We start from the raw sequence: 54,854 nt of genomic DNA, 5'->3' as shown, positions 1-54,854 counted from the left end.
CGACGCCGTGCGCGCCACACCCTTGCTGGCGCAGCTCTATTTCCTCTATTTCGGCCTGCCCCGGCTCGGCTTCGTCCTGCCCGAGCTGGTCGTCGGCATCCTGGCTTTGTCGCTGAACAGCGGCGCCTACATCGCCGAGATCATCCGCGCCGGCATCCTGTCGATCCCGCGCGGCCAGGTCGAGGCCAGCGTCGCCTCCGGCATGACCTATGTCCAGCGCATGCGCCTGGTCGTGCTGCCGCAAGCCTTCAAGGTGACGATCCCGCCGCTGCTCGGCCAGGCGATCGTGCTGGTCAAGGATTCCGCTCTGCTGTCGCTGATCTCGGTCGCCGAGCTGACACGCGCCGGCCAGTTGCTCGCCTCCGACCGCTTCATGCCGGCGGAAGGCTTTCTCACCATCGCCGCCTTCTATCTGCTGCTCTACTACTGCTTGAAGGGACTGGCGGGGCTTTCCGGGCGCTGGCTTGGCACAGCGGGGGCGCGGACATGATCTGGCAACAGTTCCTCAGCCTCGCCGGCTCCTATCCCCTCGCCCTGCGCGGCCTCGGCATGACGGTGGTGCTGTCGCTGATCAGCCTGGTGCTGGGCACCTTGCTCGGCTTCGGCCTCGGCATCTTGCGCACCGGCGGCAACCGGCTGATCTCGAGCGTCATCGGCGCCTGGGTCGACCTGATCCGCGGCACGCCGTTCCTGGTGCAGATCTTCCTGATCTTCTTCATCCTGCCGGAATTCGGCATCGAGCTCGACGCCTTCACCGCCGGCATCATCGCGCTCACCAACCTCGCCGCTTGCTTCATCTGCGAGATCGTCGCCGCCGGCATCCGCTCGGTACCCACAGGCCAGGTCGAGGCAGCGCTGGCGTCAGGCCTGTCGCGCTGGCAGCGCATGCGCCAGGTGGTGCTGCCGCAGGCGATGCGCATCGTGCTGTCGCCGCTGGTCGGGCAATATGTGCTGCTGATCAAGGATTCCTCGGTCGTCTCGGCGATCGGCCTGACTGACCTCACCCGCGTCGGCTGGCTGGTGGTGCAACGTGTGCCCAACGGCCTGCTGGTCTTCTTCCTGGTCGGCGTCGGCTATTTCATCGTCTGCTATCCCTTGATCATGCTCGCCCGCCGGCTCGAACGCCGCATGGGTGCGGCCCATGGCGAGGTGCAGCTGTGACATCGAACCCTAGAGGTGCGGCCAACATGACAAAGCCAACCCAGACCAAAACCGCCCCAGCCAAAACTGGCCCAGCCAAAACAGGCATGATCGACTTTCGCGGCGTCAACAAATGGTTCGGCGCGCTCAACGTGTTGAAAGACATTACGCTCAGCGTCGAACCGCGCGAAGTGGTCGTCGTCTGCGGCCCGAGCGGCTCCGGCAAGAGCACGCTGATCCGCTGCATCAACGGCCTAGAGACGATCAAGGACGGCGATCTCATCGTCGACGGCCAGCGCCTCGGTGACCCCGCCACCAACATGACGCAGCTGCGCACCGAGATCGGCTTCGTCTTCCAGTCCTTCAACCTCTACCCGCACAAGACCGCGCTCGAAAACGTCACGCTGGCCCCCATCCATGTCCGCAAGATCCCGCGCGGCGAGGCCGAAAAGGCCGGCCGCGAACTGCTGGCCAAGGTCGGGCTCGCCGACAAGGTCAATGCCTATCCCGCGCAGCTCTCCGGCGGCCAGCAGCAGCGCGTGGCGATCGCGCGCTGCCTCGGCATGCGGCCGAAAATCATGCTGTTCGATGAGCCGACCTCCGCCCTCGACCCCGAGATGATTTCCGAAGTGCTAGACGTCATGGTGGCCGTCGCCGAGGAAGGCATGACCATGATGGTGGTGACGCATGAGATGGGCTTTGCCCGCAAGGTCGCCCAGCGCGTGGTGTTCATGGACGCCGGCGCCATCGTCGAAAGCGGCACGCCCGACGAGTTCTTCTCGCACCCCAGGACCGACCGCAGCCGGGCGTTTCTGAGCAAGATTCTCAGGCATTGAGGGCGTGCGGCTTCAAGGCTAATGCCACCTTGGGCAAGCGGGTCGGCTGGCGCACCGAAGAAGCGAGGTGGTTCCTCGACGCAGAAACTTTGACCGTTCGTTTGCAAATCGTGCGACTCCGAGATTGGCCGAATCCTTTCTCACGTCGTCATCCTGGGCGTAGCAAGGAGCGAAGCGACGCAGCGCAGACCCCAGGATCCATGCCGGGACTCGGATGCACTGCAACGATCCAGAATTCTGCTCCGCTGCACCCTATGACCAAGGTCACGGAATGGATCCCAGGGTCTCCGCGACGCCGCTACGCGGCTGCTCCGCCCAGGGATGACGACGTTGGGGAGGCTTCCGCTTGTTCAAGCGACCAGTATTTGAACGCATAGAGCCAGATATCTTCCAGATCAGCTTCCGCAAGGGGTGAGAGCCGATATTGGCGGCTCTTACCTGGCATGCTTGGCCTTCATCCTGCTTAGGAATGAAGCGCTGTCGAAGGCGACAGGCGTGCCGGATTCTTCGCCGGCAATGAGGGCGTTCTGCAAGGCGGCGACTTTGGCTTCGTGTTCTTCGAGCAACCGCAGACCGGCACGCACGACATCACTTGCCGAACCATAACGGCCCGTCTGAACCTGCGTATCGATGAAACCGGCAAAATGGTCGCCAAGGGAAACAGAGGTATTTCGGGGCACGGGATCATCCATTGATCAATGACGCCAGCATATACCAAAAATTGGTATACGTCATCTCCAATGCCTTGATTATAGCGATACGCCCAGTTCGCGCAGTGCGGCCTTGGCCGCTTGGTATTCGTCGAAGTCTTTGGGGCAACCGCTGATGGCGGCCCGGTAAAGCTGCAACGCTTCATCGTTTTGGCCCTGCAACCGGCTGAGTTCGGCGGTATAGAAATTGGCCTCGCAGACCTGCCCGGTTTTCGTGGTCGCATCCGGATCGTCGGCGGCCTTGAGTGTATCGGCCGGTGTCTGCTCGCCAAGCAACATCCGAACCACCGGTGCCGGCCATTTCGTCATATCGACCTTGCCGATCCAGCCCTGCAAGTGGCTCCCCATGCCACTGCGCCGGTTGGCCAAATCCAGCCAGATCGCGGAATAGGCAAAGTCGGGCTTGAGCGTGGCCGCCTGTTCGAAATCGGCCCGCGCCTTGGCCAGCGCGCCGGAATAGAACGAGACAATCCCCCGGTCAAAATAGGCGTCGGCGTTTTTCGGATCGAGGGAAATCCCTTTGTCGAAGTCGGCTAGTGCTCGCGCATTGTCGCCCTTGTTAGCCCATGCCATCCCTCGACCGGCGTATGCTGCGGCAAATTTGGCGTTTTCTGGATCGAGGCTGATTGCTTCGTTGTAGTCTGCGATCGCTCGATCATTGTCGCCTTTCCGGTCCCATGCGAGGCCTCGGTTGTAATAAGAGAGGGCATGTTTCGGGTCCAGGCTAAGCGCCTGATTGTAGTCTGATATGCCGCGGTCGTAGTCGCCCTTGGCAACAAACAGCAGGCCTCGATTGTTGTAGGCATCGGTTATTTTCGGATCGAGGCTGATCGCCTGGCTGTAGTCTGCCATCGCGCGATCGTTGTCGCCCTTTTTTCCCAACGCGATGCCTCGGTAGTAATAGGAGACGGCATGTTTCGGGTCGAGGCTGAGCGCCTGGCTGTAGTCGGCGATGCCGCGCTCATAGTTACCCTTGGCAACCCACAGCAGGCCTCGAATATTGTAGGCATCGGCTTTTTTCGGATCGAGGCCGATCGCCTTGTCCAAGTCGGCAATGGCATGGTCGTTGTCGCCCTTCTTTCCCCATGCGACGCCACGGTTGAAATAAAAGATGGCATGTTTCGGGTCCAGGCTGAGCGCCTGGCTGTAGTCTGATATGCCGCGGTCATAGTCACCCTTGGCAACCCACAGCAGGCCTCGGTTGTTGTTGGCATTGGCGCTTTTCGGATCGAGGCTGAGTGCCTGGCTGTAGTCCGCGATCGCGCGGTCATTGTCGCCTTTGTGGGCCCATGCCATGCCTCGGTTGAAATAAGAGAGCGTATTTTTCGGATCGAGGCTGATCGCCTGGTCGAAGTCGGCAATGGCACGGTCATTGTCGCCCTTCCTCACCCATGCGATGCCTCGATTGGAATAAGAGATGGCATGTTTCGGGTCGAGGCTGAGCGCCTGGCTGTAGTCTGATATGGCGCGGTCGTAATCGCCCTTGGCAGCCCACAGCAGACCGCGATTGTTATAAGCATCGATGATCTTGGGATCGAGGTTGATCGCCTGGTCGTAGTCGGTCATCGCGCGGTCATTGTCGCCCTTGCGGGCCCATGCCAAGCCTCGGTTGAAGTAAGAGAATGAAGATTTGGGATCGACACCCACAGCCTTGTCGTAGTCGGCAATGGCGGCGTCATCGTCGCCCTTGCGGGCCCATGTCATGCCTCGGTTGGAATAAAAGGCGGCCTGCTTGGGATCGAGGCTGATCGCCTGGGTATAGTCGGGGATGGCGCGATCGTCATTGCCCCTGGTGGCCCAGATCAGACCTCGATTGTTATAGGCCTCGGCGAATTTCGGGTCGAGGCTGATCGCCTGATCGTAGTCGGCAATGGCATGGTCATAGTCGTTCTTGTTCGCCCATGCGATACCCCGGTTGAAATAGGAAATCGCATGTTTGGGATCGAGGCCGAGCGCCTGGTCGTACTCGGCGATGGCGCGATCATTGTCACCCCTGGCAACCCACACCAGGCCTCGATTGTTGTAGGCATCGACATTCTTGGGATCGAGGCTGACCGCCTGGTCGTAGTCGGCCATGGCGCGATCATTGTCGCCCTTGTGCTGCCATGCCATGCCTCGGTTGTAGAACGCCTTGCCGTTTTTTGGATCGAGCTTGATCGCCTGGTCATAGTCGGCAATGGCATGGCCGTAGTTTCTCTTTGATTCCCAGACATTGCCGCGCATGACGTAGGCGACGCTGCGCCTGCCGGCGGCGGCGTATTCGATGACTTGCGTACAGGCAGCGACTTGCCGGGCTGTGTCGACCTTTTGGCCGATGCAATCGGTATAGTTCGGGTCAGTCTGCAAAAACCGCGCGAATACCATCCCGACAACAACGATCACCAGTGTGATAAGCCAGCTCCATTTGCGGACCAGCGCGATCAACTCGCCCTTGATCATCGAGACCCCTCATTCGATTTCGGCCAGGTGCTTCGACCTGTCGCTGCCGCCTTGAGCTTTTTAGCCAAGGCCGAGCATTGCTTCCAACCACTTCCAGGTGATCTCAGGATTTTCGCGATCCGCAGCTCTTACTGGCGGCAAAACCACCCAAGGCTCGCATAATTCTTGCGCAGGCCCTTGACCCGCCACGCCTCAGCCCATTCGTCCGGCCCGCGAAAGAAGAAGCGCCCGACATAGACATCGGCGCCGCAGAGATGGCGGACAGTCTGCACCGCCTTCGGCTCCAACTCGATGAAGTCGCGGCCATCGGCATGCAGGATGCGCATCGAACCCTCGGCCGGCTCGAGTCGGTAGCGCCGGCTTGCCGGCATTTCGCGGGAGCCGATCCGCATGATGCCATGCTCGCTAAAGGCATCAGCCGTGACCACGGCATCGCCGGCGAAGCGGTAGGTCGCGCCGGTCAGGAAATCGATCATGGTGCGGCGGACTTTCCACTCGCCGACAAGACTGTCTGTCATTGCCTTCAATCTTCGCTGTCCTCGACGGGCGCAGGAGCGCAACCAGCACACCTTGGGCCGGTCAGCCCCCACAAGCGGATCAAGGCAGCATGCCCAGCGACCGCAGGCCGGCAACAGCGCCACGATATTCGACATACCCCTTGGGGCAGGTCTTGGCGGCGAGGCGGTAAAGCCGCACTGCTTCATCGTTGCGGACCTGCAGCCGGTCGAGCTCGGCGGTGTAGAAGTTGGCTTCACACACTTGCCCACTTGTTTGCGCCGGGTCTCCGGTGCCGGCATCGGCAAGTGCCTCGGCGAATGTCTTTTGTCCTAGCAACATCTTGACCACCGGCGCCGGCCATTTCGACATGTCGAGCTTGGCAACTGCTTCCCGCAAAGGACTGGGGCGGCCATCGCGCCGGTCGATGATGTCGAGCCAGATCGCAAAATAGGCATTGTCGGGCGCAAGCGCGGCGGCCTTGGCAAAATCGGGCTGCGCCTTGGCCAACATACCGGAATAGAAGCTCACGAAACCCCTGCCCGCATAAGCGTTGGGAAAGTTCGGGTCGAGAGCGATCGCCTGGTTGTAATCAGCCACGGCTGGAGCGAAATCGCCTCTTGCCGCCCAGGCAATCGCCCGGTTGCTGTAGATTCTTGCCTGTTTCGGATCGAGACCGATCGCGCGGTTCAGGTCGGCAAGCGCACGCTCATATTCGCCCAACTCGTTTAGGACGAAACCCCGATCGTTCAGCGCCATCGCGTTTGTCGGTTCGAGCGTGATGACCTCGCTGTAGTCGGCGGTGGCGCGGTCCCTGTCGCCCTTTTTAAGCCATTCGGTGCCCCGGTCGTAGTAGGCCGCCGCCATCTTGGGATCGAGACTGATCGCCTGGTCGAAATCGGCGATCGCGCGATCGCCTTCGCCCTTGCGCGACCACGCCAGACCTCTGTTGTAGCGAATGCTGGGATCTGTCGGAGCGAGCTCGATTACCTGGCTGTAGTCGGCGATGGCCCTGATATCATCACCCTTGCGCCACCAGATCAGGCCCCGACGATAGTAAGCATGCGCGTTTTTCGGATCGAGGCTGACCACCTTATCGTAGTCGGCCATCGCACGATCATTGTCACCCTTGCGGTCCCAGACATCGCCCCGCTTGTTATATGGACTGGCGTCTTTCGGATTGAGGTCTATCGCCTGGCTGTAGTCGGCGATCGCCTTGTCGTCATTGCCCTTGTGCGACCAGATCAGGCCACGGTTGTGAAAGGCCCTGGCATCCCTGGGATTGAGCTTGATCGTCATGTCGTAGTCGGCGAGCGCCCGGTCGTCATTGCCCCTGTAGGACCAGACGACACCACGGTTGTAGTAGAGTTCGGCGTTGTCCGGATCAAGGAAGATCGCCTGGTCGAAGCTTGTTGTCGCACTGTCGTAGTCACCCTTGTGCACATAGGTGAGGCCACGATTTTGATAGGCGGTGACAAGATCCGGATGCAGGACAATCACCTGATCGTAGTCGGCGATCGCCCTGTCGTAATCGCCCTGCGCGGCAAGCGCATTGCCACGGTAGATATAGGCCGAGGCGCGGTTGTCCTCGGCTTCCGCTTTGTCCTTGATGATAGCGGTGCAAGCAGCAATCTTTCGGGCGGCCTCCACCCCTTCATTGACACAGTCGGCATGGTCCTTTTCGGCGGCCGTCGCCGCCGTGCCGAGCGCGAACACCACTGCCGCGGCGGCCAGACCTGAGCGCCAATGGAGCTTCACGGCGCCTTGCCCATGACGCGCAGCGCGTTGGTTACGGCAGTATACTCAATGAAATCCCGAGGACAGCCGCTCAGGGCCAACCGGTAGAGCCGCAAGGCCTCGTCGTCGTGGTGCTGCAGCCGCTGGAACTCGGCGATGTAGAAATTCGCCTCGCAGACCTGCTCGCTTTTCTTCGTTGCGTCCGGATTGTCGGCGGCCAGCAGCGTGGCCTCCGGCGTCTGCTGGCCGAGCAGCAGACGAACCACCGCCGCCGGCCATTTGGTCATGTCGAGCTTGGCGTCCGCAAGGATGCTGGGCTGCCCGTTGCGGCGCCGCGCAAGCTCGAGCCAGATCGCATGGTAGGAATCCCCGGGCTTGATCGCGGCCGCCTGCTCGAAGTCGGCCTGCGCCTTGGCGGGCAGGCCGAAATAAAAGCTGACAATGCCCCGGTCCCGGTAGGCGTTCGCATTTTTTGGGCTCAGGCGGATCGCTTCATCATAATCGGCCAGGGCGCCGGCATAGTCGGCGTTGTAGACCATCGCCAGGCCGCGCGTGTCGTAGGCACGGGCGCTTTCGGGTCCGATGCGGATCGCCTGATCCAGATCGGCGATGGCCTTGGTATAGTCCGCCTTGTAGATCCAGCTGCGGCCCCGGCCGACATAGGCGCCGGCATCCTCCGGGTCGCGACTGATCGCCTGGTCGAAGTCGGCTATTGCATAGTCGAACTGGGCCCTCCGGTTCCAGGCATTGCCCCGGTTCCGGTAGGCGCTGACAAATCCGGCGTCGGTCAGGATCGCCATATTGTAATCGGCGATGGCAAGGTCGTACTGGTTCCTGTCCATCCGTACGAGCCCCCTGTCATTGTAGGCCTGCGCGTATTTCGGATCGATGGTCACAGCCTGGTCGAAGGTTGATATAGCGCGATCAAGGTCGCCCTTATCCCACCACGCCACACCGAGATTGTCATAAGCCAGCACATAGTTGGGATCGAGGGCGGTCGCCTTGACATAGTCAACGATGGCGCGGTCGGCATCATGTTTCAGCGCCCACATCAAGCCGCGGCTGTTGTAAGCCACCGCGTCGTTCGGAGCGACGGCGATCGCCTGATCGTAATCGGCGATGGCACGGTCGTAGTCCCGTTTACGCTCCCAGACCTTGGCGCGGTTGCGGAAGGTCTCGGTGTCCCTGGGGTCGAGCCTGATCGCCTCGGAATAGTCCGACAGGGCCTGATCAGTGTCGCCCCGCTTGACCCAAGCGTCGGCGCGCCAGCGATACGCATCGACATGCTTCGCGTCGAGTCTGATCGCCTGGCTGTAGTCCGCTATGGCGCGTTCCGGATTGCCCTTGGAGGTCCAGGCCAGCCCGAGGTTGAAATACTGATCGGGATTCTCGGGATCGAGAAACACCGCCTGGCTGTAGCTGGTAATGGCGCTGTCATAGTCGCCCTTGCGCAGATACGCATTGCCAAGGAGATTATGGACATCGCTGGTTTGCGGTTCGAGACTGATCGCCTTTTTGAAATCGGCGATCGCGCGGTCTTCGTCGCGCTTTTGGCCGTGCCAGATCAGGCCCCGGTTGGCATAGGCAAGGGAAAATTGCGGATTGAGCTCTATCGCCCTGCTGTAGTCGGCGAGCGCCCGGTCATAGTCCTTCTTGTGGCTCCAGGTCAGGCCACGATTGTTGAGGGCATCAGCGTCCTTGGGATCGAGTTCGATCGCCTTGTCGTAGTCCGACAGGGCGCGATCATATTCGCCGGCCGCGTCCAACGCGTTGCCGCGATCGAAATAGGCAATTTCCCGATCGCTTGCCGAGATCGCCTTGTCCTCAATCACATTGGTGCAGGCGACGATCCGGTTGGGCGGGGTAAGCTTGTCGTTGGCGCAGACATCCATGCGGCTGTCCGTCGCCATGGCGGGAGCGCCGAGCGCCAGCAGGATGGCGAGACCGGCGACAGGCTGCCGTGCCTTTACAATCGATCGCCGAAATCTGGGAAGCATCATGTCAGCAGCTTTTGAAGCACAATTGCCGGTTGTTGGCCCTCTACCGACTTGATCAGGCAAATTCTTGATCGCCGCAAGTCACCGTTGCAAAGAAATCCGTTCAGCCAGGCCCCACCTTCGCCACGCAAGCGACGTGGCCGCCGGCGCGGATCAGCCGGATCGGCACGCCATAGGCGCGGGACAAGGCTGCTTCGGTGAGGATCTCTTCCGTCGGCCCAAGCACCGGCGGATGCGCCGGCGACATAACCAGCGTGCGGTCGGCCAGCGCATGGGCATGGTCCGGCGCGTGCGTGGTGAAGATGACGGCAAGGCCGCCGGCGGCGAGCCGCCGCATCAGCGCCAGGAAGCGGGCCTGGTTGGCGAAGTCGAGATGCGCGGTCGGCTCATCCAAAATCATCAGCTTCGGCGCCTGCACCAGCACGCGCGCGATCTGCACCAGCTGGCGTTCGCCGCCACTGATCTCGCTGTAGGCGGCATCGATGAGATGGGGAATGCCGAGCGTCGTCAGCGCATTGCGCGTCATCCGCGCCGCCTCGTCGCCTGGCGCGTCGAACAGGCCAAGATGCGGCGCTCGTCCCATCTCGACCACGGTGCGCACCGAGAAGGCGAAGACCGTCTCATAGCTCTGCGGCACCAGCGCCAGCAGCCGCGCGATCGCCGCGCGCGACAGCGACGCGATCGGCTGGCCTTCCAGTTGCACTGAGCCTGTGCTTGGCGCCGACAACCCGGCAAGACAGCGCAGCAGCGTCGACTTGCCGACGCCGTTCGGGCCGAGCACGCAGACCACCTCGCCGGCCGCGATATCGAGGCCGATGCCGGAAAACACCGGCGTAGCGCGGCCGGGATAGGAAAAACCGAGATTGTCGGCAGCCAAAATCATGACGAACCCATCATGCCCAACCCAGCCTGCCGCGCCCGAGCAGCAGCATGAACACCGGCGCGCCGATCAGCGCGGTGAGGATGCCGAGCGGCACTTCGGCCGCCGTCACCGTGCGGGCGATGTCGTCGATGATCAGCAGATAGCAGGCGCCGAGCGACAGTGTCGCCGGCAGCAGGCGGCGGAAATCCGGCCCGACCAGGATGCGGGCGACATGCGGAATGACCAGCCCGACCCAGCCGATAATGCCGCTGATCGACACGGCCGAAGCCGCGATTAGCGTCGACAGCAGGATCATCACCAGTCGCAACCGCGCGACCTCGACGCCCATGATGCGGGCCTGCTCGTCGCCCATCGCCAGCACGTTGAGCCGCCAGCGCAAGGCGAGCAGCCCGGCGACGCAAGGAATGGTGACGACCAGCGCCGGCACGAGGTCTGCCGTCGAGACCGACGACAGCGAGCCGAGCAGCCAGAACTCGATGACCGGCAGTTTGGAATTGGGATCGGCAACATATTTGAGCAGCGACAAAAGTGCCGTGAACAGCGCGCCGACGATGATACCGCCCAGCACCAGCGCAATGGTCGAGTTCAGCCGGAAGAAGCGATTCATGGCAAAGCACATCGCCACCGCCAGCAGCCCAAAGGCGAAGGCGCAGGCCTGCGTCGCATAGCGCTCGCCGAACAAAAGGATCGCCACCGCCGCGCCAAAGCCGGCGCCGGCCGAAACGCCAAGCGTGAACGGCGACACCAGCGGGTTGCGGAACACGCCCTGATAGCAGGCACCGGCAATCGCCAGCCCGCCGCCGACAACCATGGCGGCCAGTACCCGCGGCAGCCGGACATCGAGCACTACCGAGCCGACCACCGGCGGCCAGTCCTGCGCGATCGGCAGGAATTGCGCGGCGATCACCTTGATGACGGTGATGGGTTCGACGGGGTAGCGGCCGAGCAGGAAGGACAGCAGGAACAGGATTATCGGCAGTGCGATGAGCAGGATGGTCGCCAGGCTGCGGATGGGTCTTGGTGATGCGGATTCGCGCGCCGACACGGCTATGGCCTCTCGGGATACACGGCACGAAAACTTTTCGGCACGCCAGCGCTGCCCCTCATTGCCCTGCCGGGCATTTCTCCCCGTATAGTGACGGGAGAAGACGCTCCCGCCGGCGATTTCGCCAATCGCAAATGTTGTTAAAAAGGCGGCGGCGCGGACACAGCTTCTTCTCCCCGTTTACGGGGGTGAGGCGAGGTCCGCGCAGCGGACGAAAAGCCAATTGCTTGGCTTTTCGAACAACGAACGCCCGGCAGGGCAATGAGAGGCAGCGCGACGCTCATGATTGGCCTCAGAGGCAATGCGGCAACTCAATTCGGCCCGCTATACTTCTGCCCATAAAACTGCGTGTAATAAGCATCGGCCTGCTTCTGCATGTCGATATCGGCGAAGCGCTCGGGGTAGAGCTTCTTGGCCATCCACAATTCGCCCAGCGCCAGCGCCTCCGGCAGCGGATAACCCCACGGCTTCACATATTCCGGCGTGATGTAGAGACGCTTGTTCTCGACCGCGTCGACATGCTGCCACGCCGCACCCTTGCTGATCTCGTCGGCGACCGGCGCATAGCGGTCCTGCACGAAGATCACCTGCGGGTTCCAGGCCAGCACATCTTCCATCGACACTTTGGTGGCGCCGCGCACGCCGGAAGCGACATTGACGCCGCCGGAGCGCTTCATGATGACACCGGTGTATTTGCCCGAGCCGTAAGTGTTCATGTCGGGATTGGCCATATAGAGCTTCACCCGCTCGGCATCGGGAATAGAGGCGACGCGCTCCTGCACCTGCTTGCGCTGGGCAAAGGCATAGTCGAGCAGCTTGTCGGCCCGCTCGCGCTTGCCGACGATGTCGCCGATCAATCGCACGCCGATCTTCAGGCCTTCCGCATAGGCAACGTCGTCATCGCCGAAGGTCGGGTTGAGCTTCGGCGCCTCGACGCCCTCGCCTTTCGACAGCGAGATCGCCACCACCGGCAGCCCGGCCTGCGACAGCTGCTCGATCATCGCCGGCGGCGCGTAATTGGTGACGAAGACGACATCCGGCTTCAGCTTCAGCACCTCCTCGACATTGGCGGTCGACAGATCGCCGGGCATCGGCAGGCTGGTGAGCTGCGGCGCGTATTTGTCGAGCCCCGGAATGAGTTTTGGCCAGGTGCGCAACACGCCGACGATTTTGTCGGCGGCGCCGAGCTCGACCAGTATGTCGAGCGTCTGGTGCTGCAGCACGACGATGCGCTCGACCTTGTCTGGAACGGTTACCGTGCGATTGAGCTGGTCGGTGACGGTGCGCGCCATTGCCGGCGCGAGCGCCAGCAGCGAGGAGATCAGGGCAAGGGCCAGCACAGAGCCGCGACGCAGATTCATTGGGGACCTCTCAAGGCGTTCGATGTGTTCGCATGCATATAGCGTGAGGCAGGATGCGGCAAGCTTCGTATCTCCCCCCTCGAGGGGGAGATGGCCGGCAGGCCAGAGGGGGGCGGTTCGACCGGGCTCGACCTTCTTGTTGGCGAAGAAGAAGTCGCGCCCGGTCGAACCGACCCCCTCTGTCGCCTTTGGCGACATCTCCCCCTCGAGGGGGGAGATCAGTAGCCCTGCGGCAGCGCCACCGGCAAAAACCCGAAATCGCGCAAGATCCCCTGCCCGACCGACGACAGAATAAACAGCGCCAGCGCCTGCCCCGCCGGCGAACACCCTTCCAGAGTCGCCAGCCCATATTCCGGCACGACATTCACGGCGTCTGGTATCTCCACGATATCGACGCCCTCGGTCTCCTGCGCCAGACCTTTCAGGCCTGTACGATAACCGAGGAAGACATGGGCGGTGCCGGCGGCAAGTGCTGCCGCGATCGGGTCGTAGCGGCCCGGACTATTTGACGTTTCGGAGCCGCCGACCAGCTTCTGCGCCTTAGCGTCGAGCAGCGCGAAGCTGCCCGGCCGCGCCTGGTCGATGCGCCGGAAGATCGCCCAGGCATAATCGCCGGAGGGATCTTTCAGCGGCGTCGAGGTGGCGATGCCTATCGCTGGATCGAGCAGCCTGTCGACAAGATTCTTGGTGGTGATCGAGGCGTCGCGGCGGACGGCGGCGGCCATGGTGTTGCGGGCAAAGACCACGGCCGGCCGCGCCAGCTTGAGTTCGGCAAGGCGGGCCGGATGGGCAAAGCTCGCCGACAGAAAAATGTCGGGCCGTTCGCCGCCTTCGATGCGCTCGCGCAGCAGGCCAGCCGGGCCGAGACGTGTCTCGGCGGTCACACCTGAAATCGCCTGGAAAGCCGAGACCAGTGACGGCAAGACATGGCGCAGGCTGCCGGCCGCATAGATCATGACCACGGCTTTTTTCGCTGGCGCCATTTTCTTCAACCTCTGCCTTATCTAGGCAGACGTTATATCGATATAAAAATAGCGTTGCCTTGCATCGCGTCTGTACGTTGTCTCGGCCAACTATTCAATCCGGTCGTGGATCGGCGGGATGGCCGACCGGCTCCCCATGGGCAGCCGGCTGCCTTGTGACAAGGCGAACGAGCTGATCGTCCGGGATGGGCGGCTCAGGCCGCCGTCGGATAATCCGTATAGCCCTTGGCGTCGCCGCCATAGAACGTCGCCTTGTCCGGATCGTTCAGTCCGGCATTGCGCTTCAGCCGGCTGACGAGGTCGGGATTGGCGATGAACAGCTTGCCGAACGCGACAAGGTCGGCATAGCCGTCCCCGACAGCCTTTTCGGCCAGTTCCTTGTCGTAGCCATTGTTCACCAGCCAGGCGCCAGTGCCGCCGGCGTGGCGATAGGTGGCTTTGAGTTCTTCGTAGTCGAACGGCTTGTCGCCCTGGCTGAAGTCGCGCGCGCCGCCGGTCGCGCCTTCGACGATATGGATATAGGCGAGGCCGCGGCTGCCAAGACCCGCCACGACATGGTTGAACAGCGGCTGCGGATCGGCATCCGAGGTGTCGTTGGCGGGCGTCACCGGCGACAGCCTGATCCCGGTCCTGCCGGCGCCTACGGCGCCCGTGACCGCGTCGACCACCTCGAACAGGAAGCGCGTCCGGTTCTCGATCGAGCCACCATACTCATCGGTGCGATGGTTGGTGCCCGAGCGCAGGAACTGGTCGATGAGATAGCCATTGGCGCCATGGATCTCGACGCCGTCGAAACCCGCTACCTCGATCGCCGCCTTGGCGGCGCGGCGGAAATCATCGACGATGCCGGGAAGTTCGGAGGCATCGAGCGCACGCGGTTCGGAGGTCTCGGCGAACTCGCCGCTGCCATCCGGCTTGACCAGGAAAGTCTTGGAGTTTGCCCTGATCGCCGACGGCGCCACCGGCTTGCCGCCGCCGGGCTGCAGCGTCGTGTGCGAGATGCGTCCGACATGCCAGAGCTGGACCACGATCTTGCCGCCGCCCTTGTGAACGGCGTCGGTGACACGCTTCCAACCGGCAAGCTGATCCGCGCCATAGAGGCCGGGCACGTTGGCGTAGCCCTGGCCCTGATGGCTGATGGCGGTAGCCTCGGTCACGATCAGACCGGCCGTGGCGCGCTGGCTGTAGTAGGTCACCGAGAGGTCGCCGGGCACCGCATTGGGCGAGCGATTGCGCGTCAGCGGCGCCATGACGATGCGGTTCGCCAGCGCGAGATCACCGGCCCGCAAGGGATCAAAGAGGGTAGCCATGAGAAATGCCTTTCATGCATTGGGGGATTTGGGGAGGATCGTCAGAGATCGGACAAGGCGGCCTGGAAGGCGGCGATGGTTTCTTCGTTGCGCTTGTAGAACACCCATTGGCCGACCCGCCGCGTCGTCACGAGGTCGGCCGACGCCAGTGTCGCCAGATGTGCCGAAACACTGGACTGCGCCAGGCCGCGATGATCGAACTGGCTGGCGCAGACACCCATTTCGAGCGGATGCGCCTGCGCGGCGAAGTGCTGTTCAGGCTCCTTCAGCCACGCCAGGACATCGCGTCGGAACGGATGCGCCAGTGCCTTCAATATGATGTCGTGGTCCATCTTCACCTCGCATCGATCTCAACCGATATATAGATCGGGTGGAGGCGATATGGCAGGAAATCCATGCCATTGTTGAGGGCGATTGGAGAATGCGTTTCCGATCGCACGGATCAATGCGGCAAACAGACTGTCGAAGGGTGCCAATCGCCTTAGGCCATTGATCGATCTCAAAATCCTTGCCATCTTGTACGTAAACGCGTACAAGATGGCCCATGCGAACCACTTCCTACAGTGACTTGCGGCGCAACTTGGCCGCTACGATAGACAGCGTGAACGCTGATCATGAACCGGTGATCATCACGCGTGACCGCGGCAAGCCGGCGGCAGTGCTGATGTCGGTGGAGGATTTCGCCTCCTATGAGGAAACCCGCCATCTCCTGCGCAGCCCGCGTAACGCCGAGCGCTTGCTTGAGGCGACGCAGGGATTAGACCAAGGCCAAGGGACAGAGCACGAGCTTCCCGAGTGAGGCTGATCTTCCATGAGCGCGCATGGGAGGACTATCTGCACTGGCAGGCAACCGACACCAAACTGCTTGCACGCATAAATGGGCTCATCAAGGAATGCACCCGCACGCCGTTCACCGGGACAGGCAAGCCTGAACCATTGCGCGGACCACTTTCGGGATGGTGGTCGCGGCGCATTACGCAGGAGCATCGTCTGGTCTACCGTGTAGGCGAAGACAGCTTTTTCATCGCGCAATGTCGCTATCACTACTGAGAGAAGGCGGACTCGCCTTCCGGAGCGGCGGCTGTGGTCTCCATCCCCGCCGGCGCGTAACAGCGTTTCACGACCGGCGTTTGACCGCGTCTGTGGAAAGCCCACGGGCCATCACGTTACCGCCAGCACCTTGCCCGTATCGTGCTGGCGCACGAAGTCCACGCGCTTGCCGTCCCAGTGGTAGCCGTAGTGCCGGCCCTGCACCGGAACGGGGATGACGTCGGGCCAGAAGATGCCGATGCATTGGCCCTCGGGCATGCGCACGCTGTTCCAGATAAGCCCATCGCTGCCTTGCGCCCGCAGCGCCCGCCCCTCCGCCTGCGAGGCGGTGTAGTCGTCGGGGTCGAGCACGCCGGGCACCGCGTTGACGTCGTCGAGATCGCGGTCGACGCTGCCGATCAGCACGCGAAAGTCAGCCGTCCAGCCCGGATCCTCGCTGGTGGCGCGCATGAAGTTCTGGTGATGGTGGATGGTCTCGGCCAGCGCCACATCCTCGCTGTCGCCGGCATAGTAGAGGCCGTAGCTGCCATCCGAAAAACGGCCGGGCCGCAGCGTCGAACAATGCACGAAAGGCGCCATGACGAAGCTGGCGCCGGGGCCGGAAACCCGCCTTGCCGCCGTGACCTTGCCGAGGTCGCCGATCTCCAGCCGGATGCGCGGGTTGGTCTTCTCCTCGACGGCGGCAAGCGCCTCCCAGTCGCGCGGATCGGCAATGTCCTCGAACAGGTCGATCGGCGGATGGATGGAGCGGATGATGCGAAAAGTCTGGGGCCAGTGGACGCGGCGCCGGACGCCAAGCCCACTCACCATGCACCACGCTCCGCATCGAGCCATTCGCGCATGGCGGCAAGGTCGGAGATTTCGCCGCGCAGCATCAGGTCGAGCGCCGACTGGCCGCCGAAAGTGGCATTCGGCTTGCGGATCCAGGCATAGCCGCGCGCCGGCTCGGTGAAGAGATAGCGCAGGCCTTTGTGGATGCCCATCAGATGCGCCATGCGGGTGCGCAGGTCGCGGTCGATACGGCCGATGCCGCCCTCTTTCCAGCGTGCCCAGGTACGCGCCGACATGCCGCCAAGCAGGATGCAGGCCTCCAGATCGGTGAGGTTCCACGCCTTGAACAGATTGACCGTGGTGCGCGCCAGGGCGCCGGCCTCTTCCTCGGAAATGGCTGACCCGACCGTGGCCGGTGTGGTGATGATGGACTGAAGCTGCATGTTGCTCACCTCTGCTATTGGCAGAGATATAGCATGTATTTGCCAATTGGCAAGGAGCACCCCAAAATCAGGCTTCTGGAATGATGGCGTCGCGAGGCAGGATTCCGCACCGCTCCTTTGCGTAATCCCAAGCGGAAAAAGGCGGATCGACCCGTCGCCCGGGCGGTGTCTTGATGAACGGATCCAGGCCAAACAAACTGTATGTCGCAAACCGCTGTTCGGCGGTTGCTTCCGGTTTGAAAGCATTTTCCAGTTCGCCGTCTACTATGGCGCGGCAATGCTCCACCGCCTCTTCGTAGGTTGCGAATTGTCCGTCCAAATACCGATGACTCTCATCACGATAATGGAAATTATCGTCGACGAAGACCTGGTAGAGACTCTCGTTGAGCTCTAACTTTTCCAGCTTCGGCTCACCCGCGGTTCGTGCGGGAAACACCCAGGAATTTCCGCAACACCATCATAAATGGTTGGTGGCTGGAGGCAACCAAAGCTCGATCCCTTCGCTGATGGCAACCAGGTTACCACCGGCCACTTCCCGCGGGCAAGCAAGCGCGCCATCGAACAGTCAATTCGGAGATGCTACCGGTATTTGACGTCCGTCCGATAGAACCACCGCCTTGTCCACTCAAAGGGTCCGTACCAATCGGTCCCGTCACAGACCATCTTCAATGGCTTGTATTTTTGAGACTCGATCCAAATAGTGCATCCGAATGACTGTAGCCGGGGCTTCAACAACACTTTCTTGTAGGAGACGACGACAGCGTCAACGCCGTCCAATCTCTCCTCTCGGCGACGATGGCAATCCGATTTCTTTTGTATTCTGTCCAGATCATGAACATCAACCGAGTGGAGCTGCCGCGAGGCCCAGCGCGCATAGGGCTGCCTCCTTTCGTAGCGAATGCCCGGCGCGAACACGAACTCGCGGTGCATAAAATAGGGCCGCGTTCCAGAACCCACGAACTGTTCCGTCATTTGAAGGGATGCAGTCCGTAAGGCCTCCTCGTCACTCGCTTTCAGGATGTCGCATTCCGGCTCTGGGCGAACATCCTGAGCCGCCTTTGATGTCAAAGGCGTGCAGATAAAGCAAACGGCCGCCACGATGATGCGCAGATACAGGCTCATTTGGCGATGTAGAGCACAACTAATCGCGTAGCGCGAGACTAAGAATTGGGGTCTTAATGATTTTGCGCAGTATAAAGACAAGGCCGCCACGCCAATTATTCGGTGTGGCGGCCTTGGATGCCAAAAAAGACGAGCCGTTTCGGTCGGCATTGCTACCTGCCCGAAACCGCGTCAAAACCTACTCAGCCGCCTCATACCCAGCGATGCCCTTGATCTCGAGGAAATCCTCTAGCCCGTATTCGGCATATTCACGGCCGTTGCCCGACTGCTTGTAGCCGCCGAAGGGCAGGCCGGCGTCCCAGGTCGGATAGTTGATGTAGACATTGCCGGAGCGCATGCGTGCCGCCACGTCGCGGGCCTTCTGGATGTCCTTGGCCTGGATGTAGGAGGCAAGGCCGTAGACGGTGTCGTTGGCCTGCTCGACCGCCTGTTCGACCGTGTCATAGGGCAGGATCGCCAGCACCGGCCCGAAGATTTCTTCGCGCGCGATGCGCATGTCGTGGGTGACGTCGGCGAACACGGTCGGCCTGATGTAGTAGCCGCGGTTGAGTTCGGCAGGACGGCCGGGGCCGCCGGCGACCAGCGTCGCCCCCTCGTCGATGCCGGCCTGAATCAGGTCCTGGATCTTGTCGAACTGGATCTGGCTGACGACCGGGCCGAGCTTGGTGTTGGCGCCGTCGGCCGGGCCGACCACGAACTTTTCCGCTGCCGCCTTGGCATAGCCCGCCGCTTCGTCGTGACGCTCGCGCGGCACGAACATGCGGGTGGGCGCGTTGCAGGACTGGCCGCTGTTGCTGAAGCAGCCTGCGACGCCCTTGGAGACGGCGGTGGAGAGGTCGACATCCGGGAACAGGATGTTGGCCGACTTGCCGCCCAGTTCCTGATGCACGCGCTTGACCGTGTCGGCGGCGGCCTTGGCCACCAATATGCCGGCGCGGGTCGAACCGGTGAACGACATCATGTCGATGTCGGGATGGCTGGACAGCGCCTGGCCGACGCCCGGGCCGTCGCCATTGACGAGGTTGAACACGCCCTTCGGCACACCGGCCTCGTCGATGATCTCGGCGAAGATGATGGCATCGAGCGGTGCGATCTCGGACGGCTTCAGCACCATGGTGCAGCCGGCGGCGAGCGCCGGGCCGACCTTGCAGGTGATCTGGTTCAGCGGCCAGTTCCACGGCGTGATCAGGCCGACGACGCCGATCGGCTCCTTGACGATCAGCGCGCTGCCCTTGACGTGGCGGAACTGGAAAGTCCGGAGCACTTCCGCCATTTTGGTCAGATGCGCCAGCCCAATGCCGACCTGGCTGTCGAGCGCCATCTGGCGCGGCGCGCCCATTTCGCGCGACACGGCCAGCGCCAGATCCTTGGAGCGCTTCTTGTAGACCTCGATAATACGGTTCAGGACATCGAGGCGCTCTTCCACCGAGGTGCAGCCGAACGAGTTGAAGGCGCGCTTGGCGGCCGCGACCGCCTTGTCGACATCGGCCTTGGAGCCGAGCGAGATCTGCGCGAAGGCATCCTCGTTCGAGGGATCGATCACATCGAGCGTGTTGGGCACAACAGGATCGACCCACGCGCCATCGATATAGAACTGCAGATTGTGTGACATGGTTTTCTCCTTGGGGGTGCCGTATGGCCGTTCCGGCCGTGATATCTGGCTAGAGATAACGATGCACAAACCGCGCTGTCAAACGCAACCCCCGAAGTGGTTGAGCCAGCGCCCCCAGTGATTGAGCCAGACGAGTTGGGCCAGCGAACCCAGCCGTTATCGATGGCATGGGATGAATTACAGCAGCGTGTGTCCTGCCTCGATCAGATGCTGTCTCGCCGCTTCCTGATCCGCCGCTTTCACCAGCAGATGATCCCCGTCGAAGGTGGACACCAAAAAGATACCCAGCCCGTTTTCCGACAGCGGCTGGATGACCGACAACACGATGCCGGTTTCGTCGAAAGCAAAGGGCCCCTGCAATTTGAAGGCGACCCAGTCGCCATCGTGCCTGACCGTGCCTGGAACGCGATCCTGCAAGCATGTGATCGAAAGCTCGTCGTCGGTCCTGGTGATGCTGACAAAGCCCGGCCCGTCCGCCCGCCGGGAATGCTGTCACTCGCACCGAGCCGCGAAATCGCGTACGACCCGGAAAGTTGCTTCAATCGCAGCCATTGTCGAATTCCCTCCTCAGATTGCCGGTGATCCCGTGAGCCTCTTGCTCATATAGACCGTCATGCCACCCATGAACGCCTCCTCCCGGTCGATCGTATAGCCATGCCGCTTGTACAGCGACACATTGGCGGCGAAAGCACCGTTGGTCAGCAGGCGCAGCTCCGGGCGGCCAGCTTCGAGCGCCTTGCGTTCAGCCCGCACCAGCAAAAGCCGGCCGATGCCCCTGCCCTGCGCCTCTGGCGACACGCAGACATTCTCGATCCACAAATGGTCGTCGGCCAGCATGGTTTCGATCATCCCGACAATGCGGCCGTCTGCGACGGCGAGCTCGAACGGATGCTCGGCAACAGCCTTCTCGTAGTCGGCGCGCATCGGCAGTGGCTCGCGGCCGATCACTGGAACCCATTTGGCATAGGCGGCGCGCACGATATCCCTGATCGCGGCAGCGTCAGCGGGTTCGGCCGGCCGAAACCGGATGGGATTGTTTGTCATCACAAGACTCCAGGCATGAAAAACCCCGCCGGCTTATGTCGCGGGCGGGGCTGGAAACGAACGAACCGGATTTATTGTGCCGGCCCTTGTCGTCGCGCAAACAGCTTGCCGCTCCGCACTGTGCGGCGGCGTCGCTGGGTGTTGGTGGGCGCGAGAGCGGACATGACGCCAAGCTGGAGCATGAAGCGCGGCGCGTCAAGGTTTGGGGATTGGCCAATGCCCCCGACTTCGTCATCCACGGGCGGAGCAAGGAGCGTAACGACGCAGCGCAGACCCGAGGATCCATGCCGGGACTCTGAAGCGTCACTACGGTCCAGAATTCTGCACCGCTGCACTCCACGGCTGAGGTCGCGGCATGGATCCTCGGGTCTCCGCGACGCCGCTACGCGGCTGCTCCGCCCGTGGATGACGAAGCGTTGTGCTCTTCCGCCAATCGCCAAAGGCATGCCGCCCGAGACGCAAACGAGAAGTTAAACTTCGACGCCGAGGCGCTCAATACTCCTGCGCCGTCGGCCGAAACAGGATCTCGTTGATGTCGACCTCATCGGGCTGGCTCATGGCGAACACCACCGTCCTGGCGAAAGAGTCCGCCGGGATCGCCACCCGGTCATAGAGCGCGCGCACGCCCTCGGCGACATCGGGCTCGGTGACGCTGGCGGGCAGTTCGGTCGCCACCGCGCCCGGCGAGATGATGGTGGTGCGGATGTTGTAGGGTTTCACTTCCTGCCGCAGCCCTTCCGAGATGATGCGCACCGCGTGTTTGGTGGCGGCATAGACGGCGCCGCCCGGCCCGACCTTGTGGCCGGCCACCGACGACACATTGATGATGTGGCCGCTCTTCTGCGTCTTCATGTGTGGCAGTGCGGCGGCAATGCCGTAGAGCACGCCCTTGATGTTGACGTCGATCATCCGGTCCCAGTCCTCGACCTTGCCGCGCTCCAGCGGCGAGTGCGGCATCAGCCCGGCATTGTTGATGATGACGTCGACCCGGCCATGCGTTTTCACCGCATGGTCGACAAGCCGCCGGACCTGGCCGACATCGGTGACGTCGGTCGAAAGGATGGCGTCCTTGCCGAGCGACAGCTCACCGGCCAGCACTTCCAGCCGGTCGAGGCGGCGCGCGCCCAGCACGAGCTTCGCACCCTCTTTCGCCAGAAGCCGTGCGGCGGCTTCACCGAGCCCGCTGCTGGCGCCGGTGATGACGACGACCTTGCCCTTGATGTTCTCTGTCATGGGATTTTCCTTTCTGATTTTCTCTTCGCTACTCGCGGCAACTTGCGTGTTCGAATGGCGGATCAGCCGGGCACCTTGACACTGCCGAGCCAGCTTATGACCTGCTCAAGCGTCTCGCGCTCCTGGTCGCATTGCTTGGAAAAGCCTTCGACCAGCCGCGCTTCCGGGGCATGATCGGCGAGAACCTTCAGGCTCTGCCCAAGGCCGTAGCCACCATGGGTGATGAACGATACCAAGGTCTTGCCGGAAAGGTCGTGTCGCGACAGGAAGGAGCGGATCACCGAGGGCGCGGTCATGCCCCAGATCGGAAATCCGAGGAACACCGCCTCGTAGGATTGGATGTCCGGCACCGTGGTGGCGAGCGGCGGTTCGAAACCGGACTTCCCGCTGCTGTTCCGCCATGGCGACCTGTTCCCGATAATCTTCCGGGTAGGGATCGGCGGTCCGTATCTCGAAAATATCCGTTCCCAGAGCACGGCTGATCTGGCGCGCAATGACGCGCGTGTTGCCGGTGCGGGTGTAGTACGCCACCAGACGCTTGCCGCCCTGCCGCGCGTTCGATGCGCTGGCAGGACGGCCCAATCCGGTACTCAATGGTACCGCAAGCGCGGTCATCAGCGCACTCCGTCTTGAGAACAGGCCTGGCTGACGCATCTTGCTCTCCTTGCCGCTTGGCCTCAGCGATCGATCCGTGCCGCCTGTTGCGGAGAATAGCGCTCGCCCTGCACGGCGATCGCCGAGACCGCGTTTTCGATGTTGGCAAGATCGTCCGCCGTCAGCGCGACAGCGGATGATCCGATGTTCTCCTCGAGGCGGTTGAGCTTCGTCGTGCCGGGGATCGGAACGATCCACGGCTTTTGTGCCAGCAGCCACGCGAGCGCGACCTGTGCCGAGGTCACCTTCTTCTGTGCTGCGATCGCGACGATCGCATCGACCAGCGCCTGGTTCGCCTTGCGCGCCTCCTCCGCAAAACGCGGCACGGTGTTGCGGAAGTCGCTGCTGTCGAACGTCGTGCTGGCGTTGATGGCGCCGGTCAGAAAACCCTTGCCCAGCGGGCTGAACGGCACGAAGCCGATCCCCAGTTCCTCGAGCACCGGCAGGATCGCCTCCTCGGGTTCACGCCACCACAGCGAGTATTCGCTTTGCAGGGCGGCGACCGGCTGCACCGCATGCGCGCGCCTTATGGTGCGCACGCCCGCCTCGGAGAGGCCGAAATGCTTCACCTTGCCCTGGCTGATCAACTCCTTCACCGCGCCCGCCACCTCTTCGATCGGCACGACCGGGTCAACGCGGTGCTGATAGAGGAGATCGATGCGGTCGGTCCTCAACCGCTTGAGCGAGGCCTCGACGACGTCGCGAATATGCTGCGGCCGGCTGTCCATGCCCTCATGTCCGGCCGAACCGGCGATGTCGATGCCGAATTTGGTGGCGATCACCACCTGGTCGCGGATTGGCTGCAGCGCCTCGCCGACGACCTCCTCGTTCTTGAACGGTCCATAGACCTCCGCGGTGTCGAAGAAGGTGACGCCGCGCTCGAACGCCGAGCGGATCAGGCGGACTGCATCCGCCGTCTCCATCGGAGCCCCGTAGGAGTGGCTCATCCCCATGCAGCCAAGGCCGATGGCCGAGACTTCGAGACCGCTATTTCCAAGTGTGCGCTTTTGCATTGTCTTGCTCCTTTGTTCAGGCCTGGTACTGCGCGTCGCTGACATGCTCCATCCAGTCGACCGCCTTGCCGTCGAGCGCCTCCTGGATGGCGATGTGGGTCATGGCGGTGGTGGGCGCGGCGCCATGCCAATGCTTCTCGCCGGGCTCGAAGCGAACCACGTCGCCCGGCCGGATTTCTTCGATCGGCCCGCCTTCGCGCTGCACCCGGCCGCAGCCGGCGGTGACGATCAGCAATTGCCCGAGCGGGTGGGTGTGCCACGCGGTGCGTGCGCCGGGCTCGAAAGTGACGGCATTGCCGGCCGCCCGGGCCGGCGCGATTGCCGCAAACAGCGGGTCGATGCGCACCGTGCCGGTGAACCAGTCGCCCGGGCCCTTGCCCGAGGCTTGCGAGCCGCTTCGCTTGATATCCATGGTCTTTTTCCTTCTTCACGCCGGGCAGGACGCTGCCACTGGCTTGAGGGGCCGCCGACTTCGGGCAGCCGCCTATGATGGTGTCTATATGATGGCGTCTATTTAGCGCCTGCGATTAGCCGCGATTAGGTGCTATATCCGGCATGTACTTATGAGAGAGGCTCATCAATGCCGCGAGACAATCTGAACGAGCTGACCGCCTTCCTCGCCGTCGCGCGGGAAAAAGCTTCACCCGGGCGGCGGCACAGCTTGGCGTTTCTCAATCGGCGCTCAGCCACACGGTGCGTGCGCTGGAGGAGCGGCTGGGCGTGCGACTGCTCACCCGCACCACACGCAGTGTTTCGCCGACCGAAGCCGGCGAGCGGCTGATGCGCTCCATCGGGCCAAGGCTCGACGAGATCGAGGCCGAACTCGCCGCGCTCAGCGCCCTGCGTGAAAAGCCCGCCGGCACCATCCGCATCACCGCCGGCGAGCATGCCGCCGACGCGATCCTGTGGCCGGCGATTGCCCCGCTGCTGCCGGATTACCCCGACATCAAGGTCGAGATCATCGTCGACTACGGCCTGACCGACATCGTCGCCGAGCGCTATGACGCCGGCGTGCGGCTAGGCGAACAGGTGGCGCATAACATGATCGCGGTGCGCATCGGCCCCGACATGCGCATGGCGGTGGTCGGCGCGCCGGCCTATTTCGCCAAGCGGCCGAAGCCGCGCGTGCCGCAGGATCTGACCACCCACAATTGCATCAACCTGCGCCTGCCGACCTATGGCGGGCTCTATGCCTGGGAGTTCGAAAAGGCCGGGCGCGAACTGAAAGTACGCGTCGAGGGCCAACTCATCTTCAACACGGCGGCGCTGCGCATGAATGCGGTGCTGGCCGGCCTCGGCTTGGCCTATCTGCCCGAGGACCAGGTGCGCGCGCATCTGACCGACGGCCGGCTGGTGCGGGTGCTGGCCGATTGGTGCGCGCCCTTCCCCGGCTACCACCTCTATTACCCCAGCCGCCGCCAGGCGACACCAGCCTTCTCGCTGCTGGTCGATGCGCTGCGCTATCGCGGTTAGGCGGTCTGGACTGTATCCGCAGTCGTTCTATCTTCGCGATCAAGCCTGATCTTTGCGGAGCCATCGCCGTGACCGAAACCGACCTCTACCGAGGCTACATCGACTGCCTCAACAATCAGGATTGGGCGCGGCTGCATCGCTACGTCCATGACGAGGTTCACTACAACAGTGAGCGGGTCGGCCTGTCAGGCTACCGCGCCATGCTGGAGCGGGATTTTCGCGAAATTCCGGATCTCTATTTCGACGTCCAGCTGCTGATCTCCGAGCCACCGTTCATCGCCAGCCGCATCCAGTTCAACTGCACGCCAAGAGGGACCTTCTTCGACCTGCCCATCAATGGCCGCAAAGTCTCGTTCAGCGAGAATGTGTTTTATGAATTTCTGAACGACCGGATCAGGAACGTCTGGTCGGTGATCGACAAGGCGGCGATCCAAGCGCAGCTTTGATGGCATGTGATGGATGCCTCCTTCTTGCGGCTGGTGGTAAACTTGCCTACCTTGTGTCGCAGGAGAACACCCAGATGGCGAATGTAGAGAAGGTGAGCGTTGCCCTTACCCCTGAAATGGCAAGCATGATGCGCGAGGTCGTCGCAGCCGGCGAATACGCCTCGGCAAGCGAAGTCATGCGCGAGGCGTTGCGCGAATGGAAGTTTCGCCGGACACAACGCGATCAGGCCGTTGAAGAGTTGGGCAGGCTTTGGGACGAAGGCATGACAAGCGGCAACGCTGTTGATGGACGAGAGGCCTTCGCCCGGATCAAAAGCAATCTCGATGCAAGGATCGCCGAGCGCACGTCGCGATGACGCTGCGCCTACGACCGGAAGCCGAAGCGGATATCGAAACCATCGCGCTCTACATAGCCGAGGATAGCCCCTCCGCGGCATTGCGTTGGTATGATGAGATCCATGCCCATTGCCAGCGCATTGCAGACATGCCCGGAATGGGCGTTGCGCGTCCGCACGTACGGCCGGGGTTGCGCACGTTCCCGGTCGGAAATTACCTGATCCTCTATCGCCAGATCGACGATGGCGCGGAGATCGTGCGTGTCGTTCATGGCGCACGTCAGTGGCAGGAATTGCTATAATCCGAGTCTCAGCCCGGCGGCCCTGCGTGGCTAACACTCGGCCAAGCCGCCAGCAATTCCCTGGTGTAGTCTTCCCGTGGCGCGCCGAACAGCGCTCCGACCTCACCGCCCTCGACCACCTTGCCGGCGCGCATGACGACGGCATTTTCGGCGATCAGGCGCACGATCGCCAGATTGTGGCTGATGACGACCAGCGTGATGTTGTCCGACCGCCTGATGTCCTGCAGCAGGTTGAGCAGGTCGCCTTGCACCGAGACGTCGAGGCCGGCGGTCGGCTCGTCGGCGATCAGGATCGACGGCTTCATCAAGAGCGCCCGGGCGATCGCCACGCGGCGCGCCTGACCGCCACTGATCTCGTGCGGGTATTTGTCGATGACGCCCGGCGGCAGACCGAGACGGTTGAGGATGACGCGCAGCCGTTCATGCGTCGCCGCTTGCGGCTCCCTCAACACCGTGCCAACCTCGCTCATCAGCGTGCGGATGCGGCTACGCGGCGACAGCGAGGCGGCCGGATCCTGGAAGATCGGCTGGATGAAGCTGGCGCGTTCTTTCAGCGCCGCGCGGCCATGCACCAGCGGATTGCCGAGGATCCGGATCTCGCCCCGGTCGAGTTTTTGCAGGCCAAGCACGGCGCGCATCAGCGTCGTCTTGCCGGAGCCGGATTCGCCGACAATGCCGAAGCATGTCCCTTGCGGGATGGTGAGCGACACGCCGTCGAGTGCCGCGGTCTCGCCGAAACGCAGTTGCGCATCGCTGATCGAGATCGCGGCGGTCATGGCGTCGCCAGCCGCAGGCAGCGGGCGCTGTGCCCGGCGTCATTACGGACGGGATAATCACCCGGATTGACGACAGCGCAATCCTCGAACGAGACATCGCAGCGGCCGTTGAAGATGCAGCCGGGCGGCCGCCGGCGCGGGTCCGGCAGGTCGCCCGCAATCACCGTGAAGCGGTTTTGCGCGGCATCGGCATGGCGCTCGCGGTCGATCGGCACCTCGCAGTCGAACAGCATGCGCGTATAGGGATGGCCGGGCTGGCGCTGCACTTCGCCGACCGTGCCGCTTTCCAGTTTCTCGCCGGCATAGAGCACCGAAATCGCGTCGCAATATTCGGTGACCAGGCCGAGGCTGTGGGTGATCAACAGCACCGCGCAGCCGATGCGGTCGCGCAAGCCGATGATCTCGCGCATGATCTGCGCCTCGACGGTGACGTCGAGCGCCGTGGTCGGCTCGTCGGCGATCAGCAGCGCCGGTTCGGACAACAGGGCCATGGCGATCACCACGCGCTGGCGCATGCCGCCGGACAGTTCATGCGGATACTGGTTCATGCGCCGCCCGGGATTGCTGAGCCGGACCTTGGCCAATGCATCTTCGGCCATCGCAACCCGCGTCTTGCGGTCGCTGCCGGGGGCGCGCCGACGCAGCACCTCGCAAAGCTGCGTGCCGATGGTGAACACCGGATTGAGCGACAGCATCGGGTCCTGAAAGACCATCGCCATACCACGGCCGCGCAAGGCAGCCGTCGCGTTGGGCTTCGTCAGGTCGAAGCTTTTGCCCTCGATCGTCGCCGTGCCCGAAATGACCTTGGCGTTGTTGGCAAGCAGGCCCATCAAGGCGAACGCGACGGTGGACTTGCCGCTGCCGGATTCGCCCACCAGGCCGAGCATCTGGCCCTTCTCAATGTCCAGTGACACGCCGCGCAGCGCATGCGCGGTGCCCTGCTGCAGGCTGTAGTCGACTGAGAGATTGCGCAGCGAAATCGTCATCAGCGTGCCCCCGTCGACTTGGGATCGATGACGCGGCGCAGCGCTTCGCCAAGCAGCGTGGCGCCGAGCGTGGCGATGGCCAGCACCAAAGCGGCGGCAACCGTCGGCCACCAGGACTGGTTGATCGAGATGAAGCCGTCCTTGATCAGCGTGCCCAGCGAGGATTTCGGCGGCTGCACGCCAAAGCCGAGGAAGGACAGCGAGGCCTCGAAGGCGATCACCACCGGCAGGTTCATGCTGGCCAGCACGATGATCGGCCCGGCGACATTGGGCAGATAGTGTCGGACCACGATGGTGACGGGATGGACGGCGAGCATCCGCTCGGCCTCGATGAAGGAGAGATTGCGCAGCGTCTGCGCCCGGGCCCGCGCCATGCGGCCGAACTGCGGGATGAAGACGACAGTCACCAGCAGCACGAAGGTGGCCGAACCCTTGCCGTAGAGCGCGATCAGCGCGAAGGCGAGGATCAGCGGCGGGAAGGCATTGACGATGTCGAAGAGTGCCGTCACCGCCCGGTCGACCCAGCCGCCGGCAATGCCCGCGACAATGCCGATCAGCGAGCCGATGATCGACGAGATGACGACGATCATCACCGCAAGCGTCAGCGCATAGCGCGTGCCGACCGAGGTGCGTGCGGCAAGGTCGCGGCCGAGATTGTCGGTGCCCAAGAGATGCATCAGCCCCGGTGCCGCGAAGCGGGCCTTGATGTCGATGGCGTTGGGGTCCGGGCTGACCAGCGGCCCGACAAGCGCGAACACCAGGATGAGACAGGTGAAGGCCAGGCCCAGCCGGCCGTCGCGTTCCGAGCCGATGCGTTTGAGCGTCGCGAAAAATCCGCTCATCCGCGGCCCGCCGCGATACGGGGGTCAAGCAGCGCGTTGATCATGTCGACCACGAGATTGGCGACGATGTAGAAGGCGACGATGAACACCACGCAGGCCTGCACCACGGGATAGTTGCGCTGCGCGATCGAGTTGAAGATCAGGCTGCCAATGCCCGGCCGCGCGAAGATGATCTCGACGACGACAGAACTGCCGATCAGGTCGCCAAGCCCGATGCCGAGGATCGACACGACCGGCACCAGCGCGAGCTTCAGCGCGTAGAGGCCGACGATGCGGTATTCCGACACGCCATAGGCGCGCAGCGTGCGCACATGCAGCTCCGCCAGTGTGTCGAGCAGTGCGGCGCGTATCAGCCGCGAGATATAGCCAACCCAGCCGAGCGCCAGCGCCACCGAGGGCAGGATCAGATGTTGCAGCCGGTCCGCGATGTCGCCCGGCGCTCCGGCACCCGCCACCGGCAGCCAGTGCAGGCCGATGGCAAAGACGAGGAAAAGAATGACCGACACCACCAGCGTCGGCGTGGTGATGAAGGAGATCGACAGCAGCGCCAGACCACTGTCCAGCCACGAGCCCGGCTTGAGCGCGGCGATGACACCGATCGGAATACCGACCAGCAATGCCAGCGCCAGGGCGCTGAAGGCCAGCGCCAGCGTGTTGGGAATGACCTCGAGCACGATGTCGAGGATCGGACGGTGCGAGACGACATCCTCGCCGAAATTGCCGGTCACCGCGCGACTGGCGAACAGCCAGAGCTGTTCGAGCAGGCAGCGGTCGAGCCCCATGTCATGGATGATCTGGGTACGCAGTGCCGGTGTTGCCCTCGGCCCCAGCATCACCGAGGCGAAATCGCCCGGCACCAGCCGCACCATCAGGAACAAAAGCAGCGTCGCGCCGGCAATGGTCAGCACCACCGATGCGAGGCGGCTGGCGATGAAAGCGGCGGTCCGTCGCGCTCTGGTCATGGGTAGTCGAACTTGGTCAATGGCTTCAACCTGTTCTGGAGATGGCCGATTGTCGAGGCTGGCGCCAGGCCCCCTCATCCGGCCGCTTCGCGTCCACCTTCTCCCCGAGGGGAGAAGAGGCTGGCGCTCGTACCGGCTCCTCCTCTCCCCTCGGGGAGAGGTCGGATTGCCCCGAATTGCTGCTGCAATTCGGTCTTGGCAATCCGGGTGAGGGGGTCTTTGCCCTTATGCGACTTCTCTACCATAAACGGGGAGGGTTGGTGGCAGCCCCCTCGCCCGCTCACGCCTTGTCAAAAAACTCGAACTGCCAGTCCTTGCCATTGGGCAGGAACACCGGCTTCAGCCAGGCCGCGTCGACGAAGAAGTTGCGGCCATGCGTGATCCAGATGCAGGAGGCCGATTCATCGAGCAGCTTCTGCATCTTGATATAGATCTCCTCGCGCTTGGCCTTGTCCAGCGTCTCCAGCCCTTCCTGGTGCAGCCTGTCGAATTCGGGGCTGTTCCAGCGCTGCCAGTTCCACAGGCCGATCTGGCTGGCGAGGAACCATTGCGTCTGGAAACTCGGGTCGAACTTGGACGTATAGGGGATGAGCGTCAGCTCGAGATCCTTGCTGGCGTCGTCGGCGCCGAGCGCCCAATAGGCGCCGGAATCCATCGCATTGATGGTGAGCGTGATGCCGACCTCGGCAAGGTTTGCCTGGGCGATCTGGGCGACAGCCAGCGAGGTCGCGTCGTTGAGACAGGTGAAGGTGAAAGCAAGGTTGGACTTGCCAGCCTCGCTGAGCAGCTGCTGCGCCTTGGCGACATCCCTGGTGTAGAGCGGCGCGTCGGCCCAATTGCCGAGCAGACCCGGCGCCAGCAGCGTCTTGGCGCGCGAGGTGGCGCCGGAATAGGCGCCCTGGATGATGGCGTCGACATCGATCGCGTAGCGGATCGCCTGGCGAACTTTCAGCTCCGCCAGATCGCCCTTCACGACATTGATGCCGATCCAGGTGTAGTCGATGCCGGGAATGTCGATCACCTTGGTGTCGGGCAGGCCCTTGGCGGTGTCGAGTTGGTCGGCGTCGAAGGCGGTGAAGTCGAGTTCCTTCGCCTGATAGGACAGGAACGAGGTCTTGTGCTCGGGGATGATCTTGCCGGTGATCTCCTCGAAATGCGCCTTGTAGGGGCCCTTGTAGTCCGGGTTGGCGGCGAGCACGAACTGCTCCTTCGGCCGCCATTCCTTGAGCACCATCGGGCCGGAGCCGATCAGCGTCGTGGCGATCTTGTCGCCAAGCTGCTCGCTCGCCTTCTTCGACAGGATCGCGCCCGACGCATCGCAAATGCCGATCAGCCAGAGCGCCGCCGACGGATGCTTGAGGATCAGCTTGCCGGTGTATTTGCCGGTGACCTCGACCGACTTAAGCGCTTCCAGATCGTCGGCATAGGCAAGCTTCTTGCCGTTCTTGTCACCGTTGATGTAGCGGTCATAGGTAAACTTGACGTCGTCGGCCGTCATCTCGCCGAAACCGCCGGTGAACAGCTGGCCGGGGTTGAGCTCGAAGTCGAACTCGGTCTCGGAAATCTGCTTGATCTCCTTGGCCGCGTCGTTGGTCCAGCTGGTCTTGCCCGGTTCGAAGCGCACCAGCGTCTGGCAGACCGCACGGATGATGTTGCCTTCGGTGGTGCCGACCCGGTTGCCCGGATCGAGATTGCCGATATCGGCGTCGAGCGCGATAATCGGGTTGGTCCGGCCAGCGGCGAATGCGAAGCGGGCATAGGGCAGGATCGCCAGTGCCGACGAGCCGGCCAGGAAGGTTCTGCGGTCGAATTTCATGCGCATTTTTGTTCCCCTTTTTGTTGGCTGCACGTTTGTTGGTTATAGGCAGTCGCGTGGAATGACCTCGTCGTAAGTCCGCTCGGCGAAGATCGTTCCCCGCTCGTAAGCCTTGACCCAGCCGCTTGCGTAGAAATTGTCGCGATCGCAGCTGATGGTGATTTCGCAATCGAGCCGCGCGTTCCAATCCGGCCGCGTCAGCTCCTCATGGCAGGTGATTTGCGTCACGCAGCTTGCCGGGTCGTTGTCCGTGATCCCGTAGATCTTGCGGCGCCATGAGGTGATTTCCGTGCCGGTTTCCTCGAAGACGAAACGGCCGTCATCCGACAGCGCCGTCAGTTCCGTGCGCTCGGTCGGCAGGTCCGTGGTCAGCGAGCGCAGCTGGCGTGCCGGCTCCTTGACCGTCACCGGCCGGGGCTCGGCCCACAGCGCCTCCTCGAAAGCGACGGGCGCGAGACCCTCCTCGCTGGCCAGAACCGCGAGATCGAGCCGGCAGCCCGTGGGGTCGAAGGTCAGCATGGTGCGTTCCGGCGATGGCCACGCCATCGGCCAGTAGGACGAGGAGATCGCCACCCGCAGCCTGTGTCCCTTGAGCACGATCTGCGCCACCGGCTTGAAGTCCAGCTCGACATCCTCGAACTCACCTGGCGTCAGCGGCTCGGGAAATTCATGGCTCTGGCGATGCGCCAGGTTGAGCAGCGCAAAGGCGATGAAGGCGGAAGTGCCGTCGGGCGCCAAATCGTTCAGCCGGACGCAGAGCTGCGCCTGCGGCTTGTCCGCCGCGACGCGCAGCCTGATTTTCGAGACGCCGGTGAGCGGCAGGTCGGCGTCCATGACAGCGCTGTCGAAGCACAGCGAGCCGCCATCGTCGGCGCGCTGGTCGCGCGCGCCTTCGGCCGAGATGCGGCCCTGGCCATAGGGGCACCATTCCTGCCCCTGCACGCCTGTGGTGAGCGGCGAGGAAATGGCCGGCCTCGCCTCGCCGGCATCCTGTTTTTCGCCGAGCTTGCCATCACCGTTCAGCCACAAGGTCTTGCCGCCGATCTGGCTGGCCGGCCATTGCGGCAAGCCGAGCCAGCGGCCGGGCCTGAAATCGATATGCGAATGCGGCCGGGCATAGTCCATCAGATAGAGGCGCATGTCCGGTTCCCGGTCGGCGCCATTGTCGATGCCCTTCAGCCAGCGGTCGTACCAGCGGATGCATTCCTGCAGATAGCCCACTGCCGGGCCGGGCACGCCATAGTTCGGCTCCTTGTGGCCCCATGGACCGCAAATGCCCTTGGCCGGTCCCTTGAGGTTCTTGACCAGACTGAAGATGGTCTGCGTATAGCCGTCGAGATAACCGCCGACCGCCAGCACCGCGCATTCGATTGCCGAGAAATCCTCGCAGACCGAGCCTTGTTTCCAGAACGCGTCGCGGCGCTGGTGCTTCAGCCATTCGGCGGCATGGTTCTTGTGGTCGTCGAGCCGGTCCTTCCACATCTGCCGCCAGCGGTCTTCACCGACGACGGCCGGGTCCGGCGGCAGCGCCGAATAGCCGAACAGCGCCCCGCCCCAGCCGAAATTGTCGTTGATGACCAGGCCGCCATTGTAATGCGCGTCGCAGGCATAGCGGTCGTCGGTCGAGCATGACGTGACGATCGCCTTCAGTTGCGGCGGCCGGCGCGCCGCGACCTGCAGGCCGGAGAAACCACCCCAGCTGTTGCCGATCATGCCGGCAACGCCGGTGCACCATGGCTGCGCGCAGAGATGGTCGAGGATCTCCAGCGCATCGTCCTGCTCGCGTTTGACATACTCGTCGTCGAGCAGGCCCTCGGAATCGCCGGTGCCGGCGATGTCGACGCGGGCTGAGGCATAGCCATGGCCGGCGAAGAACAGATGCATCTCCTCGTCACCGGTGCGCGTGCCGTCGCGGCGGCGATACGGTATGTATTCGAGGATCACCGGGACGGGGTTTTGCTCGGCGTCATCAGGCAGGAACAGGCGGGCGGCCAGCTTGCGGCCGTCGGCAAGCGGAATCCAGTGGGTTTCGACCGTTCTGACTCCGGAAATGACGACGCTTGGCATGTGAACTCCGGCTTGGATTGAATGACGATATGATATATTGAATGGCCAATCAATATATAAACGAGAAGGCTTTGCAATGGCGAAACGATCCATCAAGGCGATGCGCCGCAACGAGCTGGTCGACGCCGCGATTGCCGCTGTCGGCGAGGAAGGCATGTCCGGCGCCACCATGGCGGTCATCGCGCGGCGCGCCGGCATGTCGGCCGGCCTGGTCAACCACTATTTCGACAGCAAGGAAGAGCTGATGGCGCTGGCCATGCGCAACCTGTCGAACCTGTTCCGCCAGGACATCCTGAAGCTCGCGCCCGCCGACCCGACGCCGGCGCAGCGGCTGAAGGCGATCGTCGACGGCTCCTTCGCGCCGCAGCATCTGGGCGTGCCCAAGCGCGCCGTGACCTGGATGCAGTTCATGATCGCCGCGCAGACAGAGCCGCGCATCAAGCATCTCTACCACCTGACCGGCGCGCGTTTCGTCTCCAACATCCGCTATGCCGTCAAGCAACTGGTGCCGCCCGGTGAGGTCGACGACATCGTCGACGGCATCGCCGCCCTGATCGACGGCTTCTTCTGGCAGAGCGCCGGCGAATACGAGGAAGAGGATCTGGAGCGCGCGCGGCGGATCTGCTGGCGCTATGTCTGTTTGCTGATACCGGAGGTTGAGGGGTAGGGAATTCCTTCGATGAGCCGCTTCCGAATGAAAGAGATCGTTCGGAAAAATCGATCATTCCAACCATAACAATTCGTTGGAAAGATCGGTTCAGGAATGGCATTCTCCTGGGGTACTTTCCTGGAGAATTGCATTGTCTTCCCTGACCCGCATCGCGAACGATATTCCGAAAAGCCTGATACCGGCCGATCTGGCCGCGGGCCGCAAGCGGCTCGATTCGGCGTGGAACGGCGTCATTCCCGGCATCGTGCTGGTGGCGATGATCACAGCGGTTGCTTTCTCGGCGCACAATGTCTCCGGCTTTGCGCTGTTCAGCCCCATGATCCTGGCAGTCGTCGCAGGCATGGTCTATTCCAACGTGCTCGGCACGCCCGCTCATGCCAAGGCCGGCATTGCCTTCTCGCAAAAGCGCCTGCTGCGCTTCGCCATCGTGCTGCTCGGCTTCCAGCTGACGCTCGGCCAGGTCGTCTCGATCGGCGCCAGCGGCGTCGGCATCGTGGCGGCGACGCTTGGCGCCACCTTCCTCTTCACCGTCACGCTCGGCCGGCTGATCGGCGTCGACCGTAAGCTGGCGCAGCTGATCGCCGCCGGCACCTCGATCTGCGGCGCCTCGGCCATCGTCGCCACCAACATCGTCACCGATGCGCGCGACGAGGACGTCACCTATGCCGTCGCCTCGATCACTTTGTTCGGCACCGTCGCCATGCTCGGCTTCCCGCTGCTGGCGCCGCTGCTTGGCCTCGACCAGCACGCCTTCGGCCTGTGGGCCGGCGCCTCGATCCATGAGGTGGCGCAGGTCATCGGCGCCGGTTTCCAGAACGGCACCCAGTCCGGCGAGATCGCCACTGTGGCCAAGCTGACGCGCGTTGCCATGCTGGCGCCGATGGTCATCGCGCTCGGCCTGATGGCCCGCCGCAAAATGAGCAGCGACCAGTCAAGCGACCAATCGGCAGCACGCCCACCCATGCCATGGTTCGTCGCCGCTTTTATCGCCGTCGTGGCGCTGAACAGCCTGGTTACCGTGCCGGCCGAAGTGAAATCGGCGATGGCGCTCGCCACCACCATCATGTTGACCATGGGTCTCGCCGCCATGGGCCTGCAGGCCGACATTTCGCAGTTGCGCTCGCGCGGCCTGCGCCCGCTGGCGCTCGCCTTCTGCGCCTTCCTGTTCATCGGCGGCTTCAGCCTGATGCTGGTGAAGCTGGCCTAAGGCTCAAAGGCCGCGCGCCACGGCAACGCCGTTCGCGCCAAGCGGTCCTCAATCACGATCAAGCACGTCCTCGATCATGATCGAGGTCTCCCTCTGCGTTCATATCCGCCGATATCGCGGCATGAACACAGCAACCGAACCGTCCGGGCGCCAAACCTCCAGCCTTGGCGCACGCGTTCGGCAACGGAGATCTCAATGAAGTTCTGGACCATGCTTTGCACCATTCTTGTTTCGACAATGCTGATGCAACATCAAGCCAACGCCGGCGACGACGTCGGCGTTCGCCACCTCCCCGCCCCGTCCAGGGAGCGCGGCATCGATCTCGACGTGACGGTCTGGTATCCGGCGCAGCCAGGTGGCGAGCCGGTAAATCTCGGCGACAGCGAGTTGTTCGTCGGCACGTCAGCCATGCGCGATGCGCCGATATCCGGTGGAAGATTTCCGCTGATCCTGTTGTCGCATGGCGCCGGTCTGGCGGGGACCCCGCAGGCGCTGAGCTGGATTGCAACGCCCTTGGCGAGGCAGGGCTTTGTCGTCGCCGCTCCCACGCATCCGGGAAATGGCGGGAAAAACCGATCCGCCGCCGAGACGATGAAACTCTGGCTGCGCCCCGCCGATCTCACGGCGACGCTGGACGCGATCGGCAAGGACGGCTTTTTCGGCGATCACCTCGAGCAAGGCAAAGTCGGCGTTCTCGGCCTTTCCATGGGCGGCAACACGGCACTGGCGATTGCCGGCGCCCGCGTCGACGCGAAACGGCTGGCGGCCTACTGCGATACGGACCGGCTCAATGCCTCGCTTTGCCAGTGGATCAGGCAAAGCGGTGTCGATCTCCACGCCATGGATCTGCGGCCCGCCGGCCGCGACAACAGCGACGCGCGCATCCGCTTCGCCATGGCGATCGATCCCGCGCCGGTCGATGTCTTCGACGCCAAAAGCTTCGCCGGCATCAGGATTCCGGTCGCCATGGTCAATCTTGGTCGGCCGGGAAAATCCGGCAACCGCCGACGCCTCCGGGATTGCGAAAGCAGTTTCAAAGGCGAGCTATGCGACGATCGAGGATGCCAGCCACTACAGCATGTTCGGTGCGTGCAAGCCCGGCGCATTGGCCATCATCGTGTCCGAAGAGATCGGTGACCCGGTCTGCGATGATGGAGGTGGGCGGTCGCGCGGCGCGATCCATGCCCAGCTGATCGATATGGCGGCCGCGGCGTTCACGCGCGCGCTGAAGGCGGGACGGTAGGCTTGCGAGGCAGCGCTCTACGAGGCCCCCCTCTGTCCTGCCGGACATCTCCCCCTCAAGGGGGGAGATCAGATGTCATGACTGTCTTCGCCAATTTTCAACGTTGCAAGACGAGAGCCGGCGCCGCAGCTGCCAATCTCCCCCCTTGAGGGGGAGATGTCCGGCAGGACAGAGGGGGGCGCCGTAGAGCTCGACCCCAACGCTTATCCTGATATCGCCTCGCTCAATCCTCGAACGAACTCGACGCGGCGTAGATCGCCGCCAGCGTCTCGATACCCGCCTGGTCGGCCTTGTCGAAGCGGCCAGGCAGCGGGCTGTCGAGATCGAGCACGCCGAACACGCCTTCATCGTCTTCGAGCAGCACCACGAGTTCCGAGCGCGAATCGGCGTCGCAGGCGATGTGGCCGGGGAAATCGTGCACGTCCTTGATCAGCATCGAAGTGCCGAGTTCGACCGCCGTTCCGCACACGCCCTTGCCGACCGCGATGCGCACGCAGGCCGGCTTGCCCTGGAAGGGTCCCAGCACCAGTTCCTCGTCCGAGGCGAGGAAATAGAAGCCGGCCCAGTTGAGGTCAGGCACCATCTGGAAGATCAGCGCCGCCGTGTTGGCGGCATTCGCGATCGAGTCGCCCTCGCCGTCGAGCAGCGCCTTCAACTGGGTGGCGAGGTCGCGGTAGAACGCGGCCTTGTCTGACGTATCGATGGCCTTGGCCGCAAGCATGGCTTGTCTCCGTGTTCAGAATCGCGGTTGCGTTTCAGCAAGCTCTCTGCACCAAACGACCACCGGACGATACTAGCTTGAATTCCAGTCGCCGCGAAAGTCGGAAGAACATGCCCTGTCCGACACTCGGCAGCACGGCATCGAACCGTGCTGCCTTGATCAAGAAGGCAAGTCCATCAGCCGGCGGGTTTGTAAGCGCCGGCAGCCTTCTTGGCGGCCGCGAGCACTGCCTTCATGTCGAGTTCTTCCAGTAAAACCATCTCGGTCAGCGAGCCGCTCGCTCGCACCGCAAGGGACATGCCAACCCCCGCTGACTGGTCCGGCACCTCGCCATTGACAACGACGTCATAGATGCCGCGCGTGAACATCACGCTGGTCACCTTGCCGCCAACGCTTTCAAAAAGCGCCTTGACCGCAGCCTGCCTGTCCGAGCCTTGCATCAATCCTTTGGCGGCATGAGGCGCATAGTTTGCCAAGATAGTCACTTTCATGGGTATTTCCTCCAAATGTCATTGTCTCGTGCTGCTCCATAATTCGAGCGGCACGGAGTGATTTATTTTTCGGAACAATTGCAGGCGCCCTGGGACGCGTTGGCGGCCAAGGGCGCACTGCGGGATAAATATGCGCTGAAGCTGATATAATGACAATACCGGACACACCGTCCGCTTCTCGCGATCGGAAGGGACAGCTCGCTATTGCTATTTCAGAGGCAGAAAGAGCTCAACGACCACTTCGTGCAGCGGCCCTTCCGCGACGAGGGACAGGTGTCGTTGGCAATAGACCGGAAAGTCGCGCACTTCCTCGCCGCTGGCCGGAAGCCATTCACGATAAAGATAAAGTGCCGCGGGCTCGAGATTGTTGGTGTTGCCGGGGTAGCGCAGCACCGCGCAGCGTCCGCCGGGGATGACGCCGGCCTTCATCTGTCCGTCATTCTCATCGATCGGCTGATCGGTGCCGACACAAATGTCCATGCTGTAATCGGCCGCGACCGCGGGCTCCCGTTCGGAACGGAAGATGTTGAAGGTCGGGCTTGTCTCGGGCGACAGGCCGTGGGCTTTGCGCCAGGCGATGAACCGCTGGATGGTGTCCTGGAGCGTCGCCCGGTCGCCGCGATGCTCCATAACAGCCACCGGTGTTGGCGGCACATCGCGGATCATCACGTCGTCGGGTTCGAAGATTATCTGCATGAGCGTGTTCCTTGCTTTGTCGAAAGGCCCGAAGGCCATGAGCCACGCCCCCCAGTCTGGAGATTTCCGGAACGACGAAGGCGATTGTCCGAACCGTTGCCGGAAGGCGCGGGCGAAGGCATCCGGTGCGTCGTAACCGGCATCCATCGCTATATCGGTGACGCTTTGGGCGTCGCTTCCGGCAAGCCTGTACGAAGCGCGCTTCAAGCGGGCGAGCTGGACGTAGCGATGCACGGACACCCCGAAGGTTGAGGTGAACTGCCGGTGGAAATGGTATTTCGAAAACGCCGCGACGCCGCTCAACGCTTCCAGATCCAGATCGTCATCCAGATGCTGGTCTATATGGTCCAGCACCCGCCGCATCCGGGCATGGTAGTTTTCAAGTGCCGCCTTCAACGTCTCTTCCTCCGTGGCGACCCCAGTTAGGCGTTCCGATACATGGCACGCTCGACCGATCTTGCGGTTTGACGTGGGATCGACCGCAGCCCGCCAGCGGCCTCTTGCAGGCGCGTTATATGTGTCGGTGGTCCTACCGGCTTACCATGACATCGCGCAGCGGTGGGCGGCCGTAGAGCCGACTGTATTCGCGGCTGAATTGCGACGGGCTTTGATAGCCGACGCTGTAGCCGGCCGAGCCGACATCCAGGCGCTCGGTCAACATCAACCGCCGCGCTTCGTGCAGGCGCAGCTGCTTCTGGTACTGCATCGGCGTCATCGCCGTGACCGCCTTGAAATGGTGATGCAGCGACGACACGCTCATGCCGGCGTGTCCGGCCAGCTCTTCGATGCGCAGCGGCCGCGTGAAATTCTGCCGCAGCCAGGCGACGGCCTGGGCGATCCTGTTGCTTGGCGTCTCGACCATGGCGATCTGCAGCAGGCTGGGACCGAACGGACCGGTCGCCACACGGTAGAGTATCTCCTGCTCGATCAACGGCGCCATGGCCGCAATATCTTCAGGCCGATCGAGCAGGCGAAGCAGGCGCACAACGGCATCGAGAAGGTCCGGCGGTGCCTTGTTGACGGCGACGGCCCGCATCTCGCACTGGGCCGGCATCATTCCGATGCGACCGAACAGTTCCTTCAACCGCTCCGGCTCGATCCTGAGCCCAAGCCCAAGGTTCGGCACCTGCGGGCTCGCCTCCGTCACCCGCGACACGACCGGCAGGTCGAGCGACACGACCAGATAATCGCCAACGCCATAGGTGTGGAGTTCCGACCCAAGCATCAGGCTTTTCGCGCCCTGCACGACCAGCGCGAAGCAGGGCCATTGCGCGGTGTAGACGCTTTTGTCGGTCGAGGAACGCCGGCTGAAGAACAAGGTGTCGATCGCCGTCGCGCACTCCTCGTCCTCCCCCGTGAAGCGGGCGATGATCGACGCCATCTCGCCATAAGGGTCGTGTGCAGTCGTCAAACGGCACCTGAACTCTTCGAAATCATCATGACGCCGATCATATCCGATCCTGCAATCCCGGCCAGCGGCGACAGCCGATCTTTGCAGGATCATGCATGAATCTTGCAGGATCGCGATAACGCCCGGCGGTCGCCCCGTCGCATAACGCCGCCATCGGGAGCTTGGCTCCCAACCAACAGGCGGAGCCTTTCATGACAAGTTCACCCGGCAAAGTGGTGCTGATCACCGGCGCCTCGAGCGGCATCGGCGCGGCCACGGCCCGCCACCTCGCGGAGCGTGGCCACAGCATCGTGCTCGGCGCCCGGCGCACCGACCGGATTGCTGCTATCGCGCGAGACATCAAGCAGGCCGGCGGCCAGGCATTTTCCCGGGAACTCGATGTCACCGACCTCGACAGCGTAAAGGCCTTCGTCGCGGCCGCTCATGAGCGGCATGGCCGGGTCGACGTGCTGGTCAACAATGCCGGCGTGATGCCGCTGTCGTTCATGGCCGAGTTGCGCGTCGACGACTGGAACCGCATGATCGATGTCAATCTGCGTGGCGTGCTCAACGGCATCGCCGCCGTGCTGCCGGTCATGACCGAACAGAAATCCGGCCACATCATCAACGTCGCCTCGGTCTCCGGCCACCGCGTCGATCCCACGGCCGCCGTCTACAGCGCCACCAAATTCGCCGTCAGGGCGCTGTCGGAAGGGCTGCGCCAGGAAAGCCGGGACCTGCGCGTGACGGTGGTCAGCCCTGGCCTCACCCGCACCGAGCTGTTCGACGGCATCGCCAACCCGCAGGTCGAGGCCGGCGCCCGTGCCATGCTGGATGATGCCTCCATCCCGCCCGCTGCGATTGCCGAAGCGATCGGCTTTGCCATCGGCCAGCCTGACGGCGTCGACGTCAACGAACTGGTCGTACGCCCGACGGCGCAGGGCTGAGCATCATGAACGAACTTGCCAACCGAATTGCGCTGGTCCCTGGCGCCTCGAAGGGCATCGGCGCCGGGATTGCCAAAGCATTCGGTGTTGCCGGCGCGGCCGTCATCGTCAACTATGCGGCAGGTCAGGAGGCGGCCGAACGCACGGTCGCGGCGATTGTGTCGGCCGGCGGGCGCGCCGTCTCGATTCAAGCCGATGTTTCGCGCGCCGATGACGTACACAAACTCTTTGAGGCTGCGGAAGCAGCCTTCGGCACACCCGATATCGTCGTCAACAATGCCGGCGTCTTCAGCTTCGGTCCGATCGAGACGATGCCCGAGACGGAGATCAAGCGTCAATTCGACGTCAATGTCTTCGGCACGCTGTTCGTGATCCAAGAAGCCGTCAGGCGCTTCGGGCCCGATGGTGGCTCGATCATCAACCTGAGTTCGATAGGCAGCCAGAACACCGCTGCGAACATGTTGGTTTACTCCGCCACCAAGGGGGCGATCGACACGATCACCCTCGGCTTGTCGCGCGAGCTCGGCGCACGCAACATCAGGGTCAATTCCATCGCGCCCGGCTTCATCCAGACAGAGGGCCTAACCGAGGTCGGCATCAGCCGCGAGATGGAGCAACAAGTGATTGCCATGACGCCGCTCGGGCGCGCCGGCACGCCGGATGATGTGGCCAGGATCGCCGTCTTTCTTGCCTCCGATGCGGCAGCATTCGTCACCGGCGAGCGGATCATGGCCTCGGGCGGATGGCGCTGAAGTCGACAACAGCTGAATGGAGAAATGACATGACCGAAGCGATCGAAGTGACGACATTCAGGCTGAACGGCCAGTCCTGCGCCGAGTTCATCGCCGCCAATGCCGATATCGACGCCTGGCTGAAGCGCCAGCCGGGCTTCCTGTCGCGCCGCATCGCGGAGCGCGACGACGGCACCATTGCCGACGTGCTGCTCTGGGCCCGGTCGAGGCCGGCCGCAAGGCGGCAGGCGGCGTCATGACCGAGATGTGCCATTCGCCGGTGCACGCCATGATCGACGAGCGCACTATGGGCTAGGCCGTTGCGCCCGTTCGGAGCGGTTTCGCCTGACTGAAATCCACCGTGGGACAATCACACAGCCCATGCCTCACAATCGTTTTTTAATAACGGACGCTCCTATTCGATGAGAAGAGCAGAGATGGATATGGAAAAGATCATCGGGAAATTAATATCGGCAACAAACGCTTTTGCTGTTGAGAAAGCGCTTGCGCTGTTTTCTGAAAACGCGGTTATTGATGACGTATCTGTCGGTGACAAGTTTTCGAACACAGATGGTGTTCGAACCTATCTTGAGCGGTTCTTTGTCGGATATCACACTGTGAGCAAAATAGAATCGGTGGAAGTATTCGACAGTAGGCATGCCAAGGCACACATTGATTTCACCGGCGACTTCGGTCATGAGACGGGAACCTTGGATGTGACTGTCAACGCCAACGGTCTGATCGTAGCGATCGATGCTGATCTCGATTAAAGCCGAACATTTGCGATCTCCGCAAAGAGCACCCACACTGGTCGGAATGGGTTGGCTCTACACCGACAATCTCTGCGCGATTCGTTCATGCGCTCAGAGAGAAATGAGCTAACCCTTGTCGTGTGACGGAGGATCGCCATGGACATTCACGCACATCATCGCTGCGGCTGGGCCGAAGGCGACCCGCTGATGCACGCCTATCACGACGAGGAATGGGGCGTTCCGCAGCATGATGCCCGCATGCTGTGGGAAGTGCTGATGCTGGAAGGGTTTCAGGCCGGTCTTGCCTGGATCATCGTGCTCAGGAAACGCGAAGCCTTTCGCGCCGCCTTCGCCGGTTTCGACCCGCCGAAAGTCGCGCGCTTCGGCCCGGCCGATATCGAGCGGCTGATGGCCGATCCCGGCATCATCCGCGCCCGCGCCAAGATCGAAGCCACGATCCGGGGCGCGCAGATCTTCTGCGAGATGGCGGAGCGCGGCGAAAACTTCGCCGACTTCTGCTGGTCGTTCACCGATGGCAAGGTGCTGAAAAACGACGGCCACGGCTGGATCGCCTCATCGCCACTCTCCGAACGGATTTCCAAGGAAATGAAGCGCCGCGGCTTCAAATTTGTCGGCCCGACCATCGTCTATGCCTGGATGCAGGCCGTCGGCATCGTCAACCACCACGCCGCCGGCTGCTTCCGGCGATCGCAAGTCGCGCTTTGATCGCGGCGGCGTCGGTCCTTACATCGGGCGTTTGGGCTCGCTCTTTGGTGGCGTAGCCGTGTCGGAATCGGATTTCTTGTGCTTGTCGGCGGCAATCCTGCGGATGCGGTCGAAGCGGCTTTCCTCGGTTTTTTCGGTCGTGACGACCGTGCCTGGCTTCCGCACGAACGTGATCATGGATCCGTCTCCTGGGCTAGAGGCCTGTGCGCCGGGAGAAATCCCCCGGCGGTAATCATTTCAACTCCGGTGAAGAGCCGGCTTGGCCAGATTCAGGTCAGATCCGGAAGGTGGCTCCTGAGAAGCCACCTTCGCGGACCAGTTGAATCTTAGTAGCCGCCCATGCCGCCGCCGCCACCCGCCGGTGCGGCATCCTTGGCCGGGATGTCGGTGATCATCGCTTCGGCGGTGATCAGAAGTGCTGCGATCGAGCCGGCGTCCTGCAGTGCGGTGCGCACCACCTTTGCCGGATCGACGATGCCGGCCTTGATCATGTCGACATAGGTCTCGTTCTGGGCGTCGAAGCCCTGATTGTGATCCTTGCTGTCGGTGAGCTTGCCGACGACGATCGAGCCTTCAACGCCGGAATTCTCGGCGATCTGGCGGATCGGAGCTTCGAGCGCGCGCAGCACGATCGAAATGCCTGCCGTCACATCGTCATTGGCGCCGGTCAGGCCGGCAAGCGCCGACCGGGCACGCAGCAGGGCGACGCCGCCGCCGGGCACGATGCCTTCCTCAACCGCCGCGCGCGTTGCGTTCAGCGCGTCGTCGATGCGGTCCTTCTTTTCCTTGACTTCCGACTCGGTGACGCCGCCGACGCGGATGACGGCAACGCCGCCCGACAGCTTGGCCAGCCGCTCCTGCAGCTTCTCCTTGTCGTAGTCGGAGGTGGTCTCCTCGATCTGGCCCTTGATCTGGGCGACGCGCGCCTGGATCGTCGCCTTGGTGCCGGCGCCGTCGATGATCGTGGTGGTGTCCTTCTCGATCAGCACGCGCTTGGCGCGGCCGAGCATCTCGATGGTGACGTTTTCGAGCTTGATGCCGAGATCCTCGGAAATCATCTGGCCCGCGGTCAGCACCGCGATGTCTTCCAGCATCGCCTTGCGGCGGTCACCGAAGCCCGGCGCCTTGACGGCCGCGACCTTGAGGCCGCCGCGCAATTTGTTGACGACCAGCGTGGCAAGCGCCTCGCCTTCGACGTCTTCCGAGATGATCAGCAGCGGCCTGCCGCTCTGCACCACCGCTTCGAGGATCGGCAGCATCGCCTGCAGATTGCCGAGTTTCTTCTCGTGGATGAGCACGTAGGGCTCTTCGAGCTCAACGCGCATCTTGTCGGCATTGGTGACGAAATACGGTGAGAGATAGCCGCGGTCGAACTGCATGCCCTCGACGACGTCGAGTTCGGTTTCGGCGGTCTTGGCTTCCTCGACGGTGATGACGCCGTCATTGCCGACCTTGTCCATCGCCTTGGCGATCATCTCGCCGACGGTCGCGTCGCCATTGGCGGCGATGGTGCCGACCTGGGCGATCTCGGCCGACGACTTGACCTTCTTGGCTTTCGATTTGATTTCCCCGACGACGGCGGCAACCGCCTGGTCGATGCCGCGCTTCAAGTCCATCGGGTTCATGCCGGCGGCAACCAGCTTCGCGCCTTCGCGCAGGATCGAGGCGGCCAGCACCGTGGCGGTGGTGGTGCCGTCACCGGCGAGGTCGTTGGTCTTCGAGGCCACTTCGCGCACCATCTGCGCGCCCATGTTCTCGAACTTGTCGGCAAGCTCGATTTCCTTGGCGACGGTGACGCCGTCCTTGGTGATGCGCGGCGCGCCATAGGCCTTGTCGATGATGACGTTGCGGCCCTTGGGGCCGAGCGTGACCTTCACCGCATTGGTGAGGATCTCGACGCCGCGCAGCATGCGGTCACGCGCGTCGGTGGCGAATTTGATTTCCTTGGCAGACATGATTTTTATCCAGTTCGGTTGATGAAGGCAGAGCCTCCATGATCAGTCTCTGAGCGTCCTTGCGCGTCCCGAAGGACACGCGGGCGCTGATCAGGCAGCCTTCTTGGCGGCCACGGTCTTGGCTGCCGCAGTCTTCTCGGTGGCTGCCTCGCTGTTGTCGATGACACCCATGATGTCGGCTTCCTTCATGATCAGAAGGTCCTCGCCGTCGATCTTGACCTCGGTGCCCGACCATTTGCCGAACAGGATCAGGTCGCCGGCCTTGACGTCGAGCGGCACAAGCGCGCCGTTTTCGTCACGTGCGCCGGGGCCGACGGCGATGACTTCGCCTTGCTGCGGCTTTTCCTTGGCATTGTCGGGAATGATGATGCCGCCCTTGGATTTGATATCGCCTTCGGCGCGCCGGATGACGACGCGGTCGTGGAGTGGCCGAAACTTCATGAAAACTTCTTTCTGGGGCCGGCATAGGCGGCCGCTTCCCCCATATAGGCGCTTTGGCACTCGATAGATAGGAGTGCCAAAAATTATTCGCGGGCTCGATGAAATATTGAAAAGTATTATTTCGGCCGGCGATTCCGTGATATCGCGAATGGCATAAATAATTCAAAAAATTGAATTTTGCCGGTCGAGTGCCTATTTATCGGACAAGTTCACTTTCACGATTTCAAACGCAAGGGAGATTTGTTCGATGGCCGAAGGCAATCAGACGATCATGGAAAAAGCTGAAGCCCGCTTTGTCGACAAGCAGAAGAAGACGGCCGAGCGCAACAAGGCAACCGCCGAGTACATGTCCGAGGCCAAGGCCAGGGAGATCAAGACGGCGAAGCTCAGGATTTTGCGACTGGCCAAGGAAGAGGCCGACCGGGTCGCCGAAGCCCTGAACCCGACGCCGAAGAAGAAGCGGGCGACCAAGAAGGCCGCCACAACGGAGGTCAAGACATGAGCCTCACCTTCCCCAACCGCAGCCGCAGCTATGACGAAGCCGGCAAGCGCATCCGTTTCGTCGGCCATGACGGCATGTTCCAGATTTCCTTCTCGGTCGCCGCCGACGCGATGACCCGGATGCAGCCGGCAACCGCGGCCAACGAGGCAGGTTACCTCGCAACGTTCGACACGCAGAGCAGCGCCATCCGCGACGTGGCGTCGAAGGCCTACGACCGCACCCGCAAGAGCATGTATGTACTGACGGCCGCCGACTTCGGCTGAACAGCCCAATGCATGTCGCTCAAAAGTGACCCCGGTTTTGAGACAACGACATGCATAGAAACTAAAGATTAAACCTCGATGCCCTCGATCATCGTGCGTATTTTCGCGGCCTTTTCGAAATGATCGAGGCGGTGGGTTCTGATCCACCATTCCGCTGCTTCCATCAGCAGTTCGGGGTCGTCATTCCTGTTAGCGAAAAACGCGTAGAACGACACGCCGACGGCGGGCCCTTTCTCGGCGATCTTGCGGTCGCAGACCTCCAGTATCTTTTGCCTCAGGCTCGCTCTCACGGGAATCCTCTGGCTTTGGTTCGGCGGGGTTTTGGTCCGCCCTTTGAGCCGGCAGCCGGAACGTTCAATCCTTGCGCTCCGCCCTTTCCCGGCGCTTGACGTCGCGCGCATTCATCTGCACGACCATGTCCTCGGCCTCGCGCGGGCTCATGCCGACCATCACTTTTTGCCTGACCACGGCTGGCTGGCCGGTGAAGATATCGACTATGGTCCAGCTCTGGGGAAGCTCCATGCGCAATGTGTAGCGATTGGCCATGCTGGCTTACCTCAGCCCTGCATCATGAAAAACACTGCTCCCAGGACCAGTATCGTCCAGGCGATCACCGACAGCTTCAGCACCATGCCACCATGCGCGGCCAGAAGCTCCCGCAAGCGCGGCACAATGCCTGCCGAAGAGGCCGGTGCGGCCAGAACAGCCACACGTGCCTTGACACCAAGTTTTCCAAAGACCGGCAGCAGTGACGGTTCACGCACGAAATAACCTCGAATGTCGGGGAAAATCGGAGCGAGCATGCTCGCGCCCTTGCATAGCACTCTTTTCGCGAGCGCCCTGCATGCCAAATGCAAATAGGCGGTTTTAACGTCGGCCCTACGCCGCCTTCCTGACTTCGATCGTCAGATGCGACAATGACCGGAAGCGCGCAAGCCGGCTGCGGTAATAGTCTTCTTGCCGGCGCGTCGGCGTCACCACGGAGACGATGGCGCCGAGATGTCCCGGTCCGAGCCGCCACAGATGCAAGTCGGCAAGCTCATCGCCTTCGCTCTCAATGGTCCGGCGCAGGTTCTCCGCCATGCCACGGTCGGGATTCATGTCGAGCAGGACGGCGCTGGTATCGCGGATCAGCCCGAGCGCCCAACTGGCGATGACCACCGCCCCAACAATGCCGGCGAGCGGATCCATCCACAGCCAGCCGAAGGCGCGGGCAAAGAGCAACCCGATGATGACCAGCACGGACACCGCCGCGTCGGCGACGACATGCACGACAGCGGCGCGCATGTTGTTGTCATGCGTCGCCCTGCCGTGCGCATGCTCATGTTCCTTGAACAGGACCGGATAAGTCTTCCCGCCAAGGGTGACATTGGCCTCGAAGGCGTGCGGCTCGGGTATCTCCTCGATGGATTCCAGACCATCGCCCAAATTTCTGAATGCGAAGAGCTGCCGCGCCCCATCTGACCGCACGGTTTCTATCGAGACGAAGGATGATGCGAGCACCATGCCTGATCCGGAGCGCAGCCTGAAGCGCGGCGGCACGCCGTCCTCGAACACTTCCAGCACCACCTCGCCGTCCGCTGTGGCAATCCGATGCGTCTCGTCATGCTCATGCCCCGCCGCATGGCCGTGGCCATGACTGTGGCCATGACCGTGGCTATGGCCGTGATGATCGCCGCCGCTGAGCAGCCATGCGCTGGCAATGTTGACCGCAAGGCCAAGGCAGGCGACCGGGATGGCCTCGGCGAAATGGATCGGCACCGGCACGTAGAGACGCGTGAGGGATTCATACCCGATCAGCAGCGCGATCATGGCCAGGATGATGGCGCTGGTGAATCCAGCGAGGTCGCCAAGCTTGCCGGTGCCGAAGGTAAAGCGCTGGTCGGCGGCATGGCGGCGCGCATAGGTATAAGCAAGTGCCGCCAGCAACAATGCACCGGCATGCGTGCTCATATGCAGCCCGTCGGCGACAAGGGCGATCGAGCCGAACAAAAGGCCGCCGACGATCTCAGCCACCATCATGACCGCGCAGAGCCAGATCACAGCCCAGGTCTTGCGCTCGCTGTTCTGGTGTTCTTCGCCCAGGAACATGTGGCTGTGGAAGGCGCTGTTGGCTGCGGACATGACGGAACTCACTTCACATAGGTGCGGATGACATCGAGCAGTTGGTCGACCGCTTCGCTGTTGAGCGCGCCGGGGTATCGCTCGGAATCGACGAGATGCGTGCGCACATGATCCTCGATCACCTCGCCCATCAGCCCGGTCATCGCGCCACGCGCCCCAGCGATGAGATGCATGACCGCCTCGCAACCGGCCTCGCTGTCGAGCGCCCGCTCGATGGCCTCGACCTGGCCCCTGATGCGGCGCACGCGCGCCAACAGCTTCTGTTTTTCCCGAATCGTATGTGTCATGCCGGCCGATTTAGCATAGCCTCCTACCCTATACAAGAATGCAGGTGGCAGGCCCGACCCTTGCTCGACGCATCGGGTGCTGCATGTTCAATGCCAGTCGTGCGCTATTGTCTGGCCTTCACAGGGGAGCCGCTCAAACGCGATGGATTTTTGGAGGCCTCGCCTCGGGATCGAACCGAGGCTTCAGAGATTTGCCGTCTCCAGCGTAGCCGCTCCGCCACGAGGCCATTGCCGTTGACCTAACGGGGAAATGCTTGCGGAAAAGTTAAGCCCGAAGGCTGTTCTGTCGGCACTTTGCGAAATGCCGCTGCGCGTCCTCATGGCAACGCCTTTTCGGAGCCGAGCTGCTCACCGCCCGAGGATGGAATCCAACGCCGGCAGGCTGACGATCGACGCCATGGCGATGAGGCCGTAGCAGGCCCAGCGAAAGCCGCGCTCACTGGTGCGTCCGAACAGGCGCGAGCCGAGATAGAGACCAAGTCCATAGAACGGGCCTGTCACCAGCGCCAGGCCAAGAACGGGCAGCGTGATCAGCCTACCGGCCAGGTAACTCGCGGCGGTCAGCGCGCTCGACAGGGCGAAATACAAGACGATGTTGGCGCGCACGACCTCGCCATTGCCGCCGCCGCCAAGCCAATAGGCCACGACCGGCGGACCGCCGACCTGGGCAGCGCCCGAGAAGAAGCCGGCAAGCCCGCCGACACCGACCGTCAGCGGCGTCGCCGGGCGGCCATGGTAGCGCCAGCCCGACATCAACAGGCCAAGCAGCAGCACCACCAGAGCCACGATGCCCCAGCGCAGCGTGAGCGGGTCCATGCGCGTCAGCGCATAGGTGCCGAGCGGGACGCCGACCAGCGCGCCGAGCGTCATGGTGCCGACGCTGGGCCGGTCGGCCAGCAGCCAGCCGCGCGGCAGCAGGCCAAGGGCGGCAACCGCATCGATGATCAGCAGCAGCGGCGCCGTCGATTGCGGCCCGATGATCGAGCTCGCCAGCGGCATGAAGATCAGCGCCGCACCGAAACCGGAAAACCCACGCGCCAGGCCGGCAATGAAAGCGACCGCCAGAAGGAACAGCACCGCGCCTTCGGAGTGGCCTGACATGGACAGGTCGGCCATGCTCATGTCCGATCGGAGCCGCGGCCGGGCTGCCTTGGTGCCTGCCAGCGATGACATTGACAAGCGTGGTCTTCGGCGCGGATCACATCGTCTCTCCGGTGATGGACACAGCGAGCATAACGCAGCATTCTCGCAGCTTCATGCTGAAAGATCGCCGCATAGAGCTGCAAAAATGCACGACATCGACTGGAATGACCTGCGCTACGTGCTGGCGCTGACCCGTGAAGGGTCCTTCGCCGCCGCCGGCCGCCGGCTTGGACTGGATCCGACAACGGTGGCGCGGCGCCTGCGGGCGATCGAGCGTGCGCTCGGCGTGCGCCTGTTCGAGCGCGGCACGGAAGGCGAAATGCGGCCGACGCAGGCCGGCGAGGTCGCGGCCAGCCGGGCGGAAGCGGTGGAGGCCGAGATCGGCGGGCAGACGCTCGCGGTCAAGGGCGCCGACAGCGAAATCAGCGGCACGGTGCGGGTCACCGCCGTGCCGATCCTGATCAACCGGGTGCTGATCCCCGCTGTTTCAGACCTTGTCGCCCGCCATCCCGGATTGCGGCTGGAACTGGTCGCCGACCCCAGCGATGTCAGCCTGACCCGCCGCGAGGCGGACATTGCGCTGCGGCTTGCACGGCCCGGTACGGAATCCGGCAGCCGGATCATCGCCAGGCGCATCGGCATCGACAGCGCCCAGCGTTTTCCGGATGCCATGCGGCTGAGTGCGGCGCATGTCGAAGCGCTGGATCTCTTCGACAGCCTCGCCAACGACCCGCAGCTGAACCTGTCGATGCGGCTTCGGCCGGGCGACATGCAGTTCGTCTACAATCATTCGCTGCTGCACGACCGCATGGGTTTTCGCGATTGGCCGGACCCGGACAAGCGGCGCCATATGCTGCGCCTGTGGCTGTCGGTGCCCGTCGACCGCCCGCTGCCCGAGTGTTTCAGGCAGCGCTACGGCTCGATCGAGATCGGCGATCGCGGCGGCATCATCGTCAAGGGGACGCGGCTGAACGTGCCGTTGTACGGCAATTCGATAAACCACCTGAAATGAAAAAGGGCGCCTCGATGGGCGCCCTTGGTCTCTTTGCAATTGGTAAGTGTCAGCTGTCGAGGAAGCTGCGCAGCTTGCGCGACCTGCTCGGGTGCTTGAGCTTGCGCAGCGCCTTGGCTTCGATCTGGCGGATACGCTCGCGGGTGACCGAGAACTGCTGGCCGACTTCTTCCAGCGTGTGGTCGGTGTTCATGCCGATGCCGAAGCGCATGCGCAGCACACGCTCCTCGCGCGGCGTCAGCGAGGCCAGAACGCGCGTGGTGGTTTCGCGCAGATTGGCCTGGATCGCCGCGTCGATCGGCAGGATCGCCATCTTGTCCTCGATGAAATCGCCCAGATGCGAATCCTCCTCGTCGCCGACCGGCGTTTCGAGCGAGATCGGCTCCTTGGCGATTTTCAACACCTTGCGCACTTTTTCGAGCGGCATGGCGAGCTTTTCGGCCAGTTCCTCCGGCGTCGGCTCGCGGCCGATCTCGTGCAGCATCTGGCGCGAGGTGCGCACGATCTTGTTGATCGTCTCGATCATGTGCACCGGAATGCGGATGGTGCGCGCCTGGTCGGCGATCGAACGCGTGATCGCCTGCCGGATCCACCATGTCGCGTAGGTCGAGAACTTGTAGCCGCGGCGGTATTCGAATTTGTCGACCGCCTTCATCAGGCCGATATTGCCTTCCTGGATCAGGTCGAGGAACTGCAGGCCGCGATTGGTGTATTTCTTGGCGATGGAGATGACGAGGCGCAGATTGGCCTCGACCATTTCCTTCTTGGCGATCGCGGCTTCGCGTTCGCCCTTCTGCACCTGGTTGACGATCTTGCGGAATTCCAGGATCGAGATCGCGGTTTCGGTGGCCAGATGCTGGATCTCGGCGCGCAGCTCCTTGATCGCATCCTTCTCGTTCTTGGTGAATTCCTTCCAGCCGCGCGACGTCAGATTGCCGATCGCGCGCGTCCAGTTGGGATCGAGCTCGGAGCCCTGATATTCCTTCAGGAACTCCTCGCGGCGCACGCCATAGCTTTCGGCGAGCCGCAACAGCTTGCCCTCATTCTGCACCAGACGCTTGTTGATGTCGTAGAGCTGCTCGACCAGCGCCTCGATGCGCGCGGTGTTGAGCGACAGCGACTTCACCGCCTTGATCAGCTGGTCCTTCAGCTCCTTCAGCCGGCGGTCCTGGCTGGGCGACAGCGTGCCGGCGGCGGCCAGACGGTTCTCGACCTGCTGGTCCTGCAGCTTGCGCAGCTTCTTGTAGGTGTCGGCGATGACGTCGAGCGTCTCCATCACCTGCGGGCGCAGTTCCGCTTCCATCGCCGCCAGCGACAGGCTCGCCTCGTCCTCGTCTTCCTCGTCGTCATCGCCGATGCCGCGCGTGTCGGCGGCGACATTGGTGATGTCTTCTTCCTCGTCGCGGCCGCGGCGCGGCTTTTCCTCGACCTTGGGCGCTTCCTCGATGCGCTCGACCACCGGTGCCTGCTTGGCTTCGGGGCCGGCATAGGTGGCTTCGAGGTCGATGATCTCGCGCAGCAGGATCTTGGATTCGTTGAGCTCGTCGCGCCAGATGATGATGGCCTGGAAGGTCAGCGGGCTTTCGCACAGGCCCGCGATCATCGTCTCGCGGCCGGCCTCGATGCGCTTGGCAATGGCGATTTCGCCTTCGCGCGACAGAAGCTCGACCGAGCCCATCTCGCGCAGATACATGCGCACCGGATCGTCGGTGCGATCGGTCGGCTCTTTCTTGGTGGTGGTGGCGGCGACCGCGGTGCCGGTCTGCTCGGCCAGCTCGTTGGCGTCTTCCTCGGCGTCCGCCGCGGTGTCGCCGGCCTCGGCCTCTTCGCCCTGTTCGTCATCCTCGACGACATTGATGCCCATGTCGGACAGCATTGCCATCGTGTCCTCGATCTGCTCGGAGGTCACTTCCTCGGAAGGCAGCACCGAATTCAGCTCGTCCATCGTGACATAGCCGCGTTTCTTGGCGGCCTTGATCATCTTCTTGACAGCATCATCGGAAAGGTCGAGCAGAGGGCCATCGGTGGCGCCTTCGCGTTCGGTCTCGACCTCTTCCTTTTCCTTAGTCGCCATAATTTTTATCTTCTCCAAGCGGCTGCCATCGAAGCCGCGTAAGCTGTCGGACCAGTCGAAACCGGATGTGCTCGCTTATGAAACGCGCTTCACCGGGCCAGTAACCGCATCATCTCTTTGTTTGGTGCATGTCGTTGCCCAAAACCGGTTTCCACTTTTGGGCGACATGCATTAAGTCCAGATTAACCCTGATATCTGTGGCAGGCGGCCTGCCTGTCCAGTCACCAGTACCTCACATCGCTCATTTCCCGTCGGCGCGGGTGCGGGTTAACGTTTCGAATCGTCCTGATTCCGCCATTCTGTCGGAAGGTCAAGCGCCTCTCGCATGATTCGCATGAAAAAAGCGAATCAATTACCCGACTTAGCGCGCCCTGCCCCCTGGGGAAGCCTGGCCACGCTCTCATTCCTGTATTCAGCTGCACTTAGGCTCGCCCAGCCCTGCCCGACGAAACACCGAATCCTTCGATCAGCGCTTCCGTCGCCTGTACATCCTGAAATTGCGCCTGAATTTCGATCAGATGGCGGAAGTTTTCGTCCGAGGGATCTGCTTCGAGCGCTGCTTCCGCCTGTTTCAGCTCCTTATGTAAGGTGCGCGCGCTGCGCTGCAAGTGCAGCGCCTGGTTCAGAGCGTCGCGGGCATCGTCGAGCGCCGCCGTCTCCAGCGCCGGCCACTGCCGCGCCCGCTTGATCAGTTCGACGGCGCGCCCCCAGATCTCGGCGCAGCCGGCGCGCTCGATCGTCGTCACCACCGCGTGGCGGTCATTGGCCATGTCATGCGCCATCGCGTCGAGGATGACGGCGTGCAGCCGCTGCAGATCGGAATTGGCAAGGTCGAGAAATTCGACATGGGCGAAATTCTCATCGATCAGCGGGGGATGGTTGACCAGCGCCACGATGATCGTCGCCTCGCGCACCGACATTCCCTCGCTGCCGCGCTTGACCAGCGCCGATTGGCCGAGGCTTTCGGTGATCGCCATGCGGCCGCCGCCAGGCTTGGCGAATTGTCCGCCGGGTGCGGGGGCTGCCTTGCCCTGCCCCGGTTTCCACTCCTGGCGCCCCTGCCGCGCGTCGCGCTGCGAGCCGAAGAAGCTCTTTCCCGCTCACGCATTTCCTGCTGGTAGTGATAGCGCGTGCTTTCGTCGCGGATGCGGCTGGCGAGTTCCCGCAGCGTCTTTCCCAGTTCCGCCCGCCGCTCCGGCGTGTCGAAGACACCGCCCGCCGTCTCGCGCATCCACAACAGGTCGACCAGCGGCCGCGCATCGGCAAGTACGGCGCGGAAAGCGTCCGGCCCCTCGGCCTTGACGAGGTCGTCGGGATCCTTGCCTTCCGGCAGCAGCGCGAAGCGCGCCGAGCGCCCGGCCTGCACCGATGGCAGTGCCAGATCGGCGGCACGCCATGCCGCCTTCAGCCCGGCCTTGTCGCCGTCGAAGCACAGCATCGGCTCGCCCGCCATGCGCCACAACAGTTCGAGCTGGTTTTCGGTGAGCGCGGTGCCGAGCGGCGCCACGACATTCTCGAAACCGGCCTGCGCCAGCGCGATCACGTCCATATAGCCTTCGACGGCAATGACCGTGCCGCCCTTGGCCAAAGCCTTGC

Annotated in this window: 60 protein-coding genes and 4 pseudogenes (2 of these 64 running past the window's edge); 21 read left to right on the top strand and 43 right to left on the bottom strand. The window is 62.8% G+C overall.

Features of this window, described 5'->3' with window-relative positions:
• From AC0V7N_RS16385 to AC0V7N_RS16375, 3 genes are all read left to right on the top strand, one after another.
• Nucleotides 1-490: the 3' portion of an amino acid ABC transporter permease gene (locus tag AC0V7N_RS16385; RefSeq protein ID WP_475459262.1), read on the top strand. It extends 182 nt beyond the left edge of the window; only the last 490 of its 672 coding nucleotides appear in the window; its start codon lies beyond the left edge, outside the window; the stop codon is at nt 488-490.
• Nucleotides 487-1,161 (top strand): ABC transporter permease subunit, encoded by a 675-nt coding sequence (locus AC0V7N_RS16380; RefSeq protein ID WP_496627963.1) that lies wholly within the window; start codon nt 487-489, stop codon nt 1,159-1,161. Before AC0V7N_RS16385 ends, AC0V7N_RS16380 begins: the two co-directional genes overlap by 4 nt.
• 86 nt (nt 1,162-1,247) lie before the next feature.
• Nucleotides 1,248-1,976 carry an amino acid ABC transporter ATP-binding protein gene (locus AC0V7N_RS16375; RefSeq protein WP_475459258.1) on the top strand — a complete coding sequence of 243 codons (729 nt, stop codon included), beginning with the start codon at nt 1,248-1,250 and terminating at the stop codon, nt 1,974-1,976.
• Nucleotides 1,977-2,410: 434 nt separating this feature from the next.
• On the opposite strand, the gene AC0V7N_RS16370 is transcribed toward AC0V7N_RS16375, so the two are convergent.
• The 11 genes from AC0V7N_RS16370 to AC0V7N_RS16320 all read right to left on the bottom strand — a co-directional run bounded on the left by AC0V7N_RS16370 (nt 2,411) and on the right by AC0V7N_RS16320 (nt 15,268).
• Nucleotides 2,411-2,656, bottom strand: a complete 246-nt coding sequence (locus tag AC0V7N_RS16370; protein ID WP_172226183.1) for a type II toxin-antitoxin system ParD family antitoxin — start codon at nt 2,654-2,656, stop codon at nt 2,411-2,413.
• A gap of 69 nt (nt 2,657-2,725) precedes the next feature.
• Complete coding sequence (locus tag AC0V7N_RS16365) at nt 2,726-5,125, bottom strand: tetratricopeptide repeat protein (protein WP_496627962.1); 2,400 nt, start codon at nt 5,123-5,125, stop codon at nt 2,726-2,728.
• A gap of 128 nt (nt 5,126-5,253) precedes the next feature.
• Complete coding sequence (locus tag AC0V7N_RS16360; RefSeq protein ID WP_496627961.1) at nt 5,254-5,643, bottom strand: DUF6314 family protein; 390 nt, start codon at nt 5,641-5,643, stop codon at nt 5,254-5,256.
• A 79-nt stretch (nt 5,644-5,722) separates the two neighbouring features.
• Nucleotides 5,723-7,378 carry a tetratricopeptide repeat protein gene (locus AC0V7N_RS16355; RefSeq protein ID WP_475459252.1) on the bottom strand — a complete coding sequence of 552 codons (1,656 nt, stop codon included), beginning with the start codon at nt 7,376-7,378 and terminating at the stop codon, nt 5,723-5,725.
• Nucleotides 7,375-9,357 (bottom strand): tetratricopeptide repeat protein, encoded by a 1,983-nt coding sequence (locus AC0V7N_RS16350; RefSeq protein WP_496627960.1) that lies wholly within the window; start codon nt 9,355-9,357, stop codon nt 7,375-7,377. Before AC0V7N_RS16350 ends, AC0V7N_RS16355 begins: the two co-directional genes overlap by 4 nt.
• A gap of 100 nt (nt 9,358-9,457) precedes the next feature.
• Complete coding sequence (locus AC0V7N_RS16345; RefSeq protein ID WP_475459247.1) at nt 9,458-10,237, bottom strand: ABC transporter ATP-binding protein; 780 nt, start codon at nt 10,235-10,237, stop codon at nt 9,458-9,460.
• Nucleotides 10,238-10,247: 10 nt separating this feature from the next.
• Nucleotides 10,248-11,282 carry a FecCD family ABC transporter permease gene (locus AC0V7N_RS16340; RefSeq protein ID WP_475459245.1) on the bottom strand — a complete coding sequence of 345 codons (1,035 nt, stop codon included), beginning with the start codon at nt 11,280-11,282 and terminating at the stop codon, nt 10,248-10,250.
• 311 nt (nt 11,283-11,593) lie between these two features.
• Entirely contained in the window at nt 11,594-12,643 is a 1,050-nt protein-coding gene (locus AC0V7N_RS16335; RefSeq protein WP_475459242.1) for an ABC transporter substrate-binding protein, read from the bottom strand.
• Between the two features lie 218 nt (nt 12,644-12,861).
• Nucleotides 12,862-13,626, bottom strand: coding sequence for a substrate-binding domain-containing protein (locus AC0V7N_RS16330; RefSeq protein WP_475459240.1), 765 nt, complete (start codon nt 13,624-13,626; stop codon nt 12,862-12,864).
• Between the two features lie 194 nt (nt 13,627-13,820).
• The gene (locus AC0V7N_RS16325; protein WP_475459238.1) at nt 13,821-14,936 is read right to left on the bottom strand and encodes an alkene reductase; all 1,116 of its coding nucleotides are present in this window, start codon (nt 14,934-14,936) and stop codon (nt 13,821-13,823) included.
• Nucleotides 14,937-14,977: 41 nt separating this feature from the next.
• Complete coding sequence (locus AC0V7N_RS16320; protein WP_013894257.1) at nt 14,978-15,268, bottom strand: ArsR/SmtB family transcription factor; 291 nt, start codon at nt 15,266-15,268, stop codon at nt 14,978-14,980.
• Between the two features lie 269 nt (nt 15,269-15,537).
• Here AC0V7N_RS16320 and AC0V7N_RS16315 point away from each other — a divergent pair, with 269 nt between their 5' ends.
• Both AC0V7N_RS16315 and AC0V7N_RS16310 read left to right on the top strand, forming a co-directional pair.
• Nucleotides 15,538-15,735 (top strand): type II toxin-antitoxin system Phd/YefM family antitoxin, encoded by a 198-nt coding sequence (locus AC0V7N_RS16315; protein ID WP_475459235.1) that lies wholly within the window; start codon nt 15,538-15,540, stop codon nt 15,733-15,735.
• Complete coding sequence (locus tag AC0V7N_RS16310) at nt 15,732-15,986, top strand: Txe/YoeB family addiction module toxin (protein WP_475459233.1); 255 nt, start codon at nt 15,732-15,734, stop codon at nt 15,984-15,986. The genes AC0V7N_RS16315 and AC0V7N_RS16310 overlap by 4 nt, the downstream gene beginning before the upstream one ends.
• 111 nt (nt 15,987-16,097) lie before the next feature.
• Here the strand turns inward: AC0V7N_RS16310 and AC0V7N_RS16305 are convergent, their stop codons facing one another.
• The 9 genes and pseudogenes from AC0V7N_RS16305 to AC0V7N_RS16265 all read right to left on the bottom strand — a co-directional run bounded on the left by AC0V7N_RS16305 (nt 16,098) and on the right by AC0V7N_RS16265 (nt 22,561).
• Entirely contained in the window at nt 16,098-16,796 is a 699-nt protein-coding gene (locus AC0V7N_RS16305) for an RES family NAD+ phosphorylase (RefSeq protein WP_475459231.1), read from the bottom strand.
• Nucleotides 16,790-17,200: an antitoxin Xre/MbcA/ParS toxin-binding domain-containing protein gene (locus AC0V7N_RS16300; protein WP_475459228.1), complete on the bottom strand. Its 411-nt coding sequence runs from the start codon at nt 17,198-17,200 to the stop codon at nt 16,790-16,792. Before AC0V7N_RS16300 ends, AC0V7N_RS16305 begins: the two co-directional genes overlap by 7 nt.
• Before the next feature lie 67 nt (nt 17,201-17,267).
• Nucleotides 17,268-17,636 carry a hypothetical protein gene (locus AC0V7N_RS16295; protein WP_475459225.1) on the bottom strand — a complete coding sequence of 123 codons (369 nt, stop codon included), beginning with the start codon at nt 17,634-17,636 and terminating at the stop codon, nt 17,268-17,270.
• Between the two features lie 143 nt (nt 17,637-17,779).
• Nucleotides 17,780-18,322, bottom strand: a complete 543-nt coding sequence (locus AC0V7N_RS16290) for a hypothetical protein (RefSeq protein ID WP_475459223.1) — start codon at nt 18,320-18,322, stop codon at nt 17,780-17,782.
• 178 nt (nt 18,323-18,500) lie between these two features.
• Complete coding sequence (locus tag AC0V7N_RS16285) at nt 18,501-19,934, bottom strand: aldehyde dehydrogenase family protein (RefSeq protein WP_475459221.1); 1,434 nt, start codon at nt 19,932-19,934, stop codon at nt 18,501-18,503.
• A 177-nt stretch (nt 19,935-20,111) separates the two neighbouring features.
• Nucleotides 20,112-20,494: pseudogene (locus AC0V7N_RS16280) on the bottom strand (ACT domain-containing protein).
• Nucleotides 20,495-20,501: 7 nt separating this feature from the next.
• The gene (locus AC0V7N_RS16275; RefSeq protein WP_475459219.1) at nt 20,502-20,978 is read right to left on the bottom strand and encodes a GNAT family N-acetyltransferase; all 477 of its coding nucleotides are present in this window, start codon (nt 20,976-20,978) and stop codon (nt 20,502-20,504) included.
• A gap of 492 nt (nt 20,979-21,470) precedes the next feature.
• Nucleotides 21,471-22,211 carry an SDR family oxidoreductase gene (locus tag AC0V7N_RS16270; RefSeq protein ID WP_475459216.1) on the bottom strand — a complete coding sequence of 247 codons (741 nt, stop codon included), beginning with the start codon at nt 22,209-22,211 and terminating at the stop codon, nt 21,471-21,473.
• A 62-nt stretch (nt 22,212-22,273) separates the two neighbouring features.
• Nucleotides 22,274-22,561, bottom strand: coding sequence for a flavodoxin (locus AC0V7N_RS16265; RefSeq protein ID WP_496627959.1), 288 nt, complete (start codon nt 22,559-22,561; stop codon nt 22,274-22,276).
• On the opposite strand from AC0V7N_RS16265, the gene AC0V7N_RS16260 reads away from it, so the two are divergent.
• Nucleotides 22,551-22,844, top strand: a complete 294-nt coding sequence (locus tag AC0V7N_RS16260) for a hypothetical protein (protein ID WP_496627958.1) — start codon at nt 22,551-22,553, stop codon at nt 22,842-22,844. The genes AC0V7N_RS16265 and AC0V7N_RS16260 overlap by 11 nt on opposite strands.
• 44 nt (nt 22,845-22,888) lie before the next feature.
• On the opposite strand, the gene AC0V7N_RS16255 is transcribed toward AC0V7N_RS16260, so the two are convergent.
• Complete coding sequence (locus tag AC0V7N_RS16255) at nt 22,889-23,878, bottom strand: aldo/keto reductase (RefSeq protein ID WP_475459211.1); 990 nt, start codon at nt 23,876-23,878, stop codon at nt 22,889-22,891.
• A 16-nt stretch (nt 23,879-23,894) separates the two neighbouring features.
• Nucleotides 23,895-24,290 carry a (R)-mandelonitrile lyase gene (locus AC0V7N_RS16250; RefSeq protein ID WP_202327308.1) on the bottom strand — a complete coding sequence of 132 codons (396 nt, stop codon included), beginning with the start codon at nt 24,288-24,290 and terminating at the stop codon, nt 23,895-23,897.
• Nucleotides 24,291-24,458: 168 nt separating this feature from the next.
• Here AC0V7N_RS16250 and AC0V7N_RS16245 point away from each other — a divergent pair.
• The 4 genes and pseudogenes from AC0V7N_RS16245 to AC0V7N_RS16230 all read left to right on the top strand — a co-directional run bounded on the left by AC0V7N_RS16245 (nt 24,459) and on the right by AC0V7N_RS16230 (nt 26,434).
• Nucleotides 24,459-25,351 (top strand): annotated as a pseudogene (locus AC0V7N_RS16245) (LysR family transcriptional regulator).
• A gap of 68 nt (nt 25,352-25,419) precedes the next feature.
• A complete protein-coding gene (locus AC0V7N_RS16240) occupies nt 25,420-25,797 on the top strand; it encodes an ester cyclase (RefSeq protein WP_475459207.1) in 378 nt (125 codons plus the stop codon).
• Nucleotides 25,798-25,871: 74 nt separating this feature from the next.
• Nucleotides 25,872-26,153: a type II toxin-antitoxin system ParD family antitoxin gene (locus AC0V7N_RS16235; protein WP_496627957.1), complete on the top strand. Its 282-nt coding sequence runs from the start codon at nt 25,872-25,874 to the stop codon at nt 26,151-26,153.
• Complete coding sequence (locus tag AC0V7N_RS16230) at nt 26,150-26,434, top strand: type II toxin-antitoxin system RelE/ParE family toxin (protein ID WP_475459201.1); 285 nt, start codon at nt 26,150-26,152, stop codon at nt 26,432-26,434. Before AC0V7N_RS16235 ends, AC0V7N_RS16230 begins: the two co-directional genes overlap by 4 nt.
• 8 nt (nt 26,435-26,442) lie before the next feature.
• Here the strand turns inward: AC0V7N_RS16230 and AC0V7N_RS16225 are convergent, their stop codons facing one another.
• From AC0V7N_RS16225 to AC0V7N_RS16200, 6 genes are all read right to left on the bottom strand, one after another.
• On the bottom strand, nt 26,443-27,210 hold the full coding sequence (locus AC0V7N_RS16225) for an ABC transporter ATP-binding protein (protein ID WP_475459198.1): 768 nt from the start codon (nt 27,208-27,210) through the stop codon (nt 26,443-26,445).
• Complete coding sequence (locus AC0V7N_RS16220; protein WP_475459195.1) at nt 27,207-28,196, bottom strand: ABC transporter ATP-binding protein; 990 nt, start codon at nt 28,194-28,196, stop codon at nt 27,207-27,209. The genes AC0V7N_RS16225 and AC0V7N_RS16220 overlap by 4 nt, the downstream gene beginning before the upstream one ends.
• A complete protein-coding gene (locus AC0V7N_RS16215) occupies nt 28,196-29,038 on the bottom strand; it encodes an ABC transporter permease (RefSeq protein ID WP_475459192.1) in 843 nt (280 codons plus the stop codon). The genes AC0V7N_RS16220 and AC0V7N_RS16215 overlap by 1 nt, the downstream gene beginning before the upstream one ends.
• Nucleotides 29,035-30,000: an ABC transporter permease gene (locus AC0V7N_RS16210; protein WP_475459190.1), complete on the bottom strand. Its 966-nt coding sequence runs from the start codon at nt 29,998-30,000 to the stop codon at nt 29,035-29,037. The genes AC0V7N_RS16215 and AC0V7N_RS16210 overlap by 4 nt, the downstream gene beginning before the upstream one ends.
• Before the next feature lie 280 nt (nt 30,001-30,280).
• Complete coding sequence (locus tag AC0V7N_RS16205; RefSeq protein ID WP_475459187.1) at nt 30,281-31,822, bottom strand: ABC transporter substrate-binding protein; 1,542 nt, start codon at nt 31,820-31,822, stop codon at nt 30,281-30,283.
• Nucleotides 31,823-31,858: 36 nt separating this feature from the next.
• Nucleotides 31,859-33,883, bottom strand: a complete 2,025-nt coding sequence (locus AC0V7N_RS16200; protein ID WP_475459184.1) for a CocE/NonD family hydrolase — start codon at nt 33,881-33,883, stop codon at nt 31,859-31,861.
• A 76-nt stretch (nt 33,884-33,959) separates the two neighbouring features.
• Between AC0V7N_RS16200 and betI the strand changes: the two genes are divergently transcribed.
• From betI to AC0V7N_RS16185, 3 genes and pseudogenes are all read left to right on the top strand, one after another.
• Nucleotides 33,960-34,550 carry a transcriptional regulator BetI gene (gene betI / locus AC0V7N_RS16195; protein WP_475459182.1) on the top strand — a complete coding sequence of 197 codons (591 nt, stop codon included), beginning with the start codon at nt 33,960-33,962 and terminating at the stop codon, nt 34,548-34,550.
• Nucleotides 34,551-34,683: 133 nt separating this feature from the next.
• On the top strand, nt 34,684-35,760 hold the full coding sequence (locus tag AC0V7N_RS16190; protein WP_475459179.1) for a YeiH family protein: 1,077 nt from the start codon (nt 34,684-34,686) through the stop codon (nt 35,758-35,760).
• A gap of 195 nt (nt 35,761-35,955) precedes the next feature.
• Nucleotides 35,956-37,003 (top strand): annotated as a pseudogene (locus AC0V7N_RS16185) (alpha/beta hydrolase family protein).
• Nucleotides 37,004-37,226: 223 nt separating this feature from the next.
• Here the strand turns inward: AC0V7N_RS16185 and msrC are convergent.
• From msrC to AC0V7N_RS16165, 4 genes are all read right to left on the bottom strand, one after another.
• A complete protein-coding gene (gene msrC / locus AC0V7N_RS16180; protein ID WP_475459176.1) occupies nt 37,227-37,724 on the bottom strand; it encodes a free L-methionine (R)-S-oxide reductase MsrC in 498 nt (165 codons plus the stop codon).
• Nucleotides 37,725-37,900: 176 nt separating this feature from the next.
• Nucleotides 37,901-38,230 carry a GYD domain-containing protein gene (locus tag AC0V7N_RS16175; RefSeq protein ID WP_475459174.1) on the bottom strand — a complete coding sequence of 110 codons (330 nt, stop codon included), beginning with the start codon at nt 38,228-38,230 and terminating at the stop codon, nt 37,901-37,903.
• 192 nt (nt 38,231-38,422) lie between these two features.
• Nucleotides 38,423-39,307: an AraC family transcriptional regulator gene (locus AC0V7N_RS16170; protein ID WP_475459172.1), complete on the bottom strand. Its 885-nt coding sequence runs from the start codon at nt 39,305-39,307 to the stop codon at nt 38,423-38,425.
• Between the two features lie 133 nt (nt 39,308-39,440).
• Entirely contained in the window at nt 39,441-40,322 is an 882-nt protein-coding gene (locus AC0V7N_RS16165; RefSeq protein WP_475459169.1) for an AraC family transcriptional regulator, read from the bottom strand.
• Nucleotides 40,323-40,513: 191 nt separating this feature from the next.
• On the opposite strand from AC0V7N_RS16165, the gene AC0V7N_RS16160 reads away from it, so the two are divergent.
• The 5 genes from AC0V7N_RS16160 (at nt 40,514) to AC0V7N_RS16140 (ending at nt 43,457) form a co-directional block, all read left to right on the top strand.
• Nucleotides 40,514-41,248, top strand: coding sequence for an SDR family oxidoreductase (locus AC0V7N_RS16160; protein WP_475459166.1), 735 nt, complete (start codon nt 40,514-40,516; stop codon nt 41,246-41,248).
• Between the two features lie 5 nt (nt 41,249-41,253).
• A complete protein-coding gene (locus AC0V7N_RS16155) occupies nt 41,254-42,000 on the top strand; it encodes an SDR family NAD(P)-dependent oxidoreductase (protein WP_475459164.1) in 747 nt (248 codons plus the stop codon).
• A gap of 29 nt (nt 42,001-42,029) precedes the next feature.
• The gene (locus AC0V7N_RS16150; RefSeq protein WP_475459162.1) at nt 42,030-42,239 is read left to right on the top strand and encodes a hypothetical protein; all 210 of its coding nucleotides are present in this window, start codon (nt 42,030-42,032) and stop codon (nt 42,237-42,239) included.
• 183 nt (nt 42,240-42,422) lie between these two features.
• A complete protein-coding gene (locus AC0V7N_RS16145; protein ID WP_475459160.1) occupies nt 42,423-42,749 on the top strand; it encodes a nuclear transport factor 2 family protein in 327 nt (108 codons plus the stop codon).
• Nucleotides 42,750-42,887: 138 nt separating this feature from the next.
• Complete coding sequence (locus AC0V7N_RS16140) at nt 42,888-43,457, top strand: DNA-3-methyladenine glycosylase I (RefSeq protein ID WP_475459158.1); 570 nt, start codon at nt 42,888-42,890, stop codon at nt 43,455-43,457.
• A gap of 18 nt (nt 43,458-43,475) precedes the next feature.
• Here the strand turns inward: AC0V7N_RS16140 and AC0V7N_RS16135 are convergent, their stop codons facing one another.
• The 3 genes from AC0V7N_RS16135 to AC0V7N_RS16125 form a co-directional block, all read right to left on the bottom strand.
• Nucleotides 43,476-43,634, bottom strand: a complete 159-nt coding sequence (locus tag AC0V7N_RS16135; RefSeq protein WP_475459156.1) for a hypothetical protein — start codon at nt 43,632-43,634, stop codon at nt 43,476-43,478.
• A gap of 149 nt (nt 43,635-43,783) precedes the next feature.
• Nucleotides 43,784-45,412 carry a chaperonin GroEL gene (gene groL, locus AC0V7N_RS16130; RefSeq protein ID WP_475459154.1) on the bottom strand — a complete coding sequence of 543 codons (1,629 nt, stop codon included), beginning with the start codon at nt 45,410-45,412 and terminating at the stop codon, nt 43,784-43,786.
• Nucleotides 45,413-45,502: 90 nt separating this feature from the next.
• Nucleotides 45,503-45,853, bottom strand: coding sequence for a co-chaperone GroES (locus tag AC0V7N_RS16125; RefSeq protein ID WP_475459152.1), 351 nt, complete (start codon nt 45,851-45,853; stop codon nt 45,503-45,505).
• A gap of 247 nt (nt 45,854-46,100) precedes the next feature.
• Between AC0V7N_RS16125 and AC0V7N_RS16120 the strand changes: the two genes are divergently transcribed.
• Entirely contained in the window at nt 46,101-46,355 is a 255-nt protein-coding gene (locus AC0V7N_RS16120) for a hypothetical protein (RefSeq protein WP_258582332.1), read from the top strand.
• Nucleotides 46,352-46,618: a DUF1488 family protein gene (locus AC0V7N_RS16115; protein WP_027059776.1), complete on the top strand. Its 267-nt coding sequence runs from the start codon at nt 46,352-46,354 to the stop codon at nt 46,616-46,618. The genes AC0V7N_RS16120 and AC0V7N_RS16115 overlap by 4 nt, the downstream gene beginning before the upstream one ends.
• A 68-nt stretch (nt 46,619-46,686) precedes the next feature.
• Here the strand turns inward: AC0V7N_RS16115 and AC0V7N_RS16110 are convergent, their stop codons facing one another.
• The 6 genes from AC0V7N_RS16110 to AC0V7N_RS16085 all read right to left on the bottom strand — a co-directional run bounded on the left by AC0V7N_RS16110 (nt 46,687) and on the right by AC0V7N_RS16085 (nt 50,145).
• Nucleotides 46,687-46,908, bottom strand: a complete 222-nt coding sequence (locus AC0V7N_RS16110; protein WP_475459149.1) for a DUF6500 family protein — start codon at nt 46,906-46,908, stop codon at nt 46,687-46,689.
• 64 nt (nt 46,909-46,972) lie between these two features.
• A complete protein-coding gene (locus tag AC0V7N_RS16105) occupies nt 46,973-47,164 on the bottom strand; it encodes a hypothetical protein (RefSeq protein WP_475459147.1) in 192 nt (63 codons plus the stop codon).
• 11 nt (nt 47,165-47,175) lie between these two features.
• Nucleotides 47,176-47,421, bottom strand: coding sequence for a hypothetical protein (locus AC0V7N_RS16100; protein ID WP_475459145.1), 246 nt, complete (start codon nt 47,419-47,421; stop codon nt 47,176-47,178).
• 76 nt (nt 47,422-47,497) lie between these two features.
• A complete protein-coding gene (dmeF, locus tag AC0V7N_RS16095) occupies nt 47,498-48,742 on the bottom strand; it encodes a CDF family Co(II)/Ni(II) efflux transporter DmeF (protein ID WP_475459143.1) in 1,245 nt (414 codons plus the stop codon).
• Between the two features lie 8 nt (nt 48,743-48,750).
• Nucleotides 48,751-49,029 (bottom strand): metal/formaldehyde-sensitive transcriptional repressor, encoded by a 279-nt coding sequence (locus AC0V7N_RS16090; protein ID WP_475459140.1) that lies wholly within the window; start codon nt 49,027-49,029, stop codon nt 48,751-48,753.
• Nucleotides 49,030-49,377: 348 nt separating this feature from the next.
• Complete coding sequence (locus tag AC0V7N_RS16085; RefSeq protein ID WP_475459138.1) at nt 49,378-50,145, bottom strand: sulfite exporter TauE/SafE family protein; 768 nt, start codon at nt 50,143-50,145, stop codon at nt 49,378-49,380.
• Nucleotides 50,146-50,317: 172 nt separating this feature from the next.
• Between AC0V7N_RS16085 and AC0V7N_RS16080 the strand changes: the two genes are divergently transcribed.
• On the top strand, nt 50,318-51,184 hold the full coding sequence (locus AC0V7N_RS16080; protein WP_475459136.1) for a LysR family transcriptional regulator: 867 nt from the start codon (nt 50,318-50,320) through the stop codon (nt 51,182-51,184).
• Between the two features lie 49 nt (nt 51,185-51,233).
• Here the strand turns inward: AC0V7N_RS16080 and rpoD are convergent, their stop codons facing one another.
• Both rpoD and dnaG read right to left on the bottom strand, forming a co-directional pair.
• A complete protein-coding gene (rpoD, locus tag AC0V7N_RS16075) occupies nt 51,234-53,258 on the bottom strand; it encodes an RNA polymerase sigma factor RpoD (RefSeq protein WP_475459134.1) in 2,025 nt (674 codons plus the stop codon).
• Nucleotides 53,259-53,680: 422 nt separating this feature from the next.
• Nucleotides 53,681-54,854, bottom strand: a pseudogene (gene dnaG / locus AC0V7N_RS16070) (DNA primase) (it continues 763 nt past the right edge of the window).

The organism is Mesorhizobium kamtschaticum (assembly GCF_056174585.1).
The sequence above is the reverse complement of the archived record's forward strand: the minus strand, read 5'-3'. Positions and strand labels throughout refer to the sequence as shown.

Bases quoted from the DNA above. Each gene is read 5' to 3' on its own strand.
- betI (WP_475459182.1), top strand. From the start codon at position 33,960: ATGGCGAAACGATCCATCAAGGCGATGCGCCGCAACGAGCTGGTCGAC.
- AC0V7N_RS16375 (WP_475459258.1), top strand. From the start codon at position 1,248: ATGATCGACTTTCGCGGCGTCAACAAATGGTTCGGCGCGCTCAACGTG.
- AC0V7N_RS16205 (WP_475459187.1), bottom strand. From the start codon at position 31,822: ATGCGCATGAAATTCGACCGCAGAACCTTCCTGGCCGGCTCGTCGGCA.
- AC0V7N_RS16115 (WP_027059776.1), top strand. From the start codon at position 46,352: ATGAGCCTCACCTTCCCCAACCGCAGCCGCAGCTATGACGAAGCCGGC.
- AC0V7N_RS16270 (WP_475459216.1), bottom strand. From the start codon at position 22,211: ATGACAGAGAACATCAAGGGCAAGGTCGTCGTCATCACCGGCGCCAGC.
- AC0V7N_RS16215 (WP_475459192.1), bottom strand. From the start codon at position 29,038: ATGAGCGGATTTTTCGCGACGCTCAAACGCATCGGCTCGGAACGCGAC.
- AC0V7N_RS16155 (WP_475459164.1), top strand. From the start codon at position 41,254: ATGAACGAACTTGCCAACCGAATTGCGCTGGTCCCTGGCGCCTCGAAG.
- AC0V7N_RS16200 (WP_475459184.1), bottom strand. From the start codon at position 33,883: ATGCCAAGCGTCGTCATTTCCGGAGTCAGAACGGTCGAAACCCACTGG.
- AC0V7N_RS16250 (WP_202327308.1), bottom strand. From the start codon at position 24,290: ATGGATATCAAGCGAAGCGGCTCGCAAGCCTCGGGCAAGGGCCCGGGC.
- msrC (WP_475459176.1), bottom strand. From the start codon at position 37,724: ATGCTTGCGGCCAAGGCCATCGATACGTCAGACAAGGCCGCGTTCTAC.
- AC0V7N_RS16150 (WP_475459162.1), top strand. From the start codon at position 42,030: ATGACCGAAGCGATCGAAGTGACGACATTCAGGCTGAACGGCCAGTCC.
- AC0V7N_RS16255 (WP_475459211.1), bottom strand. From the start codon at position 23,878: ATGCAAAAGCGCACACTTGGAAATAGCGGTCTCGAAGTCTCGGCCATC.
- AC0V7N_RS16335 (WP_475459242.1), bottom strand. From the start codon at position 12,643: ATGAATCTGCGTCGCGGCTCTGTGCTGGCCCTTGCCCTGATCTCCTCG.
- AC0V7N_RS16100 (WP_475459145.1), bottom strand. From the start codon at position 47,421: ATGCTCGCTCCGATTTTCCCCGACATTCGAGGTTATTTCGTGCGTGAA.
- AC0V7N_RS16220 (WP_475459195.1), bottom strand. From the start codon at position 28,196: ATGACGATTTCGCTGCGCAATCTCTCAGTCGACTACAGCCTGCAGCAG.
- AC0V7N_RS16365 (WP_496627962.1), bottom strand. From the start codon at position 5,125: ATGATCAAGGGCGAGTTGATCGCGCTGGTCCGCAAATGGAGCTGGCTT.
- AC0V7N_RS16275 (WP_475459219.1), bottom strand. From the start codon at position 20,978: ATGACAAACAATCCCATCCGGTTTCGGCCGGCCGAACCCGCTGACGCT.
- AC0V7N_RS16325 (WP_475459238.1), bottom strand. From the start codon at position 14,936: ATGGCTACCCTCTTTGATCCCTTGCGGGCCGGTGATCTCGCGCTGGCG.
- AC0V7N_RS16305 (WP_475459231.1), bottom strand. From the start codon at position 16,796: ATGGTGAGTGGGCTTGGCGTCCGGCGCCGCGTCCACTGGCCCCAGACT.
- AC0V7N_RS16120 (WP_258582332.1), top strand. From the start codon at position 46,101: ATGGCCGAAGGCAATCAGACGATCATGGAAAAAGCTGAAGCCCGCTTT.
- AC0V7N_RS16345 (WP_475459247.1), bottom strand. From the start codon at position 10,237: ATGATTTTGGCTGCCGACAATCTCGGTTTTTCCTATCCCGGCCGCGCT.
- AC0V7N_RS16235 (WP_496627957.1), top strand. From the start codon at position 25,872: ATGGCGAATGTAGAGAAGGTGAGCGTTGCCCTTACCCCTGAAATGGCA.
- AC0V7N_RS16135 (WP_475459156.1), bottom strand. From the start codon at position 43,634: ATGATCACGTTCGTGCGGAAGCCAGGCACGGTCGTCACGACCGAAAAA.
- AC0V7N_RS16105 (WP_475459147.1), bottom strand. From the start codon at position 47,164: ATGGCCAATCGCTACACATTGCGCATGGAGCTTCCCCAGAGCTGGACC.
- AC0V7N_RS16290 (WP_475459223.1), bottom strand. From the start codon at position 18,322: ATGAGCCTGTATCTGCGCATCATCGTGGCGGCCGTTTGCTTTATCTGC.
- AC0V7N_RS16140 (WP_475459158.1), top strand. From the start codon at position 42,888: ATGGACATTCACGCACATCATCGCTGCGGCTGGGCCGAAGGCGACCCG.
- AC0V7N_RS16160 (WP_475459166.1), top strand. From the start codon at position 40,514: ATGACAAGTTCACCCGGCAAAGTGGTGCTGATCACCGGCGCCTCGAGC.
- AC0V7N_RS16350 (WP_496627960.1), bottom strand. From the start codon at position 9,357: ATGATGCTTCCCAGATTTCGGCGATCGATTGTAAAGGCACGGCAGCCT.
- AC0V7N_RS16145 (WP_475459160.1), top strand. From the start codon at position 42,423: ATGGAAAAGATCATCGGGAAATTAATATCGGCAACAAACGCTTTTGCT.
- AC0V7N_RS16080 (WP_475459136.1), top strand. From the start codon at position 50,318: ATGCACGACATCGACTGGAATGACCTGCGCTACGTGCTGGCGCTGACC.
- AC0V7N_RS16230 (WP_475459201.1), top strand. From the start codon at position 26,150: ATGACGCTGCGCCTACGACCGGAAGCCGAAGCGGATATCGAAACCATC.
- AC0V7N_RS16320 (WP_013894257.1), bottom strand. From the start codon at position 15,268: ATGGACCACGACATCATATTGAAGGCACTGGCGCATCCGTTCCGACGC.
- AC0V7N_RS16360 (WP_496627961.1), bottom strand. From the start codon at position 5,643: ATGACAGACAGTCTTGTCGGCGAGTGGAAAGTCCGCCGCACCATGATC.
- AC0V7N_RS16090 (WP_475459140.1), bottom strand. From the start codon at position 49,029: ATGACACATACGATTCGGGAAAAACAGAAGCTGTTGGCGCGCGTGCGC.
- AC0V7N_RS16125 (WP_475459152.1), bottom strand. From the start codon at position 45,853: ATGAAGTTTCGGCCACTCCACGACCGCGTCGTCATCCGGCGCGCCGAA.
- AC0V7N_RS16210 (WP_475459190.1), bottom strand. From the start codon at position 30,000: ATGACCAGAGCGCGACGGACCGCCGCTTTCATCGCCAGCCGCCTCGCA.
- AC0V7N_RS16285 (WP_475459221.1), bottom strand. From the start codon at position 19,934: ATGTCACACAATCTGCAGTTCTATATCGATGGCGCGTGGGTCGATCCT.
- dmeF (WP_475459143.1), bottom strand. From the start codon at position 48,742: ATGTCCGCAGCCAACAGCGCCTTCCACAGCCACATGTTCCTGGGCGAA.
- AC0V7N_RS16380 (WP_496627963.1), top strand. From the start codon at position 487: ATGATCTGGCAACAGTTCCTCAGCCTCGCCGGCTCCTATCCCCTCGCC.
- groL (WP_475459154.1), bottom strand. From the start codon at position 45,412: ATGTCTGCCAAGGAAATCAAATTCGCCACCGACGCGCGTGACCGCATG.
- AC0V7N_RS16300 (WP_475459228.1), bottom strand. From the start codon at position 17,200: ATGCAGCTTCAGTCCATCATCACCACACCGGCCACGGTCGGGTCAGCC.
- AC0V7N_RS16260 (WP_496627958.1), top strand. From the start codon at position 22,551: ATGTCCGGCACCGTGGTGGCGAGCGGCGGTTCGAAACCGGACTTCCCG.
- AC0V7N_RS16330 (WP_475459240.1), bottom strand. From the start codon at position 13,626: ATGGCGCCAGCGAAAAAAGCCGTGGTCATGATCTATGCGGCCGGCAGC.
- AC0V7N_RS16225 (WP_475459198.1), bottom strand. From the start codon at position 27,210: ATGACCGCCGCGATCTCGATCAGCGATGCGCAACTGCGTTTCGGCGAG.
- AC0V7N_RS16085 (WP_475459138.1), bottom strand. From the start codon at position 50,145: ATGGCCGACCTGTCCATGTCAGGCCACTCCGAAGGCGCGGTGCTGTTC.
- rpoD (WP_475459134.1), bottom strand. From the start codon at position 53,258: ATGGCGACTAAGGAAAAGGAAGAGGTCGAGACCGAACGCGAAGGCGCC.